Here is a 56,780-nt window from a genome sequence, read left to right on the forward strand (position 1 = left end):
GTGGTGACCGGCGTCATACCTCAGGTCTTTGGCATACCGTCGGTATGGCCGATAGGGCGAACATACCACGAGTACGTACCGTCGGTATGTCGTACCTTGTGAGCGTGGTGACAGTGCGGTCGAGGCGGTTGGAGTACTCGGAGTCGACGAGGCAGGCCCTCGTGGACAGTGCCGTCGAGCTGTTCACCAAACGGGGGTACGCGGGCACGTCGCTGGACGAGGTGGCCAAGCGGGCCCGGCTCACCAAAGGCGCGCTGTACCACCACTTCAGCGGCAAGCAGGCGTTGTTCGAGGCCGCCTTCGACTCGGTCGAGAACACGTTCATGCGCAAGCTCGGCGAGATCGTCACCGCGCCCGGCGACCCGTGGGAGACCGCCATGGCGGGCCTGCGCGCGTACGTCCGGGTCTGCCTGGAGCCCTCCTACCAGCGGATCGTGATCCACGAGGCGCCGGTGGTGATGGGCTGGGAACGCTGGCGCGAGGCCGAGGAGCACTTCAGCTACGGCCTGCTGCGCACCACGATCGAGGTATTGGTCACGTCCGGCGAGCTGGAGCAGTTGCCCGTGGAGACGATGAGCAGGCTGCTATTCGGCGCGTTGTCGGCGGGCGCGAGCACGATCGCCGGCGCGTCCGACCCGCGCAAGGCCAGCGCGGAGGTGGAGCGGACCATCATCCGGGTGGTCGAAGGACTGCGCGTGCGGGAAGCCCCGGCGCCACCGGAGGAGAAGCGGTCCCGTTCACGTCGCCGGTAGGCCGGCAGGGAAGTGCGCCGGTCGGGGAGTGCGCTGGCAGGGAGTGCGCCGGACGTTCAGATCGCGATGCCACCGCACCCACCACTAGCGTGAGAACGGTGGAACTCCGCATCTTCACCGAACCCCAGCAAGGCGCTTCCTACGACGACCTGCTGGCGGTGGCGCGCACCGCCGAGGCCGCGGGCTACGGCGCGTTCTTCCGGTCCGACCACTACCTCAAGATGGGTGACGCCACCGGCCTGCCCGGTCCGACCGACGCCTGGATCACCCTCGCCGGCCTGGCCCGCGACACCCACACCATCCGGCTCGGCACGCTGATGACCGCCGCGACGTTCCGCCACCCCGGCCCGCTGGCGATCAGCGTGGCGCAGGTGGACCAGATGTCCGGCGGACGGGTCGAGTTCGGCCTCGGCGCGGGCTGGTTCGAGGCCGAGCACACCGCCTACGGCCTGCCGTTCCCGGCCACCGTCGAGCGCTTCGACCGGTACGCCGAGCAGTTGGAGATCGTCACCGGCCTGTGGGGCACCCCGATCGGCGAGACCTACGACTTCGAGGGCCGCTACTACCGGCTGGCGAACTCGCCGGCGCTCCCCAAGCCCGCGCACGACATCCCGATCCTCGTCGGCGGCAAGGGCCGCAAGCGCACCCCGGCGCTCGCGGCGAAGTTCGCGGACGAGTTCAACCTGCCGTTCGTGGACGTGGAGACCTCCGTCGACCTGCTCGCCCGGGTCGACGCGGCGTGCGCCGAGATCGGCCGCGACCCGGCCGAGATCACCCGCTCCGCGGTCCTCGTGGTGTGCGCCGGGCGGGACGACGCCGAGGTCGCCCGCCGAGCCGCCGCGATGGGCCGCAAGCTGGACGAACTGCGCCGCGACGGCCTCACCGGCACGCCCGCCGAGGTGGTGGACCGGCTCGGCGCGTGGCGTGAGAAGACCGGCATCAGCCGGGTCTACCTCCAGGTCCTCGACCTGGCCGACCTGGACCACGTGGAGTTCGTCGCGGCCGAGGTCGCGCCTCAGCTGCGCAGCTGACCGGCCACGTCCGACGCGGCGGTGAGCAGGACCAGCACGGGGATGGTGGCCGCGGTGCGAAGCCGATAGCTCCCGCGCTTGTCCTGCTCCACCACGCCGGCGGCCGTCAACGCCTTGAGGTGGTGGTACAGCTGCCCGGTGGACCCGAGCCCGGCCGCCTCCTGCAACGCCGTCGCCGGTCGGCCGCCCTGCGCGAGGAGGGTGCGGACGATCTCCACCCGCACCGGGTGCGCCAACGCGGACAGCACCTCGATCCGGGGCCGGTCCGCCAACGCCAACGCGCGCTCCGGCGTCACGTCGATCCGCCACGTGATCCGCCCGTCGCCGAGCGCCACCCGGCCGCCGTAGCCGAACGCGCCGCCTCCGTCCTCCGCCTCGGGCAGCACGACCGTCTCCCGCTCGTCGCCCTCCAAAGCGGCCACGCGCTGTTCCAGCTCGGCAAGTCGCTGCACCAGGTCCACCGCTGCCATCCTACGAGAGGCTGACCTGGAATTGCCGCAGGACAGCGGGCTCCAGCAGGGCTTTCAGCACCGACGCGACCAGGTCCCCGGACGTGCCGAACCGCTGCTCGTCCACCTCCTTGGCCAACACCGCCGCGCTGCCGACCCGTCCGTCCGCCCAGCGCACGCCGAAGCCGACCGTGACGATCCCCGGCAGCGATCCGCCCTTGAACCCGACGCCCACCACGTCCGGCGGCAGCTCGTAGCCGATTCCGGGGTGTCCGTGTTCGAGGTGACTGCGGGCGATCGGCATGGCGGTCAGCGCGCGGTGCGCCCGGTTGAGCCCCGCCGCCGTGCCCGACCACGTGCCGCGGGCCCAAGGTCGTTGTCCCTCATAGGTTTTCGGGGCGTCCGGGAACCTCCCGATCACCTCCAGCTGCAACTGCGGGTCGCGCAGGTACCGCTGCGGGTCCACGCGTCGTCCGAGCACGAGGTGGAGGACCTCGACCAGGATCTCGGGGACCTGCAAGACCGGCCACCGGGCCGCCGTCGCGTGGATCAGGCCGTCGCCCAGCCGGTGCCGGAGGAAGTCCGCCGCGGCGTTGTCGCTGAACCGGATCATCACGGTGACCAGGTCGTCCAGCGTGACGTGCCGGTTGGGGTCGTCGGCCGTGACGCCGTTGGAGAACGGGATGCCGAGGTGGCGCAGGGACGCCTGGTGCGCGCCGCCGTCCAGGCCGAGGTAGTACTGCTCCCACTCGCGGACGCGCACCTTGTCGTCCGGCCGCACCAGCCCGCTCTCCACGGCCTTCGCGTACGCCGCCAGGTGCACGACCTTCACGGCGGACGCGAGCGGTTGGCGTTCGTGCGCCCGGTGCCACACCCGACCGCCCCGACCGTCGTCCAGCACCATGGCCACGTGCTGCGGGTTGGCGCGGAACCAGGCCTGCCAGTCGTCAGGTGCGATGTCCGGGCGTGGTTCAGCGCCTGGTCGGGCGCCTGGTTCGGCGCCGGCGGGCAGGACTGGCAGCAGCGCGGCGGTGCCGGCCACCCCGCAGGTGGCGAACAGGTTTCGTCGGGTCAGGAGCACGACGAATCTCCTCTCCGGTAGTCCGTAATTCCGGAATACTAGAGGGGAGGAGTCGTGGTTGTCAGCGGGTTCGGCGGGGGTCAGCCCGTTTGGACGGCGAACGTGACGCCCGCGGCGACCGGCGTGTCGCGGACGAGCGTGCGGTCGGTCAGCGGCAGGTCGCCGTTCAACGCGTCGATGACCGCTTGGCGGGCGAGCGGCAGCACCTCGTCCACGGTGACGGTCCGGCCCAGCTCATGCGACAACGACGCCACCCCGGCGTCCCGGATGCCGCACGGGATGATGTCGCCGAACGCGCCCAGGTCGGCGTCGCAGTTGATCTCGAAGCCGTGCATGGTCACGCCGCGCTGCACCCGGATCCCGATCGCGGCGATCTTGCGCTCACCGGCCTTGTCGTCGGCCGCCAGCCACACGCCGCTGCGCCCGTCGACCCGACCGGTGCGCACGCCGAGCAGGTCGCACACGTGGATCAGCGCCTGCTCCAGCCGGCGGACGTACTTGACCACGTCCAGCGGCTCGGCCAGCCCCACGATCGGGTAGCCGACCAGCTGGCCGGGGCCGTGCCAGGTGATCTTGCCGCCGCGGTCCACGTCGATGACCGGGATGTCGCCGCCGACAGGGCGTTCCTCGGGCTCGGTGCGCCGGCCGCACGTGTAGACGGGCGGGTGCTCCAGCAGCAGCAGCGTGTCGCCGATCGCGCCGTCCGCGCGGGCCTCGGCCAGTTCACGCTGGAGGTCCCAAGCGGCCAAGTAGTCGATGGTGCCCAGCTCACGCACGTCGATCGGGTCCGTCGAGGCGCGGCAGGAGAGGTCAGGACTGCTCACGTCTCGACCCTACGCCCACGGGTAGCAGCCGCAGGGCGTGGGCGACGACCAGCCCGACACCCACCACGCCCAGGATCGCGCCGACCGTGTCGGTGAACCAGTGCATCTCCAGCACCACCCGACTGGCCGCCGTGATCAGGACCGCCGTGCAGGCCAGCGCGACGGCCAGCTTGAAGTGCCGCCGGGCCAGCCACCCGCACAGCACCACGCCCGTGAAGGCGACCGACGTCACCGCCGTGACGTGCCCGCTCGGATAGGCCCATTTCGGGAACTCGACCGGTCGGACCCGCTGGTAGACGTGACGGGCGAACAGCGTGGACCAGCAGGCGGCGAGCAGGACCGCGCCCTTCGCCGGCAGCGCGTCGCGGGCGAGGAGGGCGCGGAGCACCAGCGACAACAGCGCGATCGTGGCCAGGCCGGGGCTGAGCACCAGGCTCACCACCGCCGCGGTGTCCACGAAGGTCGGACCCAGGTCCAGCGCGGCCTGGTGCAGCTCCCGGTCGACCGCGGGCACCTCCTGGTGCACCGTGAAGCCGAGGACCACCGAGGCCAACGTCAGCACGACGCCGACCAGTGCGCCGATCACCCGTTGACGGCCGCCGCGACGGCCGCGCCGAGGGCGGGGTGCAGGAACTGGAAGCCGTGCTGTTCCAGGACCCGGGGGACCGCCCGTTGGCCGGAGAGGAGCCCTTCTTCGGCGATGTCGCCGAGCACGGCCTTGAGCACGAACGGGGGCGCGACCCACGGCGTCGGCCGGTGCACCGCGTGGCCGATGGTGCGGGTGAACTCGGCGTTGGTGACGGGGCTGGGCGCGGTGAGGTTCACGGGGCCGGCGATGTCGTGTTCAACCACGAACCGGATGGCCGAGACGGCGTCGTCCAGCGAGATCCACGGCATGTACTGGCGGCCGTTGCCGAGACGTGCGCCGAGGAAGAACGAGAACAGCGGCTTCATCTTGCCGAAGAGGCCGCCGGACGGGCTGATGACCAGGCCCGTGCGCAGTCTGACCACGCGGGCGTGCTCGTCGGCGGGTGCGGTGGCGGCTTCCCACTGGCGGCACAGTTCGGCGAGGAAACCGGTGCCGGACGGGCTCGTCTCGTCGACGACCTCGTCACCGGTGTCGCCGTAGTAGCCGACGGCGCTCGCGTTGACGAGGACCGGGACACCGTGCTCGGCGACGGCCGCGGCCAGCACTTCGGTCGGCACCGTGCGGCTGTCGAGCAGGACCTGCTTGCGCTCGTCACTCCACCGCTTGTCACCGATACCGTTGCCGCAGAGGTTCACCACCGCGTCCACGCCGTCCAGCGCGCCGGCGTCGATCCGCCCGGCGGGCGGGTCCCAGCCGCGTTCGTCCGGCGCACCGGGCCGCCGCCGAACCAACCGCAGGACCTCGTGCTCCGCACCGCGCAACGCGGCGACCAGACTGGTGCCGATCAAGCCCGAAGATCCCGCGATCACAACCCGCATGGGTTGATCGTCTCTCAGCGGGGGGTCGGTTGCACAGTGGTGGAGGTGTCAGCCACACCACCTACCCACGCCATCGGGCACGCGTCTCGGCACGCGGCTCCGGCTACCCGTAGGCCTGTACGCACCGCAGGCAGCGCACGCACCGTCTGCGTCGCATCGTCCGAGTCGCACCGCTGGGCGGTCTGGGCCGCACCCTGCCGGTCACCAAAACCGACCTGGCCGCACGACGCCAACACAAAGCCCAGGTCACCCACGCCCTGTGTCCACGAGCACGCCTGCTTCTCTGAACTAATCGCCTCCAGCGCAACCCGATCCATCAGATGGCCGATGTGAGATCAGAGTTCCCGCGGCCTCGCACTCAAGTGGTTGTTGTCGACGCTTGGTCCAAGGTTCGTTCCCTTCAACGTCAACGCCTGTCGAAAGCGGAAATCCCGGTGTGTTCGAGGAGCGCCTGCTCCTCAACCGAGGTGAGACCCGCAGCCCGGGGGCGGTCGAGCCCGCGAGCGTGTTCATCGAGGAGGGCACTATGGACGGTGTCGGCAAGCGACCGAGGCTCCAGACCTGCCCGCAGGGCTGCGGTCGGATCGTGGGCGACGAGCCCGTGCTTCTCGACAGGCAGCCACAGCGGCAATGACCTCGGCCCGCCCCACGGGTTGATTCCGGCTTCGAGCAGTGTTTCCGGGGCGATCGGCACTAGTTGAAGGTCGGCGGCGCCGACGAGTTCCGCGGCCTCGCGCAGCGCTGGTCCGAGCTCGAGGACAGGCCCGACCGCGTCGTAGGTGCCGGTTAGGCGTTGCTCGGCGGCGGTGACGATCCAGGCTGCGAGGTCGCGGACGTCGATGTGCTGGATGGGCTGGTGCGGGGTGTCGGGGACGACGGTTTGACCGCCGCGCGCGAACCGGGCTGTCCAGTAGCCGAAGCGGTCCATCTGGTCGCCGGGGCCACTGATGATGCCGGGGCGAACCACGAAGGTCCGGTCATTGCCCAGCCGCTCGCGCACGGCGTTCTCGCTGGCGACCTTGGTTCCGCCATAACGTTCCACGGTCAGCTCGGTGAGGTCGTAATGCTTGGTGTCCAAGACCGGTTCGCAGACTGCGGCGTCGGTGGTTTGGCCGCGGGTGGCGGTATCGGTGTAGGCGTTGATACTGGAGACAAAAGTCCAGTGCCGCGCACGGTCAGCCAGCACCTCGATGGCATCGAGAACCCAGCCCAGCGCTCCAGTTGCCACGTCGACTACCGCATCGAATCGCTCACCGGCCAAGGCTTTGATGGCGCCTGGCTCGTCACGGTCGAGGACGAGGAGACGAGCGCCCTCGGGCACGGACCCCGACTGGCCACGCGCCGCGCACACCACCTCATGCCCGCGTGCCACCGCGTCGTGGGCGATATGCTTGGACAGAAACGACGTACCGCCAAGAACGAGGAAACGCATAAGCGTCATGCTGCTGGAAGGCGAGGCGTTAGTCGAGGCAAGTTCGCCATTGGCGAAATCGCCACGAGTGAACGCGAGTCGCCGCGAGTATTATCAGTTCCCGTTCCGGCTCAGGTCAGTGGCTCTGGTTTCCCTGGGCTATTTTTTTGTATTGTGCCCGCAGATGGCCTGCGCGATGTGAGGCGGTAGGCCATTCATGATGGCGTCGGTGACAAAATTCTCCGGAAATCGTGGGCCTGGAACATCAATGGGTCGCCGTTGATGTCGGTGAGGCCGGTCGCGGCGAGCGAGTTGATCAGCAGCTTTCGGATAGCCGAAGGGCTCCGCCTGCCGCTGACCGCTCTGCGAGAGGAGACACAGAATGCCGAACGGCTGGGACGGCGAAGGCCGCTCCCGGCGAACCGGGAGCGGCCTTCAGCGATCAGTGCAAGCCCTCGGAGGCCTCAATGGTCTCCGATGTGGCTTCAGAGGCCCAGGTCGGCCTCGAACGAACCCTCTTCGAGGCGGTTCTTCACGGTGGTGAGGAAACGGCCCGCGTCGGCGCCGTCCACCAAGCGGTGGTCGTAGGTCAGCGCCAGGTAGGCCATGGACCGGATGGCGATGGTGTCGTCGCCGCTCTCGTCCGTGATCACCACCGGACGCTTCTTGACCACACCCACACCCAGGATGCCGACCTGCGGCTGCTGGATGATCGGCGTGTCGAACAGCGCGCCGTTGCTGCCCAGGTTGGTCAGCGAGAACGTGCCGCCGGTCAGCTCGTCGGGCGTGAGCTTGTTCCCCCGCGCCCGCGCCGCCAGGTCACCGATCTTGTGCGACAGCCCGGCGAGGTTCAGGTCGCCCGCGTTCGCGATGACCGCGTTCAGCAGACCCCGCTCGGTGTCGATCGCGATACCCAGGTGCTCGGCACCGTGGTACACGACCTCCTTCTTCTCCTCGTCGATGGACGCGTTCAGCACCGGGTGCTGCTTCAGCGCCTCGACCGCCGCCTTCGCGAAGAACGGCAGGAACGTCAGCTTCGTGCCCTCACGCTGCTCGAACGCCGCCTTGGCCCGGTTCCGCAGCCGCGCGATCTTGGTGACGTCCACCTCGAACACCTGCGTGAGCTGCGCCGAGACCTGCAACGACTCGCGCGTCCGCTGGGCCACGATCTGCCGCAGCCGGGGCAGCTTCTGCGCCGTGCCGCGCTTGCCGCTGGAGTCCGCGGCCGGTGCGGCGACACGCTGGGCGGGAGCGGAAGCGGCGGGCTTGGGGGCCTCGGGCTTCGGCGCCTTGGCGGCCTCGACCGCGGCCAGCACGTCCTGCTTGCGGATCCGGCCACCGACGCCGGTGCCCTTCAGCGTGGCCAGGTCGATGCCGTTCTCCGACGCGAGCTTGCGCACCAGCGGCGTCACGTACGGAGCGCCGTTGGACGACTCCTCCGCCGGAGCCTCCTGCTTGGGCGCCTCCTGCTTCGGGGCCGCTTGCGCAGGGGCTTCCTGCACGGGAGCCGGAGCGGGGGCAGGAGCAGCCGCCGGAGCGGGCGCGGGCTTGGGCGCTTCCTGCTGGGCCGGCGCGGGCGAACCCGAGCCGATCACCGCGAGCTGACCGCCGACCTCGACGGTCTCGTCCTCACCTGCGGTGATCTCCAGCACGGTGCCGGCCACCGGCGACGGGATCTCGGTGTCGACCTTGTCGGTGGACACCTCCAGCAGCGGCTCGTCCACCTCCACCGAGTCGCCGACGGCCTTGAGCCAGCGGGTCACGGTGCCCTCGGTGACGCTCTCGCCCAACGCGGGCATGGTCACCGGGGTGCCCTTGGCCGGACCACCGGACGGGGCCGGAGCCTCCGGCGCGGGAGCCGGTGCGGCCTCAGCCTGCGGGGCAGGGGCAGGGGCGGCGGCAGGAGCCGGGGCGGCTTCGGGTGCCGACTCCTGGGCGGGAGCCGAGTCGGCGGACCCGGAGTCCGAGCTGTCGCCGATGACGGCCAGTTCGGCGCCGACCTCGACGGTCTCGTCCTCCGGGACGACGATCTTCTGGAGGACACCGGCCGCGGGCGACGGGATCTCGGTGTCGACCTTGTCGGTGGACACCTCCAGCAAGGGCTCGTCGACCTCGACGCGGTCACCCTCCTGCTTCAACCAGCGGGTGACCGTGCCCTCGGTGACGCTCTCGCCGAGTGCGGGCATTTGGACGGAGAAGGCCATCGTTCGCTGACTCCTCGTGCGCGGTTTGGGATCGGCTGACTGGGGTGCGACGGTCAGCCGTGCACGTGCAGCGGCTTGCCGGCCAAGGCGAGGAAAGCCTCGCCGAGGGCTTCTGTCTGGGTCGGGTGGGCGTGGATCAGCGGAGCCACGTCCTCGGGGTAAGCCTCCCAGCTGTAGATGAGCTGGGCCTCACCGATCAGCTCGCCGACCCGCTCGCCGACCATGGTGACACCGACCACCGGGCCGTCGGGCGCCCTCACGAGCTTGACACCGCCGGCGGTCTTGAGGATCTGGCTCTTGCCGTTGCCCGCGAGGTCGTAGACGAACGTCTCCACGGAGCCGTACTTCTCCTTCGCCGCGGCCTCGGAGAGACCGACCGAGGCGACCTCGGGCTTGCAGTACGTGACGCGCGGGATGCCCGCCTCGTCGATGACCTTGGGATTCTGCCCGGCGATGTCCTCGGCGACGAAGATGCCCTGCTGGAAGCCGCGGTGCGCGAGCTGGAGACCGGGCACGATGTCGCCGACGGCGTACACGCCGGGCACGCTGGTCCGCAGCCGCTCGTCGGTGATCACGAAGCCGCGGTCGGTGGTCACGCCGGCCTCCTCGTAACCGTGGCCCGCGGTGTTCGGGCCGCGGCCGACGGCCACCAGCAGCAGGTCCGCGTCCAGCACGTCGCCCGACTCCAGCGTGATCGACACGCCGGACTCGTTCTGGGTGGCGCCGGTGAACTTCACGCCGGTCTTGAACTTGATGCCGCGCCGCCGGAACGCGCGCTCCAGCTGCTTGGACGCGTACTCGTCCTCGGCCGGGACCAGGCGGGGCAGCGCCTCGACGATGGTCACCTCCGCGCCGAACGACGCCCACACGCTGGCGAACTCCACGCCGATGACGCCGCCGCCGAGCACGACGACCTTCTCCGGGATGAAGTCCAGGTTGAGCGCCTGGTCACTGGTGATGATCCGGCCGCCGATCTCCAGACCGGGCAGGCTGCGGGCGTACGAACCGGTCGCCAGCACCACGTTCTTGCCGGTGTACCGCTGCCCGTTCACCTCGACGGTGTTCGGCCCGACGAACGTGCCCGCGCCCTCGACCAAGGTCACCTTGTTGGCCTTGACCAGGCCCTGGAGACCCTTGTACAGGCGGCTGACCACGCCGTCCTTGTAGGAGTTCACGCCCGCGATGTCGATGCCCTCCAGCGAGGACTTCACCCCGAACTGGTCACCCTCGCGCGCGTTGTCCGCGACCTCCGCCGCGTGCAGCAGCGCCTTGGTCGGGATGCAGCCGCGGTGCAGGCACGTGCCCCCCAGCTTGTCCTTCTCGACCAGGATGACGGACAGGCCCAGCTCGGCCGCGCGGAACGCGCAGGCATAGCCGCCCGAGCCGCCACCGAGGATCACAAGGTCGGCGGACGTGTCGGTCACGTGATCTCCCTGGAGAGCTTGGATGCCTTACTTCGCGCGGGTGCGCGCGTGTGGCTGCCATCTTGTCACTATCGCGCGGATGCCGGCGACGCGGTGTCCTGTTGGCGGGAGATGACGTGCCCTGTCGGCGGGCGGCCGGGTGTCCTGTTGGGAGGATTTGCCCCCGCCTTCACACCCGTTCCGGCACGATGGTGCGGAGAAGTCCCGGCAGGAGGTGGCCCGGTGGGCCTGTTCGACCGTTTTCGCAGGAAGCAGCGCCCGGGTGTGCTGCGTTCGGCCACGTCCACGGACACCGGTCACCTGGAGCAGTGGGCGGGTGCGCGGCGGGGTGTCGAGGCGTACGTCGAGCCGAAGACGACCGTGACGGAGACCACGATCGTGCTGGTCGCGCACGACGGCGAGTGGACGCGGCGCCGGATCGACGGCACGGACGGCGCCAAGCGCCTGGCGAAGAAGCTGGCGATCCCGATCTACGACGCGGGGATCGTCGGGTACCCGAAGCGGATGCGCGAGTACTCCCGGCGCAAGAACCAGGCTTGATCGGGAGTTTCAGTCCCTAGTGGACGATCGTCGTGCTCGGCGTGGCAACGGTTTGTGCCCGGGTCGACCCCTTGTGAGGTCGACCCGGAGCACCAACCGCTAGCCGTTCGCCGCGATGTCGGCCAACACCGCCGCGAGGGTGCGCACCGGAACGCCGGTGCCGCCCTTGGTGGTGTACCCGTACGGACCACCGGAGTGGAACGACGGCCCGGCCACGTCGATGTGCGCCCAGGTCACGCCCTCGGCCACGAACTCGCGCAGGAACACGCCCGCGGTGAGCATGCCGCCGAACCGGTGCCCGGACACGTTCGAGAGGTCCGCCACCCGGGACTCGAGGTCGCCGCGCAGCTCCTCCGGCAACGGCATGGCCCACGCCTGCTCGCCCACCGCACGCCCCAGCTCGGCGACGCGGTCGCGGAAGTCCTCGGTGCCCATGACACCGGACGTCCGCTTGCCGAGCGACACGAGCTGCGCGCCGGTCAGCGTGGACGTCTCGATCAGGTAGTCCGGCTGGTCCTCGCACGCCCGCACGATCGCGTCGGACAGGACCAGCCTGCCCTCGGCGTCGGTGTTGAGCACCTCGACGGTCTTGCCGCCGTACATGGTCAGCACGTCACCGGGCCGGTAGGCGGTGCCGGACGGCATGTTCTCCGCCATCGGCGCCCACGCGGTGATCTCCAGCGGGTACTTCAGCTTCGCGGCCAGGACGACGGTGGCGATCACGGCCGCCGCGCCGCCCATGTCCGAGGTCATCTCGTCCATGCCCGCGGCCGGCTTGATCGAGATGCCGCCGGTGTCGAACGTGATGCCCTTGCCGATCAGCGCGACCTTCTTGCCGGCCTTCGGGCCGCGGTACGTGATGCGGACCAGTCGCGGGGCACGGCTGGAGCCGCCGCCGACGGCGAGGATGCCGCCGAAGCCCTGCTTGCGCAGCGCCTTCTCGTCCAGCACCTCGACCTCGAGCCCTTCGGCCTTGGCCAGGGCGGCGGCCTTCTCCGCGAACGACGCCGGGAACAGGTCGTTCGGCGGGGTGTTGACGAAATCGCGGGTCGTGGCGACGGCCTCGGCGATCGCGGAGGACGCCTTGAGCGTCGCCCGGTGCGCCCGGATGTTGCCCTCGGCCGGCGCGACGAAGTCGACCTTGCCGACCGCGTCGTCGCCCTTGTCCGACTTGTACGCGGTGAACGAGTACGCGCCCAGCACGGTGCCCTCGATCGCGGGCCCGAGGTGCAGGGCGGACAACGTGGAGATCGCGCGCTTGCGGCCGGCCAACGCACGGGCGGCGGCGCCGGACGCGCGGCGGACCTGCTCCTCGGTCACGGTGCCGTCGGCGGCGGGCTTGCCCAGGCCGACCGCGAGCACGACGCGGGCGCCGACCTTGCCCGCGGACGGCAGGGTGACGACCTCCTCGGCCTTGCCGCTCGCGCCGACGGCGTCGAGCAGGTCGAGCAGCGTGCCGTCGAACGCGGCGTTCACCGCCTCGGACGCGCCGGCGAGGGCGAGGCCGTCCGGGCCCTGGAGTGTTCCCACCACCACGGCATCGGCGGCGGTGCTGCTCGGGTCACTGTCGGTGATGGCCAGTTTCGGCGCGGTCACTGCGGCTCCTTGACGGGGTCCTCCCGGCGCTTCCTGGTCTTGCGGCGGGATCGGGGTGGATCGTGACGAATGCTAAAGGTGTCGTTCACACCGGGGACGCCCGCACCTTCGATCGCAAGGAGTAACAATTAACACGAATGGGGGTCGACCGGTCGGCCGGTCGTACTCACCCGCCGCGTGTGTAACTGTGTACCGGTGACAGTCACGCCCCGTGCCGGGGCCGTGGTGCTCGCTCTCGGTGCGACGTTGGGGGCCGGTGTTTTCACCGGGTTCGCCCCCGCCGCGGCACTCGCGGGTCCTTGGTTGATCCCAGGGCTCGTGCTGGCCGCGGTGACCGCGTTGTGCTGCGCGTTCTCCACCGCTGACCAGCACCGCGCCTACCCGGACGCCCCCGGCGGCTACGCCTACATCCGAAATCAACTCGGTCCTTGGCCCGCGCGCATCGGCGCCAGCGCCCACCTGGTCGGCAGAGCCGGGATCGCCGCCGCGTTGGCCGGGATGTTCGGCGCGTACGTGGTCCCCGAATATCGGGTGGCGGCGGCGTTGGGGCTGATCGTGGTGGTGACGGCGCTCGGGGTGGCGGGCTTCGAGTGGAGTGCCCGTCTGAGCATGGCTGCCGTGGGTGTGGTGGTCGGGGTGCTCGCGTTGGTCGTGCTTGTGTGCTTTTCGGTGGCTCCGCCGGAGAACCCTGTGGTGGGGGATGGGGTGGGAGGCGGGCCGGGCTTCGATGGGCTCATGGGTGCGTCGTTGTTGCTGTTCACGGCGTTCGTGGGGTTCGAGCGGGTGACCGCGCCGCAACGTGGTGACCGGGTGTTCTCCGCTCGTGCGCTGCACTTCGCGGTGCCGGTGGTGATCGGTGTCGTGCTGGTGGTGTGCATCGCGGTGTGCGTGGCGGTGCTGCGGCAGCTCGGTCCGGCTCGCCTGGCGTTGTCGCCCGCGCCGTTGCGGGACGCGTTGATCGTGGCGGACGGGCGTTGGCTGCTGCCGGTGCTCGGGTTCGGTGCGGCGGTGGCGGCGGTGTCGTCGCTGTACTTCGTGTTCGCGTCGTCGCGGCGGACGTTGGTGGGGATGGCTGAGGCCGGGGACCTGCCGGCGGTCCGGTCGAGTTGGGCGTTCGAGGTGGTCAGCGCGTTGCTGGCGGTGGTGGGCGTGGTGGCGTTGCCGCCGTCCACGGCGCTGGCGGTGGGGGCGTGTGGGACGGCGTTCTATTACGGCTTCACCAACGCGTCGGCGCGTGTGCTGCTCCAGGAGGACCGGACTTGGCCGATGCGTACGGCTTGTCTGGGGTTGGGGCTGTCTGTGCTGTTGGCGATGAGTGCGCCTGCGGATGCTTTGGTCATTACCGGTGTGGTGCTTGCTCTGGGTGTTGGGGTGCTTGCGCTGGGTCGGGGGTTGGGTCGGGTGCGGCAGGCGGCGCGGGAGGCGGTGCGCTGAACCGCGAGTAGGCCGTCCGGATGGTCGGATGTCCGAGCGTCGGGACAGCGATTTTCTGACGTCCCATAGGCGGCTATCGTGCTGACATGACGACAGCGTTGCCTTTCACCCGGACCCCCAACCCGCAGCCGGCGACCCCGGAGCGCGTTGCGGAGGTACTCGCGAAGCCGGGCTTCGGGCAGCACTTCACCGACCACATGGTGACGATCCGCTGGAACCGCGAACAGGGCTGGCACGACGCCGCGGTCGAGCCCTACCACTCGCTGGAGCTGGACCCGGCGGCCATGGTGCTGCACTACGGCCAGGCGATCTTCGAAGGGCTCAAGGCGTACCGCCAGCCCGACGGATCGATCGCGTCCTTCCGCCCGTCGGCCAACGCCGAGCGCTTCCGCTCGTCCGCGCGCCGGTTGGCCATGCCCGAGCTGCCGGACGAGCTGTTCCTGGAGTCGATCCGGGAGTTGCTCGCGGTGGACTCCCGATGGGTGCCCGCGATTCCCGAGGAGTCGCTGTACCTGCGGCCGTTCTTGTACGCCACCGAGAAGGGCTTGGGCGTGCGGCCCGCGACGGAGTACCTGTACGTGCTCATCGCGTCGCCCGCCGGGTCGTACTTCGCCGGTGGGCTGAAGCCCGTGACGGTGTGGCTGTCGACGGAGTACGTGCGCGCGGCGCCGGGTGGCACGGGGGCGGCCAAGTTCGCGGGCAACTACGCGGCGTCGTTGGTGGCGCAGGCGCAGGCCGCCGACCAGGGCTGCGACCAGGTCGTGTGGCTGGACGCGGTGGAGCGGCGGTGGGTCGAAGAGATGGGTGGGATGAACCTGTTCTTCGTCCTGGGTTCGGGTGCGGACGCCAAGGTGGTCACGCCGGAGTTGTCCGGAGCGTTGCTGCCGGGGATCACGCGTGATTCGTTGCTGCGGTTGGCGGCTGATTTCGGTTATGGGATTGAGGAGCGGCGGATTTCCACTGAAGAGTGGGAGAAGAAGGCCGAGTCCGGTGAGTTGACCGAGGTGTTCGCGTGTGGGACTGCGGCGGTGATCACGCCGGTTGGGCACGTGAAGCACGCGGATGGGGAGTTCAGTGTTTCCGGTGGTCGTACTGGGGACGTGACCATGCAGTTGCGCAACCACCTGACTTCGATTCAGCAAGGGCTTGTGGCTGATCCGCATGGGTGGATGGCGAAAATCGGTTAAGGGGCGGGTTCGGGTTCTGAGGGAACCCGTGCTTGAGTCCGGATCGATTTGACATGGGGCCCGTACGGGCACCCCAGGCAGGCCAAAGCCGGGCAGGCTTGGCGGGAAGTGCGTCCGCCAAGCCTGCCCGGCTTCGACCAGCCTATGGCACCCGAACCCATGTCAAATCGATCCTCGTCGGCCACCTACAGCGAGTTGATGGCCAGGACGGTCAAGGTGGCCGTTTCGCAGGCTGCGCCCAGCACATCGCCGGTGATGCCGCCGAATCGTTTGCGGGTGTGGTGGATCAGGGCCCAAATTAGGACTGCGGCTACGGCGATTGAGAGCGGGCCCTGGATGGGGTGTACGAAATAGCCTGCTATGGCCAGGATTGTCCACCATGTTGCTGCCAGCCATATTGGTTGGGTGCCGGCTACTAGTGCGCCTAGGCCTTCGGGGCGGGCGGCTGGGATGCCTTGTAGGCAGCAGAGGATGAATGCGGCTCGGCCTGCGGTCAGGGCGAGTAGTACGGCTGTCCAGTGGACGGTGGGGAATGCGGCGGCCTGCGCGCCTAGGACGACGATCAGCGCTACTACTGCGAATGGGCCTGCGCCGCCGTCTTTCATCACTGCCAGCGCGCGTTCTGGTGGGCCGTAGCAGCCTAGGCCGTCGGCAGTGTCGGCTAGGCCGTCCAGGTGCATGCCTCGGGTGGCCAGGGCTAGGAAGCCGACGGCCAGGAAGCCTGCTAGTAGGTCGGGTAGTGGTGCTTGGAGCAGTGCGATTACGGCCGCGCCTAGTAGTAGGCCCACTAGGGGTGCGAGCGTGATGGCTCGTTGTGCTGCCCGCGCGTCGACCTTGTCGGAGGCGACGCGGACGGGCAGCACCGTCAGCCAGGAGAGTGCCAACCGCATCAGGCGGGTCCGGAGACGCCCGCGCTGTCGAAGGTCGCCATCTCGGCCAGGATGCGGGTCGCCATCACTACCAGTGGCAGCGCTGCGACTGCGCCTGAGCCCTCACCTAGTCGCATGTCGAACTCCAGCAACGGTTCCAGGCTCAGGTGGCCCAGGGCCAGTGCGTGCGAGGGCTCGGCGGAACGGTGGCCGGCTACCCACCACTCGCGTGCGCCCGGTGCCAGTTCCTCGGCGACGACGGCCGCTGCGCCGGAGACCACGCCGTCCAGGATGACGGGGGTCTTGCGCACTGCCGCTTGCGCCAGGAAGCCGGCCATGGCGGCGATGTCCGCGCCTGACGCGGCGGCCAGCAGGGCTACCGGGTCGTTGATCACGGGTCGTGCGCGGCGGAGGGCGTCTCGGATTGCGGCTGTTTTGCGCATCCAGCCTTGGTCGTCGATGCCCGTGCCACGGCCGACCACGGCGACCGGTTCTGATCCGGTCAGCGCGGCGATGAGCACCGCTGCCGGTGTCGTGTTGCCGATGCCCATGTCGCCGGCGATGAGCAGGTCTGCGCCGCCATCTACTTCGTCGTCCACTAGCTTGCGGCCCGTCTCGATGGCCCGCTCGGCCTCTTCGAGGGTCAGCGCGTCCTCGCGGTCGATGGAGCCTGAACTGCGGCGCACCTTGAGGTCGCCTACCGACGTCTCCGAGTCGACCGACATGTCGACCACGCGCACCGTCGCGCCGGCCACGTTGGCCAGCACGTTCACCGCCGCGCCACCGGACAGGAAGTTGGCCACCATCTGGCCGGTGACCTCGCTCGGGTACGCCGACACGCCGTGCCTCGCCACCCCATGATCACCCGCGAACACCACTACGCGGGGTCGGGTGAATGGTCTGGGCGGGCATTTGCCCTGGCATCCCGCGACCCAGATGCCCAGGTCCTCCAGCCTGCCCAGCGAACCGGGGGGCTTGGTGAGGGAGCCGTGCCTGGCGACGGCCTGGCTCCGGGCGTCCTCGCTCGGCGGCTCGACGGGCGGGAACTCGATCGTCACCGACTACCTCCGGGTTCGCGCAGTCGCAGTGGGATTCCGGCGACGACCAGCAGCACCTCGTCGCACACCTCGGCCAGCCGCGCGTTGAGCGAACCGAGGTGATCACGGAAGAGCCTGCCAGAGTGCGTGCTGGGCACGACGCCTAGGCCGACCTCCGCCGACACCAAGACCAACCGGGCGCGGGTGTGGGCCACCGCGCGGACCAGTGCGGCGCACTCGTGCTCGACCTGGCCCATGCCGTGGCCTTCCCATGCGCCTGCGTCGTCCAGCACGCCGTTGAGCCAGGTGGCGATGTCGTCCACCAGGATCGGCGGGTCGGACTCGCTGGTGGCGGTGAGAAGGGTGATGAGGTCGTTGGGCGCGGGCGCCTCGACCGTGTTCCACGTCGTGGGACGGCGGGCCACGTGCTGGGCGATCCGCAGCTCCCAGTCCGCGTCGTCCGGGTACCGCCGCGCGGTGGCCACGTACGTCACGACGTCGTCGGCCACCAGCCCTTCGGCGTGCGCGGACTTGCCTGAACGGGCACCGCCCAACACCAGTGTCCGACGCGTCACACCGCACTCCAACTGTTCCGAGAGGACATAGCCTGACCGGGACGTTACCCGGAGTGCACATCGGGAGGAGATCGTCGTGGAGTACCGCTGGAGGTACCAGGACGAGCAGGGCCGCGACGTCGACGGGCCGAAGGTCGCGTTCCCGGACCAGACCGCGGCCGAGGACTGGTTCGGCGCGGCGTGGGGCGAGTTGCGGGAGGCCGGTGTCGCCCAGGTGACGCTGCTGCGCAACGAGTCCGAGGTCTACGGCCCGATGTCCCTCGCCCCGGCCGAGTAGCCGGGATGGGGAGAAGGTCGGCAAGGTGGAGCTGTTTCCCGGTGGTCCGGGTCGCCTTCGCCGGTGATCGCGCGGTGGAGGTCGACTCCGACTGATCGGGGTCCGGCTGGTGGCTGTTCAAGGGCTGTCGGTCGGGTGGGGGCGCAATGCCGCGGTGGCCGCGGCCCGGACGGCTGGATGCGGGTCGTGCAGAGCGGCTGCCAGGCGGTCGTGGAGGTCGGCCGGACCGGTGCGGCCCAGGGCGGTGGCGGCGTTGGCGCGGACCCGGGGTCTGGGATCGTTCAGAGCGTCCGTCAGTGGCGCGAGCGCTTCGGCGATCGGCAGGCGCCCCAGTGCGGCGGCGGCGCGGGAGCGGATCAGTTCGTCCTCGTCCTGCAAGGCCCTGGTCAGCACGTGGACGTCGCGTGCTTCGGCGCATTGCCCGATGACCCAGGCAGAGGCGCGGCGGACGACCGGGTTCCGCTGCCATGAGGGCAGGCGAGGCGGTGCGCCGATCCGGGCGAGGGCTTGTCCGGCTAGCTTGCGGGTCCGCCGGTCGGTCGTGGTCAGCAGGACCTCCAACAGGGTTGGTGTGACTGAACGGTCGGCCAGCCGCACGAGTCCTGTGAGCGCGACGCGGACGTGGCGGCCGTCACACGCCGCCGCCAAGCGCCTGACCGCGCGGTGATCACCGTGCTCGGCCAGCACCCGGATGGCGCGTTCGCGGACGGCCGGGTCGCCGTCGTCGGTGGCGGCGAGGGCGGCGGGGACGACCAGTGGGCCGCCGAGTCGCGACAAGGTCAGCAGGGCGGCCTCGCGGACGGTCGCCTGCGGGTGGTCGAGCATCGATTGGACGGCCGGCGTCGCCTGGTCCGACCCGATCTTGGCCAGCGCCCCCAGCGCAGCTTGTGTGTTGTCGGGCGTGTGCAGCGCGTTGATTAGCGCGCTGGTCGCGTCGGCGATGCGCAGGTGACCGAGGGCGAACGCGACCGCGCATCCGCCTGGGGCGCGGGAACGCAGGTGCTCGATCAGCGCGGGGCCGACGCGAGGGTCGCCTGCACGAGCGAGCACGTGGGCGATGTCGTGCGCGCCGCCGTGATCCGCGTTCGGCAACGCGTCGGCCAGGATCATCAGCCGTTGCGGGTGCGCGGATTCGGCGATTCGCTGCGTGGCGTAGCGGCGCGTCCAGGACCACGGCCGGCCTGGCCGGTTCACCAGTGCGACGAGCTGGTCGAAGACCTCCGTCACGGTCCGGGCCGTGAGGCCGCGCACGGCCGACCCGACCACGCTGGAGTCCGGATCGGACAGCGCCTCCACCATGATCGTCTGGTGTGCGGGATCGCGGAGCTCGGCGAGGGCGCTGATCGCGATGGTGCGCACCGCCCGGCTCGGGTGCGCGGTCATCGCGGCCAACCAGCGGCTACCCGCCGGGTCGGACAGCAGCGCCTTGTCGTGTGCGTGCTGGTAGAGCTCTTTGTACGCCTCGGTACAGCCGGCCGGTCCCGTCGGCTCGAGGCGGACCAACCGGGCCACTAGATCGTCACCGGAACGCCGGTCGGTCGGTTCGCGCACGACCTCAGTGAACGGGCAGGCCGGTGAACTGGCGGTGAGCGTTGTCCGTGTCACACGAACGCCCCGCCCGGATCGGGCGGGGCGTTCGGGCTTGACGCGCGTCAGGGGGGTGACGGTGAAGCGCGGGTCGGTCTCCACGACGCCTTCGAGCACGTCGTCGATCTTCTGCATCGCCCAGGTGACGCTGCTGCGCGACGAGTCGGAGGTCTACGGCCCGATGTCCCTCGCCCCGGCCGAGTAGACCGGGGCGAGCGGCCTCGTCACGGGGTGGGCGCTTCGCTGTCGGTAATGCGGTCAGGTCGCCGTCGAGCCGCTGCCGGAGCACGATTCACGACTTCCGGGTTTCTGGTGCGGTCCTACCGTGTCACCGGGGCTTGATGCTGCGATTGCGCCGCAAACCGGGCAGTGTCCCGAAGCCATCGGTCACCTCTCCGCTAGGTCTTGCTTCCTGACGATCGTTTCGGGTTCCCTGTGGTTGTCGCCACGGTCCGGCGCGCTGTTGACGACCATGAGGTCGATCTTCACGCCATCGCGGAACGAGACCCGCAACACCTTGCCTTGAGGGCCTCTGTCGATCTCTTCGACGCCGATGACATCCGGGTGGTCAGCACCATTGATCATCTCCACGAGCAACGCGCGGAACCGGGGGTTTCGCATCTTCAGAACGCCTCTCGCGGGATCTCGTAGGGCTGGTGGTGCGGGATGCCCGGACCTTCGACGGTTTGCGCCATCACCACGGAAGTGGCTCCGTTCGCGTGGCGCACCCTCAGGAGGTTGTGGCGTTTGTGCTGGTCGTCAGGGTGCATGATGTTGTCTACGCCGACGATCTCGTCATGGTCGAGCGCGTCGAGCTGGTCCTTCATCCACCCTGTGAACTCCGTGATTCGCACGGCTCGATCCTCCCACGCCATGCCGTACAGGGGCGTGATGTCCCCCAGGAGGGCCGATCGGCCGGCAGTGTCCGACGACTGGTCGAGACTCATTGCGTCGCCAGCCGCCGTAGCTCGGGGATCTTCGCACCGAGCATCCAGTAGAACTTCTCCGCCGCGTCAGGCGTCAGCGCGACGGTTGCCACCTGGTCGAAGCTGACTTCGTACTCGCCGTCGGCGTTGATCCCTTCCTTGAACTCCGCCTCGCTGCTGATCCTGATGTACGAGGAGTGCTCGACCCCGTTACCGGGCTGGATGACCATCTGCAACTCGCCTTCTGCTTGTAGTGCCTCTGCTGCGTCGCCGGCCGTTGGGGCGGACGTTCACGTGCTGTGCGTGTCGACTGCGCGCCTTGCCGCTTCGCGCACCTTCCGGATCGCGCGGTCCGCTGCGTTGAGCTTCGGGCATTCCCACGCGGACGTGACGGTGCAGACCGCGTCCATCAACGCGATGGCTTCACCCGTTGTGAGGCTGACGTGCACAATTACGTGGCTGCCCGCCGCTGCTTGTAGCCGGGGCGCGCTTTGCGTCGCGTCTTTCGGCCGCACCGTCATGACGACGTGCCGGCTGCGCCGATCATGGAGGCCCGGAACTTGGCGGCCAACGTCGCCTGCGAGTTGCCGTTCAGGACAACGATCAACACCTTGGCCGACTGACCGTAACGGCCGATGCCGACGATGGCCGCGACCTGGCGATTGCCGAGGTCGACGGCGTTGATCCGGTGGAGGCTCTCGATTCCGCTGGCCATGCGTCGGACGTTAAGAGCACGCTTGGCCGGCGGAATCACACGTTGTGAACTTCGGGCTCAGTTCACCCGATCGGTGCTACGCCCATCCGCCATGCGAGGCCACGCAATTCCCGGCCGCCGGCATCACGTTCCGCGCGGCGCAGCATGGCTGCGACCGCTTCGCGGACGAACACGTCACCCCGGACGTGTTGGGGTGCGAGATGTTCGGCGCGCAACAGCAAGCGCAGTCCCGCCTCGGCCGTTCGTTTCTCGCTGATCAGGCCCCGTCCGACCGTGGAGTAGAAGACGGCTTGCCGTGCTGGGCTTGGGATCTTTTCGACCGGCACGCCGCGTGCGGTTTCTGCGACTTTCGCCCCGTCGCCGAGTTCCATCCCGATGGTGGCCCGCCAGATTCCGACGTTAATGCGGCCGAACCACACCTGCGCGAACTGGCCGACGTCGAGGTCGGCCCGGTCGGCGATCGCGTCGGCTTCGGCGAGGTGGGTCATGGCGGTGTCGCGGTCGGCTTGTGCTGCGGCGGCAAGCGCTGCGGACAGTTGCAGTTGTCCGTATGCCTGCGCGACGTCGATGTCGTCGAGGTGCGAGGTGAGTGTGTCGGCCATGGCGACGGCCCGCTGGTACTGCCGGGCGCGGTTGAGGCTTCCGGTGGTGACTCCGCGCAGCCACGCTGCGTAGCCCTTCCAAGCGGGTACGGCGAGGTCGTCGGCGCACTGCCGCACCCGCATCGCTGCCATCAGGGTAAGGCCGTCGCTGCGTAGCAACCTGGCCACCCACGTGGCGGATGAGTAACAGCGCAACAAGCCGAGCAGCACCACGGCGCGTAGCCCCGGTTCCCGTACGTACAAGGCGTGGAGTTCGCCGAGCAGACCGGGCAGGAGGGTGGCTTGGGTCGCGTAGTCGGCGCGGATCTGCATTAGTTCCACGAGCCGGTCCACGTCTGCCGCGACGGCCGGCCACTCGCGTGCCGGGTCGCCGGGATCATCGCCGATCTCGTAGGCATCGAGCGTGGCTGCCAACGCGACGAGGTCGGGATGGATTTCGGTGGACCTGTCGTGGTCCCGGTCCCACGGGCGGCCGGTCAGTTCCGTAGGCGCGACCCGCAGCGCGCGGGCCAACGCTTCAAGGGTTTGGCGTCGCGTGACAGGCCGCTTCCCGTTTTCGATCATGCTCAGGTAGCTCGCGGACATGCCGGCCAAATCGGCGGTGGCTTTCAGGTTCATGCCGCGCCACGAACGGACCTCGCGTACACGGCGACCGATGTAGGTGTCGTCCAAGACACACCTCGCCTGTCTTCACCGAGAGTCGTCGCGCTTCTTCACCGACGCCCTCGACGGTCGAACCGTGGCGACTGCCTCGGTGAAGAAACAGGTGACACCAGCGTACCGAGAAAGACATCAACAGCTTCCGGCTCGTCTTCGATGACGCGTGGGACGCGGCGCGGGCAGGACGCGTCATCCGGGACACGAAGGACCGGGGTAGAGGTCACCTGACCTTCCCGGCGCGCTCGTTCGCGAGCTTCATCGAGTCCCGGAAGAACCCGAACCAGCGGTAAGCGCGAACGGGGCACCCCACGTTTGGGGGTGCCCCGTTCGTCACTCGACCAGGGTCAGGGAGTGACGGTGAAGCGCGGGTCGGTCTCCACGACACCTTCGAGCACGTCGTCGATCTTCTTCATCAGGTCCTCGTCCAGCTTCACGCCGGCGGCCTTCACGTTCTCGCGCACCTGCTCGGGGCGGGACGCGCCGATGATCGCGCTCGCCACGTTCGGGTTCTGGAGCACCCAGGCGACGGCCAGCTGGGCGAGGCTGAGGCCGGCTTCGGCCGCCAGCGGCTTGAGGAGCTGGACCTTCTCCAGCACCTCGTCGCGCAGGAAGCGCTGGATGAACTTCGCGCCGGTCTCGTCGGTCGCGCGGGAGCCCGCGGGCACCGGCTGACCGGGCAGGTACTTGCCGGTGAGCACGCCCTGGCCGATGGGGGACCAGACGATCTGGCTGACGCCCTCGCGCTCCGAGGTCGGCACGACCTGCGGCTCGATGACGCGCCACAGCATCGAGTACTGCGGCTGGTTCGAGATGAACGGCACCTTCAGCTCACGTGCCAGCGCCGCGCCCCGGGCGATCTGCTCGGCGTTCCACTCGGACACGCCGATGTAGAGCGCCTTGCCCTGGCGGACGACGTCGGCGAAGGCCAGCATCGTCTCCTCCAGCGGCACCGACTTGTCGTACCGGTGGGCCTGGTAGAGGTCGACGTAGTCGGTCTGGAGGCGCGTGAGGGAGCCGTCGATCGACTCCATGATGTGCTTGCGACCCAGGCCCTTGTCGTTCGGGCCGCCAGGCCCCGTGGGCCAGAAGACCTTGGTGAAGATCTCCAACGAGGCGCGGCGCTCGCCCTTGAGGGCACGGCCGAGCACGTCCTCCGCCTTGGTGTTGGCGTACACGTCGGCCGTGTCGAACGTGGTGATGCCCGCGTCGAGAGCCGCACGGACGCAGGCCGTCGCCTGGTCCTCTTCGACCTGCGAACCGTGGGTGAGCCAGTTGCCGTACGAGATCTCGCTGATGTTCAGGCCACTGCGGCCGAGACGTCGGAACTCCATGGTCTCAGCCTAGTACCGGATCGTTCGGGTTGCTAATGAACTCCGCGTGGGACGGCCTCAGACCTTGTCGCCGGGGCTCACCCGCGGCTTGGGGACGCGCAGGCGGCGGAGCTGGCTGGCGCGGATGAACGAGTACCAGCCGATGGACAGGCCGCGGCTGGTTTCGCTCGGGAACTTCAGCCGCACCCGCTTGGTCACCATCCGGCCGAGCACGAAGCCCTCGACGATCATCGCCAGCAGCATGAACGTGGTCAGCAGCGTGGCGTACGACTGCACCTGGGGCATCGGCACGAGCAGCGCCACGAACACCAGGATGGCCAGCGGCATGAACAGGCCCATCAGGTTGCGGCGCGAGTCGACCACGTCGCGGATGTAGGCCTTCACCGGGCCGCGGTCGCGGGGCAGGAGGTACTTGTCCTCGCCGGCCATCATCCGCTTGCGGCGCTCGGCCGCCGCCGCACGGCTCTCTTCCTTGGACATCTTGGGCCCACGGGTCACGCGCGCGCGCTTCAACGCCTCGCGCTGCGTCCTGGGCGGTGGCGGGACGGGGCCGCGGCGCTTGCCCTCCGCCTCTCGGCGCTTCGGTGTGGGCCGTCCCTTGCCCTGGGTGCGCGACGGATCGGCCGGGTTCACCTCCGCCGGCGTGTTCTCGGCGGTGGTGTCAGCGGCTTCGTCGGCGTTTCGGCGCAGGAACCTCACCGCACCAGAGTAGGAGATGCCCCGATAAGTACTGTTCGCCAGGTGCGAGTTGTGATTGCGCCGGACTGCTTCGGCGGAACGTTGACCGCGCGGGAGGTCGCCGAGGCCGTGGCCGAGGGCTGGCACCGCACCGCTCCCGACGACGAACTCCACCTGCGCCCGTTGGCCGATGGCGGCCCGGGTTTCGTGGACGTCCTGCACACCGCCTTGGGCGGCGTGCTCCACACGGCGACCGTCACCGGTCCACTCGGCACGCCCGTCCAGGCGCGCTGGCTGGAGCACGACGGCACCGCCTACATCGAGTCCGCCCAGGCCTGTGGCCTGCACCTCATCCCGTCCGACCAGCGCGCGCGGACCGCCGAGACCGCCACCACCAGGGGTGTCGGCGAGCTGATCGGCTTGGCGCGGGACGCCCGCACGATCGTGGTCGGCCTGGGCGGCTCGGGCACCACGGACGGGGGCGAGGGCCTGCGGGAGACGGTCGGGCACGTCACCGCCCGCCTTGTCGCCGCGGCCGACGTCGAGAACGTGCTGTTGGGCCCGAACGGCGCCGCGCACACGTTCGGCCCGCAGAAGGGCGCGTCACCGGAAGCGGTGGAACGCCTGGAGGCACGGCTGGCCGCGATGGACGAGCTGGCCGACGTGCGGGACCGGCCCGGCGCGGGTGCCGCGGGTGGTCTCGGGGCCGCGCTGATGGCCCTGGGCGCGACGGTCGAGTCCGGCGCGGGGATGGTCCGCTCGCTCACCCGGCTGGACGACGCGCTGGACCACGCCGACCTGGCCGTCACCGGTGAGGGCAGTTTCGACTGGCAGTCGCTGCGCGGGAAGCTGGTGACCGCCGTGGCACGGGGTGCGGCTGAACGCGGGTTGCCGTGCGTCGTCCTGGCCGGTCAGGTCACTGTGGGTAGGCGTGAGGCGGGCGCCGCGGGCGTGCAGGAGTCGTACGCGGTGGCCGAGCACGCGGGGTCGGTGGAGCGGAGCATGGCCGACCCGGCGGGCACGCTGGCCGACCTCGCGGCGCACGTGGCGAGTCACTGGTCACAACGCCGACCCTGACGGCTGTGCGACCATGGGGGTAGGAACAAAGCGGGTACTTCCCGTGTTGCCCGGAATAGATGCCCGCAAAGGACCTCTGAGGGAGAGCCATGACGACCGCTCAGGACGCAGTCACCACGACTCCTGACGCCCCGCCGACCCACGGTGTGACGCTGACCGACGCGGCAGCCGCGAAGGCGAAGGCGCTGCTCGACCAGGAGGGCCGCGACGACATGCACCTGCGCATCGCCGTCCAGCCCGGTGGTTGCGCGGGGCTGCGTTACCAGCTGTTCTTCGACGAGCGCTCGCTCGACGGTGACGCGCTGCGCGACTTCAACGGCATGAAGGTGGCCGTCGACCGCATGAGCGTGCCCTACGTCGAGGGCGCGGTGATCGACTTCGTCGACACGATCGAGAAGCAGGGTTTCACCATCGACAACCCGAACGCCGGCGGTTCGTGCGCCTGCGGCGACTCGTTCCACTGATCGACCGCTGGATTCGCAGCAACCACGGGAAGGGCCTTCGCCACGCGGCGAGGGCCCTTCCCGTTTGCGGTCGGACGGCAAAGGCCCCCGCCGTGGCGGGGGCCTTGTGCTGATGGGTCAGACGTACGCGTCCAGGTCCGCGACCTGCGCGTAGTTGGCGTCGTCCACCTGCCACGGCCGCGCGGTCCGCGGTTCGGGGAGGGACTTGGTCTCGCCGCGCAGCTCCCGCGGCAGGTCGGTGCAGTCCTCGATCAGCTGGTCCAGCGTGTCCGCCTCGGTGTTCCTCACAGCGCGACCGTAAGCGGGTAAATCGCTTGACAAAAGCCCTACCGGACGGTAGCCGCCCGGTAGGGCCATCTCACACGTGTGCGGCGAGCGGAGCGGGGGTCGGGACTGCCGGTCGCACGGTCACCCGGCCGACGACCAGCGCCACCGCCACGCCGAGGATGCTCGCCACGCCGCCGACGGTGCCGACCCACTGGAGGCCGAGCCCGCTGGTCAGCACCACACCGCCGAGCATCGGGCCCAGCGCCGCCGCCACGTTGAACGCGGAGATGTTCACCGAGGCGACCAGCCCGGCCGCCGAACCCGCCTGACCCATCAGGTACGTGTGGACCAGCGGACCGGCGGTGAACGCGCTGGCGCCCAGCACGAACACGCTCACCACCGCCCCCACCTTGCTCTCCAGCATCAGGCCCTGGGCGAGCAGCGCCACGCCGAGCACGGCCAGCGGGATCGGCAGGACGCGGGAGATGTTGTGCATCGGCACCTTGCCCGCGAGCGTGCTGCCGACGAGGGTCCCCAAGCCGTACACGAGCAGCACACCGGTCACCCAGCCCGGCTCGAACCCCGTCACCTCCCGCAACGCGGGCGCGACGTACGTGAACGCGGTGATCAGGCCGGTGAACGACAGGACCGTCGTGGCCAGGCCCAGCAGCACGGTCCGCCGGCCGAACGCGAACAGGCTGGCCCGCACACCGGGGTCCGGCTGGTGCGCGACCTTCGGCGTGCCGAGCACGACCCCGACGAAACCGATCGCCGTCAACGCCGCGACCAGCACGAACGACGCCCGCCAGCCGTAGTTCTGGCCGATCAGCGTGCCGAGCGGGATGCCGAGGATGGTGGACAGCGCGACACCGTTGACGACCTTGGCGATGGCCGCGGTCTGCTTCTCCGGCGGCACGGCGGCGATGGCGATCTGCGAGGCCACCGCGAAGAACAGGCCCTGGGCCAGCGCGCCGACCATGCGCGCGACCATGAGCAACGTGTAGTCGTCCGCCAGGGCGCTGGCGACGGCGGCGACGAAGGCCAACGCCATGACGGAGATCAGGAGCGTGCGGCGCGAGATGCGCCCGGTGAACACGGTGAGAACCGGACCGCCCACGGCGACCGAGACGGCGTAAGCGGTCACCAGCAGGCCTGCGGTCGGCACGTCCACACCGAGGTCCGCGGCGACCTCCGGCAGGACGCCCACGATGATGAACTCGGATGTCCCCACGGCAAAAGCGCTGAGCATCAGGATGAAGGCGATCACGGGGAAGACGCTAAAGTGTGACACTGACGTCAGGGTCAAGGTTGCGTGATCGAAGGCTCTTTACGGCGGGAGTGGGAATAAGTGCTGATCGGCGAGCTCGCGGAGAAGACCGGCGCCACGGTGCGCATGTTGCGCTACTACGACCAGCACGGACTGCTGACCCCGCAGCGCACGCAAGGCCGCTACCGCGTCTACGACGAGTCCGATGTGGAACGGGTGCGCAGCGTCCGCTGCCTCATCAGCTCCGGCCTGAACATCCGGCTGGTCCGGCTGGTGCTCGCGCACGCGTTCGACCAGGACGTCCAGCTGCCGGAGGACGAGGCGGGCTGCGTGCCGCTGCTGGAGATGCTGACCGAGGAGCTGACGTCCGTCGAGGCCAGGATCACGCAGCTGACCAGCAGCAAGGCACACCTGACCCGGCTCGTCGGCGACGTGACGCGGATCATGGCGGAGAAGTTCGGCGACCGGGCCCGGTGCCGGGACGCGGCAACGGAAGAGGCCCCCGGCACGAGTGCCGAGGGCCTCCACAGTGGACGGCGTGCCGTCAGAGCTTGACGGGGTAGTGCGGCTCCGGCACGACCGGACGGATCCGGCCCTCCACGAAGATCCCGTGCCAGATCATGAACACCAGCAGCGCCCAGATCCGCCGGCTGTGGTCGGCCACGCCCGACCGGTGCTCCTCGATGACCCGCAGCACCGCGTTCTTGTCGAGGTACTGGTCGGTCTGCGACTGGCGCACGTGCTCCACCGCCCAGTCGTGCATCTCGTCCTTCAGCCAGTGCCGGATCGGCACCGGGAAGCCCAGCTTGCGCCGGTTCAGCACGTGCGCGGGCACGATGTCGCGGATCGCCCGGCGCAGCGCGTGCTTGGTGGTCTCCTTGGTGAGCTTCAGCTCGGAGGGCACCTGCGACGCGATCCGGAACACCTCCGGGTCCAGGAACGGCACCCGCAGCTCCAGCGAGTTCGCCATGGTCACCTTGTCGGCCTTGACCAGGATGTCCCCGCGCAGCCACGTGAACAGGTCGACGTGCTGCATCCGCGTCACCGGGTCCCAGCCCTCGGACTCCCGGTACACGTGCGCCGTCACGTCCTTGTGCGACACGTCCGGGTTGTACGTGCGCAGCACCTGCTGGATCTGGTCGTCCATGAAGATCCGCGCGTTGCCGTAGTAGCGCTCCTCCAGCGTGAGCGCGCCCCGCCGCAGCAGGTCCTTGCCGCGCACGCCCTGCGGGATCTTCGTGGACACCTTGCCCATGGCCTTGCGCAGCGCGCTCGGCACCTTCTCGAACGGAGCCAGCGACAACGGCTCGCGGTAGATCGTGTAGCCGCCGAACAGCTCGTCCGCGCCCTCGCCCGACAGCACGACCTTCACGTGCTGGCGCGCCTCGCGGGCGATGAACCACAGCGGCACCAGCGCCGGGTCCGCCACCGGGTCGTCCAGGTACCAGGTGATCAGCGGCAGGGAATCCATCATCTCCTGCGCCGTCACCGCCCGGACCACGTGCTTCACGCCGATCGCGGCGGCCGACTCGGCGGCCACGTCGATCTCCGAGTAGCCCTGCCGCTCGAACCCCGTGGTGAACGTGATCAGGTCCGGGTTGTGCTCCTTGGCCAGCGCCGCGACCACGGTCGAGTCGATGCCGCCGGACAGGAACGAGCCGACCGTCACGTCCGCGCGCATGTGCTTGGCCACCGAATCGCGCAGCGCCTCGGTGATCTCGTCGTACAGCCGGTTCTCGTCCGCGTCGCCACGCACCGCGCGCGGCCGGAACGTCGCCGGGAAGTACCGCTCCACCACCGGCTTGCCGCCCGGCGTGACGGTGAACGACGTGCCGGACTCGACGCGGTGGATGCCGGTCTGCAACGACTCCGGCTCCGGCACGTACTGGAGGATCAGGTAGTGCTGGAGCGCCTTCAGGTCAACCTCGGGCGTGATGCCGATCGTCGGCGCCAGCTCCAACACGGACTTCTTCTCGCTGGAGAACGCCACCCCGCCGGGACCGACCGCGTAGTACAGCGGCTTGATGCCGAACGGGTCACGCGCGCCGAACACCACCCGGCGAGCCTTGTCCCAGATCAGGAACGCGAACATGCCGCGCAGCCGACCGACCGCGGCCGGGCCCCAGTAGTGGTAGGCCGCCACGATCGTCTCGGTGTCGCCGTCCGTGGCGAACACCGCGCCGAACTGCTTGGTCAACTCCGCGCGCAGCTCCACGTAGTTGTAGATCTCGCCGTTGAACAGGATCGCGTACCGACCCTGCTGGTCGTGCGGACCCCAGTGCAGGGGTTGGTGTGAGTGCTCGATGTCGATGATGGACAGACGGTTGAAGCCGAAGACGACCTCACCGCCCTGCCAGGTGCCGCTCTCGTCGGGGCCGCGGTGCCGCTGGCAGCGCAGTGCCCCAGCCACCGCCGAGCGCGCCCGCTGGGCCTCGATCTCGCCAGGGCAAACCAGTCCTACCAGGCCGCACACGCCGTAAACACCCTTCGTGTCGTGTGGAGAAGAGTCCAGTATGCCGGGGGGTGGGTGTGTGACCGAAACTGCACCGCACGCGTACAGCCCCCAAGGGGTGACGTGCCATGCGCTGGGCTACGCTCCCGCATGATCCGGCATGGGGCGAAATCGCACCCCTGCCTGCGAGCTTTTGAGTAGTGGTCGAAGGCAACGAGGAGGCGGCGAGCAGTGGGCCTGAAGGAGGGCACCAGGGCAGCCCGGCTGGCGAAGGTCGGCGGGCTGGTCGGCCTGGTCGGCGTCGGGGCCACGGGTTGCTCCACGGAAGAGGTGCTGCGCTTCGGTTGGCCGGTGGCCGTGACGCCGCAGGCCGAGGCGATGCGCGAGCTGTGGACCTGGTCGGTCGTCGCGGCACTCGCGGTCGGCGTGATCGTGTGGGGCCTGATCCTCTGGTCCGTGGCGTTCCACCGCAAGAAGAGCGAGGAGCTGCCCCGCCAGGTCGCCTACAACCTGCCGCTGGAGCTCGTGCTGCTGGTCGTGCCGACGATCATCGTCGCGGTGTTGTTCTACTTCACCGCGGTGACGCAGAACTACGTCACGGACAAGAGCAAGACGCCCGACGTCACGGTCGACGTGATCGCGTTCCAGTGGAACTGGGAGTTCCAGTACCCCCAGTACAAGACCGAGGCCGCGAGCCTTCCGGTGAGCACCGTCGGCTCGTCCGGCGAGATCCCGCTCCTGGTGGTGCCGCAGGGCAAGTCGATCCGGTTCAACCTGCGGTCGACCGACGTCATCCACTCGTTCTACGTGCCGGAGTTCCACTTCAAGCGGGACGTCTTCCCCGAGCCGGAGAAGAACAACCAGGACAACTCGTTCCAGATCGACCAGATCGACCGGACCGGGTCGTTCGTCGGTCGCTGCGCCGAGCTGTGCGGCGTGTACCACGCCGTGATGAACTTCGAGGTCAGGGCGCTGGAATCGGCTGATTTCGACCGGTACATCGAGTTGCGGCAGCAGACGAACCCGGCGACCGCGCAGCCGTACACGGCCGCTCAGGCGCTGACCGAGCTGGACTGCGGCGAGCTGTGCACGCCGCACGCCGTGACGACCAGGCCCTTCGACACCGACCGGACCGTCCGCGAGGCGTCCGGCGGCGGGAAGTAGGAGGACGCTGCGATGAAGGTCGAAGCACGCATTTTTGACTTGGTGATGGCGTTCTCGTTCCTGATGGCCGCCGTGTACGGCTACTGGACGTGGGCGGACACCGATCACGTCGAGCCGACCGGGACGGTGGCGCTCGCGCTGACCGGCGGGTTGGCGCTGATCGTCGGCACGTACTTCCGGTTCGTCGCCCGGCGCATCGAGGTGCGGCCCGAGGACAACGCCGACGCCGAGGTCAGCGACGGCGCCGGCGAGCTGGGCTTCTTCAGCCCGGGTAGCTACTGGCCGATCGGTCTGGCGGCGGCCGCCGCGACGGCCGGCCTGGCGCTGGCGTTCTGGCACATCTGGCTGCTGGTGATCGCGGTCGTGCTGGTGCTGATTGCCGTCGGCGGCCTGGTGTTCGAGTACCACACCGGTCCGGAACACGACTGACGCAAGGCTTTTCGCGGGGGCCACCTTTCGGGGTGGCCCCCGTTTTTTGCGTGTCAGGCCGCGTTCGAGGTCTGGTAGGTGTCCACGTACTCCTGGCCGGACAGCTCCAGGATGCGGTAGACGATCTCGTCGGTGACCGAGCGCAGCACCGGCAGGGACTCGTGCATGCCCTCGTAGCGGTCGAAGTGGAGCGGCGCGCCGAACCGGATGGTGACCGGGCTGATGCGCGGGATCTTGCGGTCCACCGGCTGCATCTTGTCGGTGCCGATGATGCCGACCGGGACGACGGGGGCGCCGGACTCCAGCGCCATCCGGGCGACACCCGTGCGACCGCGGTGCAGGCGGCCGTCCAGCGAGCGCGTGCCCTCGGGGTAGATGGCGAACGCGCCGCCCTCGGCCAGGATGCCCGTCGCGGTGTCCAGCGAGGCCCTGGCGGCCCTGCCGAGGCCGCGGCGGACGGGAACGTGACCCAGGGAGCCGAAGAAGTAGCGGGAGAGGGCTCCCTTGACGCCCTTGCCCTCGAAGTACTCCGCCTTGGCGAGGAACGAGACGCGGCGCGGGACGACCATCGGGATGACGACGCTGTCGATGAACGACAGGTGGTTCGGGGCCAGGATCACCGGACCGTCGGCGGGGACGTTCTCCAGACCTTCGACGGTCGGCCGGTAGACCAGCCGCGCCGTGGGCGCCACCACTCGCTTCATCACCGTGTAGAGCATGGTCACAGCATGACCGGCCCCCGTTACCGCGTGGTGAAAAGGTGGCAGTCATCTCCGACCTGGTGTCGGAGGTGCGCGGGTGGTGGTCGGCGGGTCGGTCAGGCGTCGGAGAGGGCGGCCATCAGCTCGGTCGAGCGCGCGGCCCACTTCAGGAGCAGGTCGCCCGCCGCGCCGGAGTCGATCGCCTCGGCGGCCCGGCCCATGGCGTTCGCGATGTCCGCGTGCAGGTCGCCCGACAGCCCGGCGTGCGTCGCCAGGGCGCCCGCCGCGTTGAGCAGCACCGCGTCCCGCACCGCACCCGGCTTCCCGGCCAGCAGTTCCCGCACGACCTCCGCGTTGACCGAAGCGTCACCGCCCTTGAGGTCCTCCGGCCGCGCCGCCGCGATACCGAGCACCGACGGATCGATCCGGTCCGTCCGCACCTCGCCACCGTCGACCACCCACACCGACGTGGTGGTGGTCGTGGTGATCTCGTCCATCCCGTCGTCACCGCGCACGACCAGCATCGTGTTGCCCCGACGCGCGAAGACACCCGCGATCAACGGCGCGAACGCCACCCGCGCGCACCCGACCAACCCGACCTTCGGCTGCGCCGGGTTCGTCAGCGGCCCGAGCAGGTTGAACGTCGTCGGGATGCCGATCTCCGCCCGGGGCGGGCCCGCGTGGCGGAAACCGGGGTGGAACACCCGGGCGAAGCAGAAGCCGACACCCAGCTCCTCCACCGTCTGCTGCACGCCCGACGGCGGCAGGTCGATGGCCACGCCCAACGCCTCCAGCACGTCCGCCGTGCCGCACTGGGACGACGCCGCGCGGTTGCCGTGCTTCACCACGGGCACGCCGGCGGCGGCCGTGACGATCGCGGCCATGGTCGAGATGTTCACCGACCCGGAGTTGTCACCGCCCGTGCCGACGATGTCCGCGGCACGTCCCTCGACGGTGAACCGGCGGGCGTGGCTGAGCATCATCGTGGCGATGCCGTCGACCTCTTCGGGCGTCTCGCCCTTCGCCCGCAGCGCCACCGCGAACGCGGCGATCTGCGCCGGGGTCGCGGCGCCGGACATCACTTGGTCCATGGCCCAGCCCGTGTCGTCCTGGGACAGGTCGACCCGGTCGATGAGCCGGTTCAGCAGCGACGGCCAGGTGCGCTCCACGGCGTCATCAGCCCCGGACGACCGGCAGGACCGTCGAGCGCAGCACCTCGGCCACGGTCTCGGCGGCGGCCAGCGGGTCGAGCGGGTGCACCAGCACCGCGTCCGCCTGCGACCACGTCGCCAGCCACCGGTCGTCCTTGCGGCGCACCGCCACGACGATCGGCGGGCAGTCGGTGATCTCGTTCTTCAGCTGCCGGGAGAGGCCCATGCCACCGGTCGGCTGCGCCTCGCCGTCCAGGATCGCCAGGTCGACACCGCCCTTGTCCATCTCGTACAGGACGTCGGCGACCGAACCCACCTCGACGTACTCGACGCGCCCCAGGTCGGGCGCCGGACGGCGGCCCACGGCAGTGATGATCGTCTCACGCACCTCGGGGCGGTGGCTGAACACCAGGATCCTGGTCGTCTGCGTGCTCATCGGCGCGGTCCTCCGGGTCGGGGTGCGAGGTGACGAAGATGTTATCCGGCCCACTCCCCGTGACTTGCAGTGCGTCCCACCCGATCCAGTCGCCGCCCAGCCGCTGCGCCAGCCCCGCCATCCGGGCCCGTTCCTGCGCGCAGTGCAACGCGTCGAGCCGCTGCACCCGCGACGCGTGCCAACGCCCGTCGAAACGCAGCTCCCAGCCGTCCTGCGCGAGCAGCTCACGCGCGCGTTCCACCTGGTCAGGCGGCAACTCGAGGTGGTGCCGCAGCACCGCGTCCTGATCCGCGCGCCACCGCGGCGACCGGGCCAGCGCGGCCGAGTCGGCCTCCGCGACGTCGAACGCCTCCACGACCACCGTCAACCCAGGTGAATCGATCTCCAGTGCGGGTACACCCCGCCGTGCGCGGCGATCACGCAACCGGCTCAACAACCCCATGACGTCCTCACCGCGCGTGTGACCCAGATGACCTGCGGACGTGCCCCGGACCCGATGGGCGTGTCGAAATCCTGCAAGCAATAATGCGTCGTGTGACAACGGCAGCGCCCTCCATCGGCCAGCGCGTGCACTCGCTGAACCGACCGAACATGGTCAGCGTCGGCACGATCGTCTGGCTGTCCAGTGAGCTCATGTTCTTCGCTGGGCTCTTCGCCATGTTCTTCACGGTGAAGGCCCAGAACGAGGGGCACTGGCCACCAGAGCCGACCCACCTGAACGTGCCTTACGCACTGTTCTTCACGATCATCCTGGTCGCATCCTCGTTCACGTGCCAGTGGGGCGTGTTCGCGGCCGAGCGGGGTGACGTGTTCGGTCTGCGTCGCTGGTACGTCGTGACGCTGATCATGGGTGCGATCTTCGTGGCCGGTCAGGCCGGGGAGTACATGACCCTCGTCAGCGAGGGCACGACCATCCCGGGCTCGGCCTACGGCACCGTGTTCTACCTGACGACCGGCTTCCACGGCCTGCACGTGATCGGTGGTCTGATCGCGTTCGGCTACCTGCTGGTCCGCACGAAGCTGAGCAAGTTCACGCCCGCGCAGGCAACCTCCGCGATCGTCGTGTCGTACTACTGGCACTTCGTCGACGTCGTCTGGATCGGCTTGTTCGCCATCATCTACATCGTGCCCTGACCAGCTCGAACCCCGAACTCACACCAGCAAGGGTTGCCGCACACATGACCACCAACACCACACGGGCCGGGAAGCGCGGCACGAAGCTGCGCAGGCGGATCTCGGGTCTGCTCGCGCTGGGCTTCGCGCTGCTGGCCGCCGGCTTCCTGTTCAGCGCCCTCGCGCCGCAGCCGCAGACCGCGCAGGCGCAGGACGACCCGGCGCAGGTGCGACTGGGCGAGCAGCTCTACAACAACGCCTGCATCACCTGCCACGGCACGAACCTGGACGGCGTCCAGGACCGCGGCCCCAGCCTCATCGGCGTGGGTGAGGCGGCCGTGTACTTCCAGGTGTCGTCCGGCCGCATGCCGATGGCGCGGCAGGAGGCGCAGGCCCTGCGCAAGCCCACCAAGTTCACGCCGGAGGAGGTGGACGCGCTCGGCGCGTTCATCCAGTCCCGCGGCGGCGGCCCGCAGACGCCCGAAGAGCGCGGCGAGGCGCTGCGCGGCGAGGACCCGGCCCGCGGTGGCGAGCTGTTCCGGCTCAACTGCGCGGCGTGCCACAACTTCACCGGTCGCGGCGGGGCGCTGTCGTCCGGCAAGTTCGCGCCCGAGCTGGACGGCGTGTCCGAAGAGCAGCTGTACACCGCGATGCTCACGGGCCCGCAGAACATGCCGAAGTTCTCCGACCGGCAGCTCACGCCGGAGGAGAAGGAAGACATCATCGCTTACATCAAGTCGGTGACCGACGGGAACAACAACCCCGGCGGCGCCCCCCTCGGCGGCCTAGGGCCGGTATCGGAGGGTCTGATCGCGTTCATCGTGGGTATCGCCGCCCTGGTCGGCGTGACCCTCTGGATCGGAGCCAAGGCATGAGCGGCGTGACGCCGAACGAGCTGCCCGACGAGGCGCAGCTCGCCGGGATGAGCCGGGACGAGCTGGTCAAGCTCGGCGCGAACATGGACGGCGTCGAGCTCGTCCACTACGAGGACCGCTGGCCGGTCAAGGGCACCCGCGCGGAGAAGCGCGCCGAGCGCCAGGTCGCCCTGTGGTTCGCCATCGCCGCGATCTCGGGCCTCGCGTTCCTGGTCGCGTTCATCTGGTGGCCGTGGAGGTACGAGGCGCCGCACTCCACCGACCACCTCCTGTACAGCCTGTACACGCCGGTCATCGGCTTCACGCTCGGCCTGTCCGTGCTGGCCCTCAGCATCGGCGCGCTGCTGTACACGAAGAAGTTCATCCCCGAGGAGCTGGCCGTCCAGCAGCGCCACGACGGCGGGTCGGGCGAGGTCGACAAGGCCACGGTCATCGCCGAGCTGGCCGACGTCGGCGCGCGCTCCACGCTGGGCCGCCGCGGGCTCATCAAGAAGACCGCGGGCCTCAGCATCGGCGTGTTGGGCCTGGGCGTCACGGCCGTGCCGCTCGGCGGTCTGATCAAGAACCCGTGGGCCGACAGCGACTCGAAGGACTCGCTGTGGCACACGGCGTGGAAGTCCGAGAACGGCGAGAAGGTCTACCTGCGCCGGCACACGGGCAACTTCCACGACGTCGCGCTGGTGCGCCCGGAGGACCTGGACGCCGGTGGTTTCGAAACGGTGTTCCCGTTCCGTGAGTCGGAGCGTGACGACGATGAAGCCCTGGTCCACGCGTTGAAGCGGTCCGACAGCCCGGTGATGCTCATCCGCCTGCGCCCGAACCAGGCGGTGGTCAAGCGCGCCGGCCAGGAGGACTTCAACTACGGCGACTTCTACGCGTACTCGAAGATCTGCACGCACCTCGGGTGCCCGACTTCGCTGTACGAGCAGCAGACCGGCTTGCTCCTCTGCCCCTGCCACCAGTCGCAGTTCGACGTCTTCCACTACGCCAAGCCGCGGTTCGGTCCGGCAACTCGTGCCCTCCCGCAGCTTCCCATCACGGTGGACGAGGACGGATACTTGATTGCCCGCAGCGACTTCATCGAGGCTGTGGGTCCGGCGTTCTGGGAGCGTAAGTCATGAGCGGCATCACGACACCCACGAAGCGGCAGGGCCTCATTTCCCGTGCCGCGGGTGGCACCGCGAAGTGGGCTGACGACCGAGTCCCCGTGGCCGGTGGCCTGCGGCGACAGCTGAACAAGGTGTTCCCGACCCACTGGTCGTTCATGCTCGGCGAGATCGCCCTGTACAGCTTCATCATCCTGCTGCTGTCGGGCACCTACCTGGCGCTGTTCTTCGACCCCTCCATGGAGGAGGTCGTCTACAACGGCAGCTTCGTGAACCTTCAGGGCATCGAGATGTCCCGGGCGTTCGAGTCGACCCTGCACATCTCGTTCGAGGTGCGCGGCGGTCTGTTCGTGCGCCAGGTGCACCACTGGGCCGCGCTGCTGTTCATGGGCGCGATCGTGGTGCACATGCTCCGGGTCTTCTTCACCGGCGCCTTCCGGCGTCCGCGTGAGATCAACTGGGTCATCGGCGTCGTGCTGTTCCTGCTGGGCGCGATCGAGGGCTTCCTCGGCTACTCGCTGCCCGACGACCTGCTGTCCGGCACGGGCCTGCGGGTGATGGCGGCGCTGCTGATCTCGTTCCCGGTGGTCGGCACGTGGATCAACTGGCTGGCGTTCGGCGGCGAGTTCCCCGGCATGGAGATCATCCCGCGGCTCTACACGCTGCACATCCTGGTGATCCCGGGCATCATCCTGGCGCTGATCGCGGTGCACGTGGGCCTGGTCTGGTTCCAGAAGCACACCCAGTTCCCAGGGGTGGGCCGCAAGGAGACCAACGTCGTCGGCGTGCGCATCATGCCGGTGTTCGCGGCCAAGGGCGGCGCGTTCTTCGCGGTGGTCATCGGCGTCACGGCGATCATGGGCGGCATCTTCCAGATCAACCCGATCTGGAACTTCGGCCCGTACAACGCGGCCCAGGTGTCGGCGGGCGTGCAGCCCGACTGGTACATGGGCTGGACCGACGGCCTGATCCGACTGTGGCCGGCGTGGGAGCTGTACCTGGGCAACTACACGGTGCCGGCGGCGTTCCTGCCGTTCCTCCTGGGCCTGCCGCTGCTGACCGGTCTCGCCGCGGTGTACCCGTGGATCGAGCGCAAGATGACCAAGGACTACGCGCACCACAACCTGTTGCAGCGTCCGCGCGACGTGCCGGTCCGGACGTCGCTGGGCGCGATGGCGATCTCGTACTTCATGGTGCTGCTGCTCTCGGGCGGCAACGACATCATCGCGATGAAGTTCGACATCTCGCTGAACGCGATGACGTGGATGGGCCGCATCGGCATGCTCCTCGTGCCGCCGCTGGCGTACTTCATCACGTACCGCATCTGCATCGGTTTGCAGCGCGCGGACCGCGAGGTGCTGGAGCACGGTGTCGAGACGGGCATCATCAAGCGCCTGCCGCACGGTGAGTTCATCGAGGTCCACCAGCCGCTCGGCCCGGTGGACGAGCACGGCCACCCGCTGCCCCTGACGTACCAGGGTGCTCCGGTGCCGAAGAAGATGAACAAGCTGGGTTCGGCCGGTCACCCGGTTCCGGGCAGCTTCCTGACGCCGGACGCGCCGGAGGAGACCGCCGCCGTGGCCCGTGCGCGGGCGGAGCGCGGTGTCTCGGCGGACGCGATCAGCGGCGAGAACAAGCCCGCGGGCGAGTTGGCCGGGAAGCCGTCCCAGCCCGAGGACTGACAGCACCACCGAAAGGGCCCCGCACCTCATCGAGGTTGCGGGGTCCTTTTGCGTCTCGCCCCTCGGATACCGAAGGGCGCCTATCGCCCACTGCCGAGTCGGGTGGCCGAACCGGGCTCAGCCGGCCGGGCACGCGAATCAGCGTTAGGCGTCCGGGCAGACGGATCAGCGTCAGGCGTTCGGGCGCGTGAATCAGGCGTCCCGGGCAGGCAAGAGCTGCCGGCCAGACGTGCCGCGGGCGCGTTCTCAGGCGTCTTCGAGGCCGATGGCGAACGCGGCGTCCGTGTCGCGCTTCGAGTACGACCGGAACGAGATGTGGGTGTCCGTGTTCAGCACACCGGGCACCTTGGAGATGTGGCCGGGCACCAGGTCGGCCAGGTCCTCGTGCCGGGCGACCTTGACCAGGGCGATCAGGTCGACGTCACCGGCGCACGAGTAGACCTCGGTGACGCCCTCGATGTCGGCGATCGCCTGCGCCGCGTCCGGAATGCTCTCGGCGGCGGCCTGGATCAGCACGATCGCGGTGATCACAGCGGTCCTCCACAAGTCGTCGGGGTATCGACCGACCACATGCTAGTGGCCCGCCACCCGATACTGGTCGCGACCGGCCTCTGCCCGCGCCACCCATTCCCGCCACGCCCCGGCGGCGAACGCGGGCGACCTCCACGGCTCCTCGCAGTACACGAGCCGGGTGCCCGGCCGGTCCATCCACCGCAGCACCACGCCGACCTCCTCGGCGGGCGCGCCGAACAGCGGACCGTCACCCGGGATCACCGTCTCGGCGGACGCCACCAGCGCGTCCACCACCGGCATCGGACGGACGCCGCGCCGCGCCACCCCCGCCGACGCCAACCGCCCGTGCCGCACCACGGCGAACTCCCACCCACCGGACCCGTCGGAACGCGCCGCCACCACCTCCGGCAGCGCGGCCAGCCCCGCCAGCCGTTGCGCCCGGTCCAAAGAGCGCACCAACGACGACATGCGGTCACGACGGTTGGCGGCGTCCTCGAAGCGGTGGGCGGCGGCGAGCGCGTCGATCTGCACGGTCAGCCCGTGCAACGGCGTCACGTCCGCCCCCGCGACCAACCGCCGGAACGCCTCGGCAGCGGGGGAGTACTCGTCCACCGACTGCCGTCCCGCGCACGGCGCCTTGCACCGGCCCAACTCCAACAGCGCGCACGGCGTGGCGGACGCGTTGCGCGCCGGGATCCGCAACGAGCACGCCCGCAGCGGCACGGCCTCCAACATCGCCTCCAGAGCCGTCTCGGCGAGCCTCCGCGACCGGAACGGCCCGAGCGCGCCGTCCCGAGCCGTGCGGACCACGGAGAGGCGCGGAAACGCCTCGTCCGTCAGCACGAGCCACCACGCCTGCCCCTGGTTCTTGGAACGCCGGTTGTAGGCGGGCTTGTGCGCGGTCAGCAGCCGCAGCTCCCGGACCTCCGCCTCCAACGAGTGCGCGCACTCCACCGCGTCCACCCGCACCGCCAGCGAGACCATCTCCCGCAGCCGCTTCCGGCCTTCACTGGCGGTGAAGTACTGCCGCACCCGCCGCCGGAGGTCGGACGCCGTGCCGACGTACAGCACCTCCTCCGACGGCCCGCGGAACAGGTAGACGCCGGGCGTGGACGGCAGGTCCGCGGCGAGCGTCCGCTTGCGCCGCTGCGCCGGCGTGACCTCGGGCAGGTAGGCGACCAGCTCCTCCAGCGAGTGCACCCCGACCGACCCGACCCGCTCCAGCAGGTGGTGCAGCACCTCGACGGTCGCCTGGGCGTCGATCAGCGCCCGGTGGTTCGGCTGCACGGCCACCCCGAACAGGTGCGCCAACGCGGACAGCCGGCAGCTCGGCGCCTCGTCCCGGCTCAGCACCCGACGGGCCAGCTTCACCGTGCAGACGACGGTCGGCTTGGGCCACGGGTACCCGTAGCGGGCGCAGGCGGCCTTGATGAAACCCACGTCGAACCCGGAGTTGTGCGCCACCAGCACAGCCCCGGCGGCGAACTCGAGGAACGCGGGCAGCACCGTGCCGAGCCGGGGCGCGCCGGTCACCATCAGCTCGGTGATCCCGGTCAGCGCCACCACCTGCGGCGGGATGCCGCGCTCGGGGTCGACCAGCGTCCCGAACTCGCCGATCACCCGACCGCCGCGCACCTTCACCGCGCCGATCTCGGTGATCGAGTCGCCGTCGGCCCGGCCGCCGGTGGTCTCCAGGTCGAACACGACGAACGTGACCTCGCGCAGCGGGGTGCCCAGTTCGTCAAACGTGAGCTGAGTAGTCATGGCGCGCGCACCGTATCCCCGGGCACCGACATATCCGGGCCCAACGGACCCGCGCGAGGTCGCGTCGAGCCCTCGACGCCGGAGGCGGCGCGGTTCAACACCGTCCGACACCTGCTTTAACCTGTACTGATGCAGGACCCGATCGCGCCGGCGGACAGTGCCGACGACCTGGGGGGCGAGGAGCCCGAGCAGGTCGTCGAGTCCACTGTGGATTGGTCTGCGCTGCCCGAGCCGTTGCGGTCGCGGCTCGCCGAGCTGAGCGCGGATGCGTTGGGGGAATTGGCGAAGGTCGACGTGCCGCAGTCCTTGCGCGCGGTGGCGCGGTTCGCGCCGACGAAGCGGGCGCGGCTGGGTGGGCCGGCGCTGCTGAGCGGGTTGAAGTCGTCCTCGAACTTCCGCGCCGCCGTGGTCGAGTGGCTCCAGCGCAACCGGCCGGCGGCGCTGGAGGTCACCTCCCCGGACCCGGTGGCGGCCGGCGCGGCGGCGGTGCTCCAAGGCGACGAGGTCGCGGGGCACTTCATCGAGCTGATCGGCAGGCGGGCCGCGGACGCGTCGCTGCGGTCCGAACGGGACCTCGCCGTGCAGCGCGCGGAACGGCTCGAAGCGGAGTTGGAGCGGCTCAAGGCGGAACGGGCCGAGGCGGGCGGCGTGGCGGACAAGATCCGCGAGGAGGCCGACGTCGAGTTGGAACGGCTCCGCAAACGGTTGCGGGAGCAGGGCGTGCGGCTGCGTGAGGCCAAGGACCGGGCCGAGTCGGCGTCGGCCGAGGTCGAACGGGTGCGGGCGGACGCGGAGTCCGAGGTGCGCCGGTTGGCCGCCGAACGGGACCGCGAGCGTGAACGCGCCGAGAACGAGCGCGCCAAGGCGCAGCGGGCCTTGGCGGACGCCGACGTGGCCCGCCAGTCCGCCAAGGAGGCCCGTCAGGCCGACGAGGTGCGGTTGGCGCTGCTCGTCGACACCCTGGACGGCGCGGTGAACGGCCTGCGCCGCGAACTGGCCCTCGGTGGCGCCGGCCCGCGGCCCGCGGACCTCGTCCGGGGTGCGAGCGCGGCGCAGGGCGTGGTCGGGCGGGTGGAGGACCCGGCGGCGTTGGACCGGTTGCTGGCGCTGCCCGCCGTTCACTTGATCGTGGACGGCTACAACGTGACCAAGACGGGCTACCCGGAGCTGTCGCTGTCCGATCAGCGGGACCGCCTGGTGCACCAGTTGGCCGTGTTGGCGGCGCGCACGGGCGCCGAGGTGACGTTGGTGTTCGACGGCGCCGGCGTGGTCGCCGTGCCGACGTCCGCGCCGCGCGGAGTCCGTGTGCTGTTCAGCGATCCGGGCGTGTTGGCGGACGACGTGATCAGGGCGTTGGTGACCGCCGAGCCGGAGGGTCGTCCGGTCGTCGTGGTGACGTCCGATCGGGCGGTGGCGGACTCCGTCCGGCGGCGGGGCGCGCACCCGGTGCCGTCCGCGGTGCTCCTGGCCCGCTTGGGCCGGGTGTGACACAGATCGTGTTTTTAACACCACCGGCGGTCACACGACCAGGTCACGGCTAGGCCGTTCGGGAGTCAACGATTTCCCGCAACGATTTCCTTGCTCTGCCAGTGGACTCCGGGGCTCACTTTTCGTAACCTAGCCGAGATCTCGCGGCGAGCATGCGGTCCATCCTGGACGGCGACGCGGGTTCACCGCCGAATCGGCCTGTCGGGGGACCGAGCCGGAACTCGATCAAGAGTACTTGTCGGGCTGCTCCATGCGTCCGATCGGCAGGCGGTTCACACGAAGGAGACACACGCGACTGTGGCGTCGCAACGACTCAAGCGCGGCCTGCGCGGGGCGATGGCGGCCACGGCGGTGGCCGCTGCCGCGGTGGGCGCACTGCCCGTACCCGCCGTAGCTCAGCCGAACACCCCCGCGAACGCCTCCGAGGCGCTGAAGAAGTACAACGAACTGGCCGAGCAGGCCACCAAGCTCAACGAAGAACTGCTGCGCGCGGAAGAGAACCGTGCCGCCAACCAGGGGAAGCTGGACGAGGCGAACGCCGCCCTCGCCCAGGCGACCCAGGCCGGCGACCAGGCGAAGGTGGACGAGGAGAACTTCCGCGTCCAGGTCGACAAGCTCACCGAGGCGTCGTTCGAGGGCGCCCGGTTCAACCAGCTGTCCGCGTTGCTGGTTTCCGACTCCCAGCAGGACTTCCTGAACCGCATGTCGGCGCTCGGCGTGCTGGCGTCGGACAACGAGGAAGCCCTCGACCGGCTCGCCGGCGCGGTCGACGCCGCCGAGGACGCGCGCCAGAAGGCCGCAGCCGCACAGGGCGCTGCCCAGGCCGCGACCGACGAGGCCGTGCGGATCGCCGAAGAGGTCAAGAAGCGCAAGGGCGAGCTGGACGGCCAGGTGGCCGAGGTCAGGACCCAGCTCAACCGGCTGACCGCCCAGGAACGCACCGTTCTGAGCAACCCGGGCGAGAAGCCCAACGTCGCCGTGCCCGCGGGCGCGGCCGGTCAGGCGCTCCAGTTCGCGCTGGACCAGATCGGCGACATGTACCAGTACGGCGCGACGGGCCCGAACGTCTGGGACTGCTCGGGTCTGACGTCGAAGGCCTACGCGGCGGCGGGTGTGGCCATTCCGCGCACCTCCGGTGGTCAGGCCGGCGCCGGTAGGTCGGTCAGCCGCGGCGAGGTCACCGCGGGCGACCTGATCATCTACAACGGCGGCATGCACGTCGGCATGGCGGTGGACAACGGTCGTGTCGTGCACGCTTCGACCGACGGCGTCCCGGTCAAGGTCGTGTCGCTCGAAGCTCCCGGCAGCATCTACGCCATGCGGCGCATCGCGGGCTGACAGCGGTCGTCCGGCAGGGCCATCCTGAACGTTGGGGTGGCCCTGCCGATGACTTTGGAGGCTCGTGAGCCGCTATCGGGTGCTGCTGGCCGCTTTGGTGGCCGTGACGTTCCTCGCCGGGCTGGGCGTTGCCGCGGTCCCGGTGAGCCCGTCCGCACCCTCGGCGTCCGCCGACACGGTTGCCTCACCTCGGGCGGACGCGATCCGGTCCCTGCTCGAACGGCGGGCGCGGGCGTTGCTGGAGCGCGACGAGACGGCGTTCACCGCCGACCTGGACCCGTTGGCCGACCCCGGGTTCCGGCAACGGCAGCGCGACCTGTTCCGCAACCTCGCCGCCGTGCCGCTGGCCGAGTGGGACTACCTCCTGGAAGGCGAGACCGACGTCTCGTCGCTCGCCCTGCCCGCCGGCGAGTCGTGGGCGCCGAACGTGCGGCTGTCCTACCGGCTGCGCGGCGTGGACGTGGAGCCCAGCAGCCAGGGCATGGCCTACCTGTTCACCAAACACGGCGGCCGGTGGTACCTCAACTCCGACACGGCTCTCGAACCGGTCGGCAAGCGCACTTGGCGCGGGCCGTGGGACTTCGGGCCGTGTCAGGTGCTCACCGGCACCGGCGGGTTCGTGCTGAGCCACCCCGGCGGTGAGGCGCTGGCCGCGCGGGTGCTCGCCGAGTTGGACGGCGCGGTGACGGCCGTGACCGAGGTGTGGGGTCCGGCGTGGTCGCGTCAGGTGGCCGTGCTGATCCCCGGCAGCGTGGACGAGATGCGCGCGCTGGTCGGGCCGGGTTTCGCCACCGGGTCGATCGCGGGCGTCGCGGTGGCCGACCGGGTGGACCCCGACACGCACACCGCTCGTGGTCAACGGGTGGTGCTGAACCCGGACAGCGCGGGCGCGTTGTCGCCGTTGTCGCTGGGGGTGCTGCTGCGGCACGAGATCACGCACATCGCCGCGCGCGGTGAGACCGTGGACGGCGCGCCGATGTGGGTGCTGGAGGGTTTCGCGGACTACGTGGGGTATCGGCGCAGTGATGTGCCGCCGCGCAAGGCCGCGCCGTTGCTGGCGGCGCAGGTCCAGCGGGGGGTGCCCACCGCGTTGCCGACCGACGCCGACTTCCGCGGTGAGGCGATGGAGTTGGCGTACCAGCAGTCGTGGTCGCTGAACCTGTACCTGGCGTCCACTTTGGGCGAGCCGGGGTTGGTGCGGCTGCACCGACGGCTCGCGCGGGTCCCCGTGTCCGAAGTGGACGGCGTGTTGCTTGAGGTCACGGGGCAGGACACGGCGGGTCTGGTGCGGGGGTGGCAGGACTTCCTGCGGCAGACGTTCCCGTGAGGAGGCGGTCCCGTAACGTGGATGCGTGCGTCGGACCCTGTTGGTGACCAATGACTTCCCGCCCCGGCCCGGCGGCATCCAGGCCTACCTGCACGCGTTGGCCGTGCGGCTGCCCGAGTTGGTGGTGTACGCGCCGTCGTGGGAGTCGCCTTCCGGTTCGCACCCGGCGTTCGACGCCGTGCAGCCGTTCGAGGTGGTGCGGCATCCGGGGACGTTGATGCTGCCCACGCCCGACGTTCTGCGGCGTGCGTCGGACATCCTGCGTGGAGCGCGCTGTGACGCCGTGTGGTTCGGGGCGGCGGCGCCGTTGGCGTTGATGGCGTCCCGGCTGCGGGCGGCGGGTGCTTCGCGGGTGGTGGCGTCGACGCACGGGCACGAGGTCGGGTGGTCGATGCTGCCGGGGGCGCGACAGGCGTTGCGGCGGATCGGGTCCGACGTGGACGTGGTGACGTTCGTGAGCCGGTACACGCGGTCGCGCTTCGCTGCGGCTTTCGGTCCGTTGGCGGCGTTGGAGCACTTGCCTTCGGGTGTGGACACGTCGGTCTTCAAGCCGGACGCCGCCGCTCGGGAGTCGCTTCGGGCGCGGTACGGGTTGGGTGACCGGCCGGTGGTGGTGTGCGTGTCGCGTCTCGTGCCGCGGAAGGGGCAGGACGTGCTGGTGCGGGCGTTGCCTGAGATCCGGCGGCAGGTGCCCGACGCGGCGTTGCTGCTGGTGGGTGGTGGACCGTACCGGGGGACTTTGGAGCGCCTGGCCGCTTCGGTCGGGGTGTCGGAGCACGTGGTGATGACCGGGTCCGTGCCGTGGGAAGAGCTGCCGGGGCACTACAACGCGGGTGACGTGTTCGCCATGCCGTGCCGGACGCGCGGTCGTGGGCTGGACGTCGAGGGTCTGGGCATCGTGTACCTGGAGGCGTCGGCGACCGGGCTGCCGGTCGTGGCGGGGCGTTCGGGTGGGGCGCCGGAGACCGTGCGCGACGGGGTGACCGGGCGTGTGGTGAACGGACGTGAGGTGGCGGAGGTCGCCAACGCCGTCGCTTCGCTCCTGGCCGATCCCGGCACCGCCGCCAAGATGGGCGCCGCCGGGCGTGAGTGGGTCACCGCGAGCTGGCGCTGGGACGTCCTGGCCGACCGCCTCGCCGGCTTGATCAACTCCTGAGCGTTGAATTCAGGGGTCCCGAACGTAGGACCTCTGAATTCAACGTTCGGAACGGGTGGTGGGGTCGGACAGGGCGGCGTGGACGGCGGCCAGTTCGGTCCGGGCGGAACGCTCGGTCACGCGCAGGCCCAGGTTCGCGGTGAGGGTGACGGCCTCGGTGGCCAGGGTCTCCGCCTCGGTCGGCTCGCCCAGAAGACGCCGGACGCCGGCCAGTCCGACGAGGGCACGCGCCTCACCCGGGAGGTAGCCGATCCGACGCGCCTTCGTGAGGGCCTGCTGGAACTGCTCGTCGGCGGTGCGGAGCGAGCCCAGGCCACGGTTCGCGGACGCCATCACCACCAGCACGTTCGTGGTGATCCGCTGGTCGCCGTCCTCCCGCAACTCCGTCAACGCCTGATCCGCCAACGCCAGCGCCTCGGCGTGCTCACCCAAGTCCAGCCGCACGGACGCGACGGTCTCCAACACCCGTGCGGTGGACTCGCGGCAACCCATGTCGGCCGACAGGCGCAGCGCCTCGGAGAGGTGGGTGAGCGCGCGCCGCGGCTCGCCCATCAGCTGCGACGCCACACCGAGCAACGTCAACGCGCTGATCTCACTGGCCCGCATACCGTGCTCGACGCTGATCGCCAGCGCCTCGCCGAGCAGGTCCGCCGCCTCGGCCAGCTCACCGGTCTCGATCGCCAGCACGCCCAACCCGGTCAGCACACCCGTCTCACCCGACCGCGGCGCACCGGACTCGCGCTTCAACGCCAGGCACGTCTCCAGGTCGTCGCGCGCCCCCGCCATGTCGCCGGCTTCCATCCGCACGACGCCCAGGTAGCTGCGCACGCCCGCCTCCGACGCCAGGTCACCGGACGTCCGGTGCAGGTCCACCGCCCGCGTGTAGTGCGCGATGGACGTGTTGAAGTCGCCGAGCCGCCAGTGCAACGTGGCCAGGTTCTGGTGCATCGCCGCTTCACCCGCCACGTCACGCTGCTCGTGCGCCGCGTCCATCCCGTACCGCGCCGTCGACAGCCACTCGGAGACGTGCTTGCCGATCCACAGGTACCCGCGCAGCCCGTCGGCCAGCCGCCACGACACCGCGGCCGGCCCCCGTTCCGCCGCCGAACGGATCGCCGCGGTCAGGTTCGCCCGCTCCGCGTCCAGCCACGCCCGCGCCTGCGCCGCCGTCTCGACCCGCGGCAACCGCACCGCCCGGCCGACCGTCGCGGGCAGCCGCATCAGGTCCGGGTACAGCAGCTCCGCGCAGTGGTCCACCGCACGCACGTAGAACTCCAGCACCCGAACCCGTGCCGCGCCCACGTCCGGCTCGACGTCCGCCACCTCGGCGGCGAACCGCGCCAGCTCGTCGTGGAACGCGTACCGCCCCGACCCGGAACGCACGAGCCGCGCCTTGGTCAGCTGGTCGAGCAGGGCCGCGGCCTCGTGCACCGGCAGGTCCGCCGCGTTCGCCGCCGCCTCGGTGGTGAAGTCCGGCCCCGGCACCACGCTCAGCAACGCGAACAACCGCCGTGCGGCCGGAGGAAGCGTGGCGTGCGCGAGCTCCAGCGGACCGCGATCGCGCAGCCGCTCCAGGTACCGCGACACGGAACCGCCACCGACCGCCGCCGCCGCGATGTCCAACGTCAACGGCAGGTGCCCGCACCGCCGCGCCAACTCCTCCGCCGGCTGCCCCGACCGCCGCAGCAGCGTCAGCGACTCGTGCGGCTCGAACACGTCCAGCCCCACCCGGCGGGCGCCGTCCACGGCGATCAGGCCACGCAGGTCGTCCCGGCTCGTCACCAGCACCGGGCAGCTCGCCGCGCCGGGCAGCAGGGGCCGCACCTGGTCAGGGGCGGCGGCGTTGTCCAGCACCAGCAGCATCCGCCGACCGGTCAGCAACGACCGGAACAGCGTGCTCTGCTCGTCCACGTCCACCGGGATCTGCTCCGGCGGCACGCCGAGCGCCCGCAGGAACCGGGTCAGCACCTCCACCACCGGCATCGCCGGCCCGGACGCGTAACCACGCAGGTCGACGTACAGCCGCCCGTCCGGGAACCGGTCCCGCAGCCGGTGCGCCACGTGCACCGCCAACGCCGTCTTGCCGACCCCGGGCACACCGGTCAACGCCACGATCGGCACGGCGGTCCGCGGCCCGTCCGGCGCGATCAGCCGGGAGATCCGGTCCACCAGCTCGGTCCGACCGACGAACCCCGGCACGTCCGGCGGCAGCTGGTCCGGCCCCGGGTCGGTCTGTTCGGCGGGCGCGGCCAGGCTCGGGTCGCCGACCAGGATCGCCTGGTGCAGCTCGCGCAGCGCCAGCCCGGGTTCGACGCCGAGCTGATCGCCCAGCATCCGGTCGACCCGGCGGAACGCCTCCAGCGCCTCGGCCTGCCTGCTGCCCCGGTACAGCGCCACCATCAGCTGCGCCCAGAACCGCTCACGCAGCGGGTGGTCCGTGGTCAGCGATCGCAGCACCGGCACCAGCCGCTCGTGGTTGCCCAGCGCGAGTTCGACGTCGTTGCGCTCCTCGTGCACCACCAGCAGCCGTTCGGCCAGCCTCGGCACGGTTCCGTCGCGCAGCGCGTCCGACGGCACGTCCGACAGCGCCGTGCCGCGCCACAGCGCCAATGCCTGCGCGTACAGCTCGGCCGCGTCCGCCAGGTGCCCGGACTGGGCGGCCTGCCGGGCGAGGCCGGCGGTGGTGGTGAACCGGTGCACGTCCACCTGTTCCGGCGGCACGACCAACCGGTAGCCGTCCGAAGTGGTCCGGATCAGGGACGGGTCGCCGAGGAGCTGCCGCAGCCGCATGACGTAGGTCTGCAACGTGCCGCGCGTGCGGGCGGGAGGGTCGTCGCCCCACAGGAACGAGACCAGTTCGCCAATTGAGACGACCCGGCCGGCGCGCAGTGACAGCGCGGCCAGCAACGCCCGGTGCTTACCCGCGCGCACGGACACCGGTTGACCATGTATGCGCACTTCAAGGGGGCCTAGAAGGCCGAACCACGGCCCAGCGCCCATCCGTTTGCGTCCCCTCGTTCCGCCTCCCCCCGGCACAGCCTAGGACGGGCGCTGACGGCGCGAGTCACCGCCGCGTCAGCGATACGACAGCGCGCTCCTGCACTCTTGGAGATGTCCCGGTTGGGGGACCGGGACAACAAAACTTCTCGGGTCCGCGTCATGCGGATACGCGATCACTGGGGGTCGAGTGGCCCGCACCGAACAGGTGCGGGCCACTCGTCTTATCCGGTCGGAGGAGCCGAAACTCAGTTCGCGTAGATCGCTTCGATGTCCTGCTTGAAGGTGCTGGCAACCACCGAGCGGCGGAGCTTGAGGCTCGGGGTCATCTCGCCGCCGGCCTCGGTGAAGTCGACCGGCAGGATGCGGAACTTCTTGATCGCCTCCGCCTTGGACACCGACAGGTTGGCCTCGTCCACCGCGGCCTGGATCTCGCCGCGCAGCGTCTCGTCGTCCACCATCTCCGCCACGGTCGCCGACGCCGACTTCCCGTGCTGTTCCTTCCACGTCGGGAAGAACTCCGGGTCGACCGTGATCAACGCGCCGATGAACGGCTGCGCGTCGCCGACCACCATGCACTGGCTGATCAACGGGTGGGCGCGGAGGCGGTCTTCGAGGACGGCGGGCGAGACGTTCTTGCCGCCGGCCGTGACGATGATCTCCTTCTTGCGCCCGGTGATCCTGACGAAACCGTCGTCGTCCAGCTCGCCGAGGTCGCCGGAGTGGAACCAGCCGTCCTCCAGCGCCTCCGCGGTGGCCTGCTCGTTGTTCCAGTAGCTGCGGAACACGATGTCGCCCTTGATCAGGATCTCGCCGTCCTCGGCGATGCGCACCGACGTGCCGATCACCGGCCGGCCCACCGTGCCCACCCGGAACGCCGCCTTGGTGTTCACGCTGGCCGCCGCGCTGGTCTCGGTCAGGCCGTAGCCCTCCAGCACCGGCACGCCCACACCGCGGAAGAAGTGGGCCAGCCGCTCACCGAGCGGCGCGCCGCCGGACACCGCCGCGATGCACCGGCCGCCGAGCGCCGCCTGGAGCTTGCTGTAGACGAGCTTCGAGAACACCGCGTGCTTGACCTTGAGCCCGAGGCCCGCGCCGCCGGTGTCCTGCGCCTGGCTGTACTGCACCGCGGTCGCCTCGGCGGCGTCGAAGATCTTGCCCTTGCCCGCCGCGTGCGCCTTCTGCTTCGCGCCGTTGTAGACCTTCTCGAACACGCGAGGCACGGCCACGACGAACGTCGGCCGGAACGACTGGAGGTCCGGCACCAGGTTCTTCACGTCCCAGGTGTGGCCCATGGTGACCCGCGTGTAGACGCCCGTCACCGACAGGGCGCGGGCCAGGATGTGGGCCAGCGGCAGGAACAGCAGCAGCGAGTTGCCCGCCCGCATGAGCTCCGGGAACGCCGCGAGCCCGCCGCGCACCTCGGCCAGCAGATTGCGGTGGGTCAGCTCGCAGCCCTTCGGGCGGCCGGTGGTGCCGGAGGTGTAGACGATCGTCGCGGTGTCGTCCGCGCTGACCTCCTTGCGCCGGGCCCGCGCGTCGTCGTCGGACACCGTGGCGCCCAACGCGGTCAGCTCGTCGATCGCGCCCGCCGCGTCACCGGAGGGGCCGTCGATCTGCCACACGTGCCGCACCTCGGGCAGGCCGGACACCACCGAGTCCACCGTCGCGCGGTGGTCGGAGGTCTCCACGAACACGGCCTTGGCCGAGGAGTCGGACAGGATCCACTCGACCTGCTCCGCGGAGGAGGTCTCGTAGATCGGGACCACGATCCCGCCCGCGTGCCAGATGGCGAAGTCGAGAAGGGTCCACTCGTAGCGGGTCTTGGACATCAGCCCGACCCTGTCGCCGACCTGGATACCCGCCGCGACCATGCCCTTGGCCACGGCCAGCACCTGGGCGGCGAAATCACGGGCGGTGACGTCCACCCATGTCCCGTCCACGCGGCGGCGGAAGCTGACGGCGTTGCCGAAGCGCTCCGCGTTCGCCCACACCATGTCGGTGAGGTTCTCCTCGGCAGCCACAGTGGCGGTGGCGGGGACGCTGAACTCGCGCACGTCGACCTCCGGACGATTCGTTTGTTACCGGTGGGGAAACTTAGCCTGTGATTCCGGCGATACACCAGGCTGGTGGGCACTTCCGTAACCGTGTCGTGGCACTCTTCCCATCCGTGCCCAGTGTCGACGTCGTGGACGAGACGTTCCTCGCAGTGCCTCCGGACGTGGTTGCCGCCGCCTTCGCGCCGCCCGCGGCATGGGCGGCATTCTGGCCCGACCTGACCCTCGACGTCTACGCCGATCGGGGGACCGAGGGCTTCCGCTGGACGGTGGCGGGCGCGCTGGTCGGAACGATGGAGGTGTGGCTGGAGCCCATCATGGACGGCACCCTGTTGCACTACTTCCTCCGTGCCGACCTGCCTGGGGACGCCTCTGACCAGCGGGTACGGCGTGAAGTGCGCCGCCGTCAGCTGGCCGCCAAAGAGGTCTCGCTCGGCCTGAAAGTGATCTTGGAGGAGGGTCGGCCGCCCGGAGTCCCACCCCTTCTGCCGTAGATTTGGGTCTTGTGCGGGTTCACGTCGTCTCGGACGTCCACGGCAACGCGGAGGCACTGGCCCGCGCCGGGGACGGTGCCGACGCGCTGGTGGTGCTGGGTGACCTGGTCGATTTCGTCGACTACTACGACCACGGCAAGGGCATCCTGGGCCGGGTGTTCGGCGCGGAGAAGGTCGAGGTGTTCGCCCGGCTGCGGCGCGGCAGGCTCGGCGCCGAGACGGTCCGCTACATGCGGTCGCTCTGGGAGAGCCTGGACAACGCCGCGGACGTCGTCCAAGAGGCGATCGTCGAGCAGTACACCGAGCTGTTCGGCGCGATGAGCGCGCCCACCTACGCCACGCCGGGCAACGTGGACAGCCCTGAGCTGTGGCCGAGGTTCGCCCGCGACGGCGTGCACATCCTGGACGGACAGGCCGTCGACATCGGCGGGCTGCGGTTCGGCTTCGCGGGCGGCGCGCTGCTGCACCCCGGTTTCGTGCCGAACCGGCGCGGTCCGTGGCGGCCCTACTTGCGCACCGAGGACGAGTTCGGCGCGGCGTTGGCGGGGCTGGGCGAGGTCGACGTCCTGTGCACCCACGTGCCGCCCGCGGTGGCCGAGCTGACCTACGATGTGGTCGCCCGCCGGCCGGAGCTGGGCTCCACGTCGCTGCTGAAGGTGATCGAGCGCGACCGGCCGCGGTGGTCCGTCTTCGGGCACGTGCACCAGCCCATGGCGCGCAGGGTGCGGGTCGGCTGGACCGAGTGCGTCAACGTCGGCCACTTCCAGCGCAGCGGCACGCCCCACGTCCTGCGTTGGTGAGCAGAACTACCGGGTAGCCTCCCGGACATGGCCGACGAGTCCACCCAGTCCATCGTCATCGACGCGACGCCCGAGGAGATCGTGGCGGTCATCGCCGACTTCGACGCCTACCCCCAGTGGGCCAACGGCGTGAAGCGCACCGAGGTGCTGGAGACCGGGGCGGACGGCCGCGCGGCCCAGGTCAGGTTCAACATCGACCAGGGCCCGATCAAGGACGAGTACGTGCTCGCGTACGACGAGTGGTCCACGAAGAAGATCTCGTGGCACCTGGTCAAGGGCCAGATGCAGAAGTCGCAGGAGGGCAGCTACGCGCTGACCCCCAAGGGCGGCTCGACCGAGGTCACCTACACCCTCTCGGTGCAGCTGATCGTGCCGATGATCGGCCTGTTCCGCCGCAAAGCCGAGAAGATGATCATGGACACCGCGCTCAAGGAGCTCAAGCGGCGGGTGGAAAACGCTGGATGAGCGCCCGCCTGCTGCTCTTCACCGGTAAGGGCGGGGTCGGCAAGACGACCTTGGCCGCCGCCACCGCCGCCGCGCTCGCCGCCGGTGGCCGCAAGGCGCTGGTCGTGTCCACCGATCCGGCGCACTCGCTCGGCGACGCGCTGGGCGTGCCGCTGTCCGGTCACGTCACCGAGGTCGAGGGCAGCCTGCACGCGGCCCAGATCGACCCGCGCGCGCTCGTCGACGACGCTTGGCGCGATCTTCGCGGACACCTCCGGACCGTGCTCGCGGGTGCGGGCGTGGACGAGTTGGACGCCGAGGAGCTGACCGTCCTGCCCGGCGTCGAGGAGCTGCTGGCGTTGTCCGAGGTGCGCCGGCTGGCGAGCGGCGGACCGTGGGACGTGGTGGTCGTGGACTGCGGTCCGACCGCCGAGACGTTGCGCCTGCTGGCGTTGCCCGAGGCGTTCGCCTCCTACCTGGAACGGCTGTTCCCGACCCACCGGCGGGTGGTGCGCGGGCTGCTGGCCGGTGTCGCGGGCAGCGGCACGGCGGAGAAGTGGGACGCCACCGCCGACGCGCTCGGCAGGTTGGCGGAGGACCTCGACCAGCTGCGTGGCCTGCTGACGGCGCCGTCGACCAGCGTGCGGCTCGTGCTGACCCCCGAACGGGTGGTCGCGGCGGAGACCAGGCGGACCGTGACGGCGCTGGCGCTGCAGGGCATCCGGGTGGACGGCGTGGTGGCGAACCGGGTCGTGCCGGATCCGGGCGCGGACAGCGGTCCGGCGGCCGAGTGGCTGCGCACGCGGCGGACCGAGCAGGACGCGGTGCTCGCCGAACTGGCCGACCTCGGGTCCGTGCGCACGGTGGAGCACCGGGCCGCCGAACCCGTCGGCACGACCGCGTTGCTGGACGTCGCCGAAGGCCTCTACCAGGGGCGGGACCCGCTGGAGGGCTCCGCCGCCGCCGAGCCGCTGCTGGAAGTGGTGCGCTCCGGCGAGCTGGAGTACACGCTGCGCGTCGCGCTGCCGGTCGGCGACTCTTCGCTCGACCTGGCGCGGGTGGGCGACGACTTGGCCGTCACCGTGGACGGCAGGCGCCGGCTCATCGCGCTGCCGTCGCTGCTCAAGCGCTGCGTGGTGACCGGCGCGGAGCTGGACGACACCGGGTTGGCGGTGCGGTTCGCACCCGACCCCGATCTGTGGATGCGGTGAGGCACGTGGACTCGAAGCTGGCCGAGGAGCTGCGGCTGCTGCTGGACGCCGCCGCCGAGCGGGCGCAGCCGTGGCTGCACCGGATGGCCGCCGAGGGCGAGCACGACACCCGGAGCTGCGGCTGGTGCCCGTTGTGCAACGCGGTGGCGTTGGCCCGCGGTGACCGGTCGGAGCTGGCCGCGAAGGCCGCCGAGCACGTGGCCGGGCTGATCACGGTGCTGCGGGCGGCGTTGGCCGAGCCCGTGCCGCCGCCCGCCGATTCGGGGGAAGAGGAGCGGAAGCCGCGCGTCCAGCACATTCCCGTGGTCCGGCGGGGCAAGGGGTCGCAGTGCTGACTGTCGGCGTCGACGTCGGCGGGACGAGCGTGCGCGCGGGTGTGGTCGACGGCGACGGCGCGGTCCTCGACACGGCGCGTGCGGCCACTCCCAGCGGTGAAGAGGCGCTGGAGGAGGCGATCGGCGCGGCCGTCGCCGAGTTGGCGGCCCGGCACGACGTGGCCGCGGTCGGCCTGGCGGTGGCGGGGTTCGTCGCGTCGGACCGGATGACCGTGCGGTTCGCGCCGCACCTCGCGTGGCGGCAGGCGCCGGTGGCGGAGCGGATCTCGAAGCGCGTCGGCATGCCGGTGGTGCTGGAGCACGACGCGAACGCCGCCGCGTTGGCCGAGTACCGGTTCGGCGCGGCGCGTGGGGCGAAGATCGCCGCCCTGGTGGCGATCGGCACCGGGATCGGCGGGGCGCTGTTGATCGACGGCCAGGTGTTCCGCGGCGCGTACGGCGTCGCGCCCGAGCTTGGTCACCTGCGGCTGGTGCCGGACGGTCGGCCGTGCCCGTGTGGCAAGAACGGCTGCTGGGAGCGGTATTGCAGCGGCACGGCGTTGAGCACGACGGCGGTGGAGCTGCTGGCCCGTCACCCCGGCATGTCGACGGTGCTGGCGCGTGAGGCGTTGGGCGATTCGCGGGCGGTGACCGGGCGGCGGGTGGCGGGCGCGGCGCGGGACGGCGACCCGTTGGCGCAACGTGCGATGGCCGACCTGGCGCGGTGGCTGGGGGAGGGGTTGGCGCTGGTCGCGGACGTGTACGACCCCGAGGTCGTGGTGATCGGCGGTGGCGTGTCGGAGTCCGCGCCACTGTTCCTGGACGACGCGCGGGAGCACTACGCGGCCGTGGTGACCGGGGCCGGGCACCGGCCGTTGGCGCGCATCCGGACCGCCCAGCTCGGTGACGACGCGGGCATCGTCGGGGTGGCCGCGCTGGCGCGTGACGTGGCCGGCCACACGGCGCGCAACGGGCGACCCCGGTGACCGCAATGGGCCACTTGACGGCTCGCTCCGCGTAGCATCGCGGCATGCGCACCTCCGGCGCCGTGGCAGCCTCCCGGAGAACGGGGCCGCACGTTTGCGGGCTCCCGGGTGATCCGGCGGTGTCCCGATGACTGTGCGGCTGGGTGTTCGGACGGGTGCGGCGCGTGGTCACGCCGGCTACTTCCACGAGACCGCGTTCTACGGCAGTGACGAGGGCTTCCGGTCGCTCGTGGCGCCGTTCGTCGACGGCGGGGTGGCGGCCGGCGAGCCGGTCGTGGTGGCGTGCCACCCGGTCAACGAGCGGCTGCTCCGGGACGCCGTGGCCGACGTTTCCGGGGTCGTCTTCCTGCCGGGCTCGGACCAGTACGAGCGGCCGACCGAGGCGATCCTGGCCTACCGGAAGCTGTTCGCCGAGTACGAGGGCGTGGCGCAGATCCGGGTGGTGGGCGATGTGCCGCACCCCGGCGTCGGCGTGCGGTGGGACTGGTGGTCGCGGTACGAGGCGGCGGTGAACGAGGTGTTCGCCGACCTGCCGTTGTGGGGGCTGTGCCCGTACGACCTGCGCACGACGCCGGCTCCCGTGCTGGTGGACGTCCTGCGCTCGCACCCGCGCGTGATCGGCCCGGACGGCAGGCACCAGCCGAACCCGCGCCACTCGCCCTGGACGTTGCCGCCGACCGTGCCGACCGCGCTCGAAGCCGATCCGCCGGTGGTCGAGCTGACCGATCCGGTGCCCGCGGAGGCGCGGCGTGCGGTGACCACGGCCTGCGCCGCGACCCGTTTGAGCCGGGACGACGTGGACGACATCGTGTACGCGGCGAGCGAGGCCGTCACCAACGCGCTGTCCCACGGCAAGCCGCCGGTGACGTTGCGCGCGTGGACCGCCCCGACCCGCGTCCTGGTCGCCATCACCGACCGCGGCAACGGCCCACCGTCCCCGACCGCCGGCCTGATCCCCGCCAACCACAGCTCGACCGCCGGCGTGGGCCTCTGGCTGACCCACCGCACGTGCCGCGACGTGACCATGACCCGTGACGCCAACGGCTACAC

58 protein-coding genes and 1 pseudogene (1 of these 59 cut by a window edge) are annotated in these 56,780 nt (G+C 70.3%); 28 read left to right on the plus strand and 31 right to left on the minus strand.

Annotated elements, in window-relative coordinates:
* Positions 1-113: 113 nt before the first annotated feature.
* Positions 114-752, plus strand: a complete 639-nt coding sequence (locus tag F4560_RS40630; protein ID WP_184929695.1) for a TetR/AcrR family transcriptional regulator — start codon at positions 114-116, stop codon at positions 750-752.
* Between the two features lie 98 nt (positions 753-850).
* Entirely contained in the window at positions 851-1,783 is a 933-nt protein-coding gene (locus tag F4560_RS40635) for an LLM class F420-dependent oxidoreductase (RefSeq protein WP_184928328.1), read from the plus strand.
* Here the strand turns inward: F4560_RS40635 and F4560_RS40640 are convergent.
* From F4560_RS40640 to lpdA, 8 genes are all read right to left on the minus strand, one after another.
* Complete coding sequence (locus F4560_RS40640) at positions 1,768-2,253, minus strand: ArsR/SmtB family transcription factor (protein ID WP_184928329.1); 486 nt, start codon at positions 2,251-2,253, stop codon at positions 1,768-1,770. The two genes, F4560_RS40635 and F4560_RS40640, sit on opposite strands and share 16 nt — an antisense overlap.
* Position 2,254: 1 nt before the next feature.
* A complete protein-coding gene (locus F4560_RS40645) occupies positions 2,255-3,313 on the minus strand; it encodes a serine hydrolase (RefSeq protein WP_184928330.1) in 1,059 nt (352 codons plus the stop codon).
* An 80-nt stretch (positions 3,314-3,393) separates the two neighbouring features.
* The gene (lipB, locus tag F4560_RS40650) at positions 3,394-4,137 is read right to left on the minus strand and encodes a lipoyl(octanoyl) transferase LipB (RefSeq protein WP_184928331.1); all 744 of its coding nucleotides are present in this window, start codon (positions 4,135-4,137) and stop codon (positions 3,394-3,396) included.
* A complete protein-coding gene (locus F4560_RS40655; protein ID WP_184928332.1) occupies positions 4,124-4,723 on the minus strand; it encodes a phosphatase PAP2 family protein in 600 nt (199 codons plus the stop codon). The genes lipB and F4560_RS40655 overlap by 14 nt, the downstream gene beginning before the upstream one ends.
* Positions 4,720-5,604, minus strand: a complete 885-nt coding sequence (locus tag F4560_RS40660; RefSeq protein WP_184928333.1) for a TIGR01777 family oxidoreductase — start codon at positions 5,602-5,604, stop codon at positions 4,720-4,722. Before F4560_RS40660 ends, F4560_RS40655 begins: the two co-directional genes overlap by 4 nt.
* Positions 5,605-6,010: 406 nt before the next feature.
* Positions 6,011-7,036 carry an NAD-dependent epimerase/dehydratase family protein gene (locus tag F4560_RS40665; protein WP_184928334.1) on the minus strand — a complete coding sequence of 342 codons (1,026 nt, stop codon included), beginning with the start codon at positions 7,034-7,036 and terminating at the stop codon, positions 6,011-6,013.
* Positions 7,037-7,500: 464 nt separating this feature from the next.
* Positions 7,501-9,219, minus strand: coding sequence for a 2-oxoglutarate dehydrogenase, E2 component, dihydrolipoamide succinyltransferase (sucB, locus tag F4560_RS40670; RefSeq protein WP_184928335.1), 1,719 nt, complete (start codon positions 9,217-9,219; stop codon positions 7,501-7,503).
* A 53-nt stretch (positions 9,220-9,272) separates the two neighbouring features.
* Positions 9,273-10,643, minus strand: coding sequence for a dihydrolipoyl dehydrogenase (gene lpdA, locus F4560_RS40675; protein ID WP_184928336.1), 1,371 nt, complete (start codon positions 10,641-10,643; stop codon positions 9,273-9,275).
* A 222-nt stretch (positions 10,644-10,865) separates the two neighbouring features.
* On the opposite strand from lpdA, the gene F4560_RS40680 reads away from it, so the two are divergent.
* Positions 10,866-11,183, plus strand: coding sequence for a hypothetical protein (locus F4560_RS40680; RefSeq protein WP_033437239.1), 318 nt, complete (start codon positions 10,866-10,868; stop codon positions 11,181-11,183).
* Between the two features lie 99 nt (positions 11,184-11,282).
* Here the strand turns inward: F4560_RS40680 and F4560_RS40685 are convergent, their stop codons facing one another.
* Positions 11,283-12,779 carry a leucyl aminopeptidase gene (locus tag F4560_RS40685; RefSeq protein WP_184928337.1) on the minus strand — a complete coding sequence of 499 codons (1,497 nt, stop codon included), beginning with the start codon at positions 12,777-12,779 and terminating at the stop codon, positions 11,283-11,285.
* A 195-nt stretch (positions 12,780-12,974) separates the two neighbouring features.
* On the opposite strand from F4560_RS40685, the gene F4560_RS40690 reads away from it, so the two are divergent.
* Complete coding sequence (locus F4560_RS40690) at positions 12,975-14,213, plus strand: APC family permease (RefSeq protein ID WP_184928338.1); 1,239 nt, start codon at positions 12,975-12,977, stop codon at positions 14,211-14,213.
* Positions 14,214-14,299: 86 nt separating this feature from the next.
* On the plus strand, positions 14,300-15,400 hold the full coding sequence (locus F4560_RS40695) for a branched-chain amino acid aminotransferase (protein ID WP_184928339.1): 1,101 nt from the start codon (positions 14,300-14,302) through the stop codon (positions 15,398-15,400).
* 185 nt (positions 15,401-15,585) lie between these two features.
* Here the strand turns inward: F4560_RS40695 and F4560_RS40700 are convergent, their stop codons facing one another.
* Genes F4560_RS40700 through cobU form a run of 3 tightly spaced genes read right to left on the minus strand, consistent with a single transcriptional unit; the run spans position 15,586 to position 17,881 of the window.
* Positions 15,586-16,290, minus strand: coding sequence for an adenosylcobinamide-GDP ribazoletransferase (locus tag F4560_RS40700; protein WP_184928340.1), 705 nt, complete (start codon positions 16,288-16,290; stop codon positions 15,586-15,588).
* Complete coding sequence (cobT, locus tag F4560_RS40705) at positions 16,290-17,327, minus strand: nicotinate-nucleotide--dimethylbenzimidazole phosphoribosyltransferase (protein ID WP_184928341.1); 1,038 nt, start codon at positions 17,325-17,327, stop codon at positions 16,290-16,292. Before cobT ends, F4560_RS40700 begins: the two co-directional genes overlap by 1 nt.
* Positions 17,324-17,881: a bifunctional adenosylcobinamide kinase/adenosylcobinamide-phosphate guanylyltransferase gene (cobU, locus tag F4560_RS40710; RefSeq protein WP_184928342.1), complete on the minus strand. Its 558-nt coding sequence runs from the start codon at positions 17,879-17,881 to the stop codon at positions 17,324-17,326. The genes cobT and cobU overlap by 4 nt, the downstream gene beginning before the upstream one ends.
* A gap of 76 nt (positions 17,882-17,957) precedes the next feature.
* On the opposite strand from cobU, the gene F4560_RS40715 reads away from it, so the two are divergent.
* Entirely contained in the window at positions 17,958-18,158 is a 201-nt protein-coding gene (locus F4560_RS40715) for a hypothetical protein (protein WP_184928343.1), read from the plus strand.
* A gap of 117 nt (positions 18,159-18,275) precedes the next feature.
* Here F4560_RS40715 and F4560_RS40720 read toward each other — a convergent pair whose 3' ends face one another.
* The gene (locus tag F4560_RS40720) at positions 18,276-19,709 is read right to left on the minus strand and encodes a HEAT repeat domain-containing protein (protein ID WP_184928344.1); all 1,434 of its coding nucleotides are present in this window, start codon (positions 19,707-19,709) and stop codon (positions 18,276-18,278) included.
* 115 nt (positions 19,710-19,824) lie between these two features.
* On the opposite strand from F4560_RS40720, the gene F4560_RS45865 reads away from it, so the two are divergent.
* Positions 19,825-19,950: a hypothetical protein gene (locus F4560_RS45865; protein ID WP_281391998.1), complete on the plus strand. Its 126-nt coding sequence runs from the start codon at positions 19,825-19,827 to the stop codon at positions 19,948-19,950.
* A gap of 182 nt (positions 19,951-20,132) precedes the next feature.
* Here the strand turns inward: F4560_RS45865 and F4560_RS40725 are convergent, their stop codons facing one another.
* The 5 genes from F4560_RS40725 to F4560_RS40750 form a co-directional block, all read right to left on the minus strand.
* A complete protein-coding gene (locus F4560_RS40725; RefSeq protein WP_184928345.1) occupies positions 20,133-20,366 on the minus strand; it encodes a hypothetical protein in 234 nt (77 codons plus the stop codon).
* Positions 20,367-20,368: 2 nt separating this feature from the next.
* Positions 20,369-20,599: a hypothetical protein gene (locus F4560_RS40730; protein ID WP_184928346.1), complete on the minus strand. Its 231-nt coding sequence runs from the start codon at positions 20,597-20,599 to the stop codon at positions 20,369-20,371.
* Positions 20,600-20,688: 89 nt separating this feature from the next.
* Positions 20,689-20,901: a hypothetical protein gene (locus tag F4560_RS40735; protein ID WP_184928347.1), complete on the minus strand. Its 213-nt coding sequence runs from the start codon at positions 20,899-20,901 to the stop codon at positions 20,689-20,691.
* Between the two features lie 287 nt (positions 20,902-21,188).
* Positions 21,189-21,386: a hypothetical protein gene (locus F4560_RS40745; protein WP_184928349.1), complete on the minus strand. Its 198-nt coding sequence runs from the start codon at positions 21,384-21,386 to the stop codon at positions 21,189-21,191.
* A gap of 62 nt (positions 21,387-21,448) precedes the next feature.
* Positions 21,449-22,660, minus strand: coding sequence for a helix-turn-helix domain-containing protein (locus F4560_RS40750; RefSeq protein ID WP_184928350.1), 1,212 nt, complete (start codon positions 22,658-22,660; stop codon positions 21,449-21,451).
* 179 nt (positions 22,661-22,839) lie between these two features.
* Here F4560_RS40750 and F4560_RS46760 point away from each other — a divergent pair, with 179 nt between their 5' ends.
* Positions 22,840-22,938 carry a DUF397 domain-containing protein gene (locus F4560_RS46760; protein WP_376775438.1) on the plus strand — a complete coding sequence of 33 codons (99 nt, stop codon included), beginning with the start codon at positions 22,840-22,842 and terminating at the stop codon, positions 22,936-22,938.
* Between the two features lie 54 nt (positions 22,939-22,992).
* Here the strand turns inward: F4560_RS46760 and F4560_RS40760 are convergent, their stop codons facing one another.
* Positions 22,993-23,979, minus strand: coding sequence for an aldo/keto reductase family protein (locus F4560_RS40760; RefSeq protein ID WP_184928351.1), 987 nt, complete (start codon positions 23,977-23,979; stop codon positions 22,993-22,995).
* A gap of 57 nt (positions 23,980-24,036) precedes the next feature.
* Positions 24,037-24,678, minus strand: a complete 642-nt coding sequence (locus F4560_RS40765; protein ID WP_184928352.1) for a DUF3043 domain-containing protein — start codon at positions 24,676-24,678, stop codon at positions 24,037-24,039.
* Positions 24,679-24,720: 42 nt separating this feature from the next.
* Here F4560_RS40765 and F4560_RS40770 point away from each other — a divergent pair, with 42 nt between their 5' ends.
* Both F4560_RS40770 and F4560_RS40775 read left to right on the plus strand, forming a co-directional pair.
* Positions 24,721-25,734 (plus strand): glycerate kinase family protein, encoded by a 1,014-nt coding sequence (locus F4560_RS40770; RefSeq protein WP_184928353.1) that lies wholly within the window; start codon positions 24,721-24,723, stop codon positions 25,732-25,734.
* 89 nt (positions 25,735-25,823) lie between these two features.
* Positions 25,824-26,198 carry a HesB/IscA family protein gene (locus tag F4560_RS40775; RefSeq protein ID WP_184928354.1) on the plus strand — a complete coding sequence of 125 codons (375 nt, stop codon included), beginning with the start codon at positions 25,824-25,826 and terminating at the stop codon, positions 26,196-26,198.
* A gap of 117 nt (positions 26,199-26,315) precedes the next feature.
* Here the strand turns inward: F4560_RS40775 and F4560_RS40780 are convergent, their stop codons facing one another.
* Together F4560_RS40780 and F4560_RS40785 are read right to left on the minus strand one after the other, a co-directional pair.
* Complete coding sequence (locus F4560_RS40780; RefSeq protein WP_184928355.1) at positions 26,316-26,486, minus strand: hypothetical protein; 171 nt, start codon at positions 26,484-26,486, stop codon at positions 26,316-26,318.
* Positions 26,487-26,556: 70 nt separating this feature from the next.
* Positions 26,557-27,732, minus strand: a complete 1,176-nt coding sequence (locus tag F4560_RS40785; RefSeq protein ID WP_312869784.1) for an MFS transporter — start codon at positions 27,730-27,732, stop codon at positions 26,557-26,559.
* 81 nt (positions 27,733-27,813) lie between these two features.
* On the opposite strand from F4560_RS40785, the gene F4560_RS40790 reads away from it, so the two are divergent.
* Positions 27,814-28,287 (plus strand): MerR family transcriptional regulator, encoded by a 474-nt coding sequence (locus F4560_RS40790; RefSeq protein ID WP_184928356.1) that lies wholly within the window; start codon positions 27,814-27,816, stop codon positions 28,285-28,287.
* Here the strand turns inward: F4560_RS40790 and asnB are convergent.
* Positions 28,277-30,205: an asparagine synthase (glutamine-hydrolyzing) gene (gene asnB, locus F4560_RS40795; RefSeq protein WP_184928357.1), complete on the minus strand. Its 1,929-nt coding sequence runs from the start codon at positions 30,203-30,205 to the stop codon at positions 28,277-28,279. The two genes, F4560_RS40790 and asnB, sit on opposite strands and share 11 nt — an antisense overlap.
* A 210-nt stretch (positions 30,206-30,415) precedes the next feature.
* Between asnB and ctaC the strand changes: the two genes are divergently transcribed.
* Both ctaC and F4560_RS40805 read left to right on the plus strand, forming a co-directional pair.
* Complete coding sequence (ctaC, locus tag F4560_RS40800) at positions 30,416-31,348, plus strand: aa3-type cytochrome oxidase subunit II (protein ID WP_184928358.1); 933 nt, start codon at positions 30,416-30,418, stop codon at positions 31,346-31,348.
* Between the two features lie 12 nt (positions 31,349-31,360).
* The gene (locus F4560_RS40805; RefSeq protein WP_184928359.1) at positions 31,361-31,777 is read left to right on the plus strand and encodes a cytochrome c oxidase subunit 4; all 417 of its coding nucleotides are present in this window, start codon (positions 31,361-31,363) and stop codon (positions 31,775-31,777) included.
* A 53-nt stretch (positions 31,778-31,830) separates the two neighbouring features.
* Here F4560_RS40805 and F4560_RS40810 read toward each other — a convergent pair whose 3' ends face one another.
* From F4560_RS40810 to F4560_RS40825, 4 genes and pseudogenes are all read right to left on the minus strand, one after another.
* On the minus strand, positions 31,831-32,496 hold the full coding sequence (locus F4560_RS40810) for a lysophospholipid acyltransferase family protein (protein WP_184928360.1): 666 nt from the start codon (positions 32,494-32,496) through the stop codon (positions 31,831-31,833).
* Between the two features lie 98 nt (positions 32,497-32,594).
* A complete protein-coding gene (gene trpD / locus F4560_RS40815) occupies positions 32,595-33,647 on the minus strand; it encodes an anthranilate phosphoribosyltransferase (RefSeq protein WP_184928361.1) in 1,053 nt (350 codons plus the stop codon).
* 7 nt (positions 33,648-33,654) lie between these two features.
* A complete protein-coding gene (locus tag F4560_RS40820; RefSeq protein WP_184928362.1) occupies positions 33,655-34,065 on the minus strand; it encodes an amidohydrolase family protein in 411 nt (136 codons plus the stop codon).
* A gap of 49 nt (positions 34,066-34,114) precedes the next feature.
* Positions 34,115-34,507, minus strand: a pseudogene (locus tag F4560_RS40825) (hypothetical protein); the annotation flags it as partial.
* Between the two features lie 83 nt (positions 34,508-34,590).
* Here F4560_RS40825 and ctaE point away from each other — a divergent pair.
* The 4 genes from ctaE to qcrB are packed head-to-tail and all read left to right on the plus strand — an operon-like array spanning position 34,591 to position 38,841.
* Positions 34,591-35,199, plus strand: coding sequence for an aa3-type cytochrome oxidase subunit III (ctaE, locus tag F4560_RS40830; RefSeq protein WP_184928363.1), 609 nt, complete (start codon positions 34,591-34,593; stop codon positions 35,197-35,199).
* Between the two features lie 44 nt (positions 35,200-35,243).
* Positions 35,244-36,053, plus strand: coding sequence for a cytochrome bc1 complex diheme cytochrome c subunit (gene qcrC, locus F4560_RS40835; protein ID WP_184928364.1), 810 nt, complete (start codon positions 35,244-35,246; stop codon positions 36,051-36,053).
* Positions 36,050-37,174 carry a cytochrome bc1 complex Rieske iron-sulfur subunit gene (gene qcrA / locus F4560_RS40840; RefSeq protein WP_184928365.1) on the plus strand — a complete coding sequence of 375 codons (1,125 nt, stop codon included), beginning with the start codon at positions 36,050-36,052 and terminating at the stop codon, positions 37,172-37,174. Before qcrC ends, qcrA begins: the two co-directional genes overlap by 4 nt.
* Positions 37,171-38,841 carry a cytochrome bc1 complex cytochrome b subunit gene (gene qcrB / locus F4560_RS40845; protein ID WP_184928366.1) on the plus strand — a complete coding sequence of 557 codons (1,671 nt, stop codon included), beginning with the start codon at positions 37,171-37,173 and terminating at the stop codon, positions 38,839-38,841. Before qcrA ends, qcrB begins: the two co-directional genes overlap by 4 nt.
* Before the next feature lie 246 nt (positions 38,842-39,087).
* Here qcrB and F4560_RS40850 read toward each other — a convergent pair whose 3' ends face one another.
* Together F4560_RS40850 and F4560_RS40855 are read right to left on the minus strand one after the other, a co-directional pair.
* The gene (locus tag F4560_RS40850) at positions 39,088-39,372 is read right to left on the minus strand and encodes an Lrp/AsnC family transcriptional regulator (RefSeq protein WP_158840431.1); all 285 of its coding nucleotides are present in this window, start codon (positions 39,370-39,372) and stop codon (positions 39,088-39,090) included.
* 42 nt (positions 39,373-39,414) lie between these two features.
* Entirely contained in the window at positions 39,415-41,118 is a 1,704-nt protein-coding gene (locus tag F4560_RS40855; RefSeq protein ID WP_184928367.1) for a DEDD exonuclease domain-containing protein, read from the minus strand.
* Positions 41,119-41,247: 129 nt separating this feature from the next.
* Between F4560_RS40855 and F4560_RS40860 the strand changes: the two genes are divergently transcribed.
* The 4 genes from F4560_RS40860 (at position 41,248) to F4560_RS40875 (ending at position 46,427) form a co-directional block, all read left to right on the plus strand.
* Complete coding sequence (locus F4560_RS40860; RefSeq protein WP_184928368.1) at positions 41,248-42,606, plus strand: NYN domain-containing protein; 1,359 nt, start codon at positions 41,248-41,250, stop codon at positions 42,604-42,606.
* Between the two features lie 297 nt (positions 42,607-42,903).
* Positions 42,904-43,944: a C40 family peptidase gene (locus F4560_RS40865; protein WP_184928369.1), complete on the plus strand. Its 1,041-nt coding sequence runs from the start codon at positions 42,904-42,906 to the stop codon at positions 43,942-43,944.
* A 64-nt stretch (positions 43,945-44,008) separates the two neighbouring features.
* Complete coding sequence (locus F4560_RS40870) at positions 44,009-45,271, plus strand: hypothetical protein (protein WP_184928370.1); 1,263 nt, start codon at positions 44,009-44,011, stop codon at positions 45,269-45,271.
* A 25-nt stretch (positions 45,272-45,296) separates the two neighbouring features.
* Entirely contained in the window at positions 45,297-46,427 is a 1,131-nt protein-coding gene (locus tag F4560_RS40875; protein ID WP_184928371.1) for a glycosyltransferase family 4 protein, read from the plus strand.
* A gap of 39 nt (positions 46,428-46,466) precedes the next feature.
* Here F4560_RS40875 and F4560_RS40880 read toward each other — a convergent pair whose 3' ends face one another.
* Together F4560_RS40880 and F4560_RS40885 are read right to left on the minus strand one after the other, a co-directional pair.
* Positions 46,467-49,364: an AfsR/SARP family transcriptional regulator gene (locus tag F4560_RS40880; RefSeq protein WP_184928372.1), complete on the minus strand. Its 2,898-nt coding sequence runs from the start codon at positions 49,362-49,364 to the stop codon at positions 46,467-46,469.
* 308 nt (positions 49,365-49,672) lie between these two features.
* A complete protein-coding gene (locus F4560_RS40885; RefSeq protein ID WP_184928373.1) occupies positions 49,673-51,481 on the minus strand; it encodes an AMP-dependent synthetase/ligase in 1,809 nt (602 codons plus the stop codon).
* 113 nt (positions 51,482-51,594) lie between these two features.
* Here F4560_RS40885 and F4560_RS40890 point away from each other — a divergent pair, with 113 nt between their 5' ends.
* From F4560_RS40890 to F4560_RS40920, 7 genes are all read left to right on the plus strand, one after another.
* The gene (locus tag F4560_RS40890; protein ID WP_312869786.1) at positions 51,595-51,975 is read left to right on the plus strand and encodes a polyketide cyclase / dehydrase and lipid transport; all 381 of its coding nucleotides are present in this window, start codon (positions 51,595-51,597) and stop codon (positions 51,973-51,975) included.
* Between the two features lie 11 nt (positions 51,976-51,986).
* Positions 51,987-52,775: a metallophosphoesterase family protein gene (locus F4560_RS40895; RefSeq protein WP_184928375.1), complete on the plus strand. Its 789-nt coding sequence runs from the start codon at positions 51,987-51,989 to the stop codon at positions 52,773-52,775.
* 27 nt (positions 52,776-52,802) lie between these two features.
* The gene (locus tag F4560_RS40900) at positions 52,803-53,240 is read left to right on the plus strand and encodes an SRPBCC family protein (RefSeq protein WP_033437211.1); all 438 of its coding nucleotides are present in this window, start codon (positions 52,803-52,805) and stop codon (positions 53,238-53,240) included.
* Complete coding sequence (locus F4560_RS40905) at positions 53,237-54,430, plus strand: ArsA family ATPase (RefSeq protein WP_184928376.1); 1,194 nt, start codon at positions 53,237-53,239, stop codon at positions 54,428-54,430. The genes F4560_RS40900 and F4560_RS40905 overlap by 4 nt, the downstream gene beginning before the upstream one ends.
* Before the next feature lie 5 nt (positions 54,431-54,435).
* Positions 54,436-54,765, plus strand: a complete 330-nt coding sequence (locus F4560_RS40910; RefSeq protein ID WP_184928377.1) for a hypothetical protein — start codon at positions 54,436-54,438, stop codon at positions 54,763-54,765.
* Positions 54,759-55,730: an ROK family glucokinase gene (locus tag F4560_RS40915; protein ID WP_184928378.1), complete on the plus strand. Its 972-nt coding sequence runs from the start codon at positions 54,759-54,761 to the stop codon at positions 55,728-55,730. The genes F4560_RS40910 and F4560_RS40915 overlap by 7 nt, the downstream gene beginning before the upstream one ends.
* Before the next feature lie 127 nt (positions 55,731-55,857).
* Positions 55,858-56,780, plus strand: partial view of an anti-sigma factor RsbA family regulatory protein gene (locus F4560_RS40920; RefSeq protein WP_184928379.1) — the 5' portion only. The gene runs 25 nt beyond the window's last position; only the first 923 of its 948 coding nucleotides appear in the window; it begins with the start codon at positions 55,858-55,860; its stop codon lies beyond the right edge, outside the window.

Source organism: Saccharothrix ecbatanensis (assembly GCF_014205015.1).
GTDB classification, from domain to species: Bacteria; Actinomycetota; Actinomycetes; order Mycobacteriales; family Pseudonocardiaceae; genus Actinosynnema; species Actinosynnema ecbatanense.

Bases quoted from the DNA above. Each gene is read 5' to 3' on its own strand.
- F4560_RS40735 (WP_184928347.1), bottom strand. From the start codon at position 20,901: ATGGTCATCCAGCCCGGTAACGGGGTCGAGCACTCCTCGTACATCAGG.
- qcrC (WP_184928364.1), top strand. From the start codon at position 35,244: ATGACCACCAACACCACACGGGCCGGGAAGCGCGGCACGAAGCTGCGC.
- F4560_RS40855 (WP_184928367.1), bottom strand. From the start codon at position 41,118: ATGACTACTCAGCTCACGTTTGACGAACTGGGCACCCCGCTGCGCGAG.
- F4560_RS40745 (WP_184928349.1), bottom strand. From the start codon at position 21,386: ATGGCCAGCGGAATCGAGAGCCTCCACCGGATCAACGCCGTCGACCTC.
- qcrB (WP_184928366.1), top strand. From the start codon at position 37,171: ATGAGCGGCATCACGACACCCACGAAGCGGCAGGGCCTCATTTCCCGT.
- F4560_RS40700 (WP_184928340.1), bottom strand. From the start codon at position 16,290: ATGCGGTTGGCACTCTCCTGGCTGACGGTGCTGCCCGTCCGCGTCGCC.
- F4560_RS40775 (WP_184928354.1), top strand. From the start codon at position 25,824: ATGACGACCGCTCAGGACGCAGTCACCACGACTCCTGACGCCCCGCCG.
- ctaE (WP_184928363.1), top strand. From the start codon at position 34,591: ATGCGTCGTGTGACAACGGCAGCGCCCTCCATCGGCCAGCGCGTGCAC.
- F4560_RS40805 (WP_184928359.1), top strand. From the start codon at position 31,361: ATGAAGGTCGAAGCACGCATTTTTGACTTGGTGATGGCGTTCTCGTTC.
- F4560_RS40665 (WP_184928334.1), bottom strand. From the start codon at position 7,036: ATGCGTTTCCTCGTTCTTGGCGGTACGTCGTTTCTGTCCAAGCATATC.
- F4560_RS40725 (WP_184928345.1), bottom strand. From the start codon at position 20,366: ATGCGAAACCCCCGGTTCCGCGCGTTGCTCGTGGAGATGATCAATGGT.
- F4560_RS40900 (WP_033437211.1), top strand. From the start codon at position 52,803: ATGGCCGACGAGTCCACCCAGTCCATCGTCATCGACGCGACGCCCGAG.
- F4560_RS40905 (WP_184928376.1), top strand. From the start codon at position 53,237: ATGAGCGCCCGCCTGCTGCTCTTCACCGGTAAGGGCGGGGTCGGCAAG.
- F4560_RS40860 (WP_184928368.1), top strand. From the start codon at position 41,248: ATGCAGGACCCGATCGCGCCGGCGGACAGTGCCGACGACCTGGGGGGC.
- F4560_RS40640 (WP_184928329.1), bottom strand. From the start codon at position 2,253: ATGGCAGCGGTGGACCTGGTGCAGCGACTTGCCGAGCTGGAACAGCGC.
- F4560_RS40820 (WP_184928362.1), bottom strand. From the start codon at position 34,065: ATGAGCACGCAGACGACCAGGATCCTGGTGTTCAGCCACCGCCCCGAG.
- sucB (WP_184928335.1), bottom strand. From the start codon at position 9,219: ATGGCCTTCTCCGTCCAAATGCCCGCACTCGGCGAGAGCGTCACCGAG.
- F4560_RS40760 (WP_184928351.1), bottom strand. From the start codon at position 23,979: ATGGAGTTCCGACGTCTCGGCCGCAGTGGCCTGAACATCAGCGAGATC.
- F4560_RS40660 (WP_184928333.1), bottom strand. From the start codon at position 5,604: ATGCGGGTTGTGATCGCGGGATCTTCGGGCTTGATCGGCACCAGTCTG.
- qcrA (WP_184928365.1), top strand. From the start codon at position 36,050: ATGAGCGGCGTGACGCCGAACGAGCTGCCCGACGAGGCGCAGCTCGCC.
- F4560_RS40695 (WP_184928339.1), top strand. From the start codon at position 14,300: ATGACGACAGCGTTGCCTTTCACCCGGACCCCCAACCCGCAGCCGGCG.
- F4560_RS40810 (WP_184928360.1), bottom strand. From the start codon at position 32,496: ATGCTCTACACGGTGATGAAGCGAGTGGTGGCGCCCACGGCGCGGCTG.